Origin of the sequence: Clostridium sp. AF02-29 (genome assembly GCF_934835585.1) — a bacterium.
GTDB lineage: Bacteria > Bacillota > Clostridia > Lachnospirales > Lachnospiraceae > Otoolea > Otoolea fessa.
Genome location: NZ_CAKVZK010000018.1, coordinates 1 through 51045 on the forward strand (window position 1 = coordinate 1; position 51045 = coordinate 51045).

The window sequence follows — 51045 nt, forward strand, 5'->3', positions numbered from 1 at the left end:
TAGGTAACAAAAAATGCCGTATTTATGCGGCTTGTGGCGTTTCGCAAACGCCTAACAGAGTGAAATAAGAAAGGAGATTACCGATGCTTCATACAGATTTTCACACCCACACCACGTTCTGCGACGGAAAGAGTACACCGCGGGAGATGGTGGAGGCGGCATACCGGATGGGAATGACCGATTTTGGTGTTTCAGGACATGCCGATTTTTCGATGTTTGAGCCGGGATTCGGGATGGACGACGAGAAGCTTCGCCAGTATACCGAAGAACTTCAAGAACTCCGGGAGGAATACCGGGGAAAGATGAATCTCTATATCGGGATCGAGCTGGATGGACTGGGACCGGTGCAGAAAGCAGAGTACGCGATCGGCTCGACCCATGCGCTCATCAAGGATGGCGAATATGTTTGTGTGGATGATACGGAAGAGAAACTGGTAAAAGCAGTCGAGACGCTGTGGCATGGTGACTGGTACGCCTTTGCACGGGAGTATTTCGAGGCAGAGGCGCAGATTTATGACCGGACAAAATGCGATTTCATCGGACATTTTGACCTGTTGACAAAATTTAACGAGGGATATAAACATTTTGACGAGACGAAAGACGCCTATCTGGAACCGGCGATCACGGCGATGCACAAACTGGCGGCTCTGGGGATTCCGTTTGAGATCAACACAGGCGCCATGTCCCGCGGCTACCGGAGTGCGCCGTACCCGTCCGCAGCTCTGTTAAAAGAGCTGTGTGCCTGCGGCGGACGTATCCTCATCAACTCCGACAGCCACAGTACCGACACGATCGGATATGGGTTTAAGCAGGCGCAGGAGCTGGCGGTGGCGTGTGGATTTAAAAGTGTGTGTGCCCTGAAAACGGGTGGCGGATTTAGGGAGATACTTCTTGTATAAAAAAGACAGAAAGAAAAATATACAAATTCTAAATTTCAACCTTAAAAATGCTGAAAATAAAGCCGAAATATTTTTATTTTTAGTGAATCGTTTTCAGAGAACCCTGCTATAATATGAGCCGTAACAAGGAGATAGATACTTAACAAAACCCCATGGCTGAGGGCTGCTAAGCACAATGTGTTTTCCACACAGGGTGTGCGGAAGACGCAGATCAGATTTTTGGAGGAAAAGACAAATGACTACTTTAAAAGCTGAAAAAAGAAGCATGGATGTTAAGGCAAAGAGACTCAGAAGAGAAGGCTATGTAACAGGCAACGTATTTGGCAAGAAGATTCAGGGCTCCATTCCTGTTAAGATGGAAAAGAAAGACGTGGATCGTCTGCTGAAGACCGAGACCAAGGGCGGACAGATTATGCTGGATGTAGAAGGCGAAGTCTACGATGTCCTGATCAAGGAAGTTGACTATGATGCAATGGCAAATCAGGTTGTAGAGATAGATTTCCAGGCGCTGGTAAGCAATGAGAAGGTTCATTCCGTTGCTGAGATTATCTTCGAGAACCACGACAAGGTAGAAGCTGGCGTTCTGCAGGAGGTACTGAAAGAAGTATCGTACCGCGCATTACCGGCTGCACTGGTTGAGAAAGTCAAAGTTGATGTTGGTGAGATGGAGATTGGTGATACGATTCGTGTCAAAGACCTTTCGATCGCAAAAGATAAAGACATTGATATTCTGACCGATCTGGAGGCAGTAGTTGCTACCGTCACAGCGGTTCACAACAATGTACCGGAGACCGATGAAGAGGCTGACGCAGAAGAAGCTAAATAATTGAAGCGCAGTGCCAGGATGAAGCGAAACGGGATGCTGTCCGCAAGGAAGATAAAAAGTTTCGCGGAATGATTGAAACATGAGAAAAGGCGGATGTACTGACCAGATGGTCGGTATATCCGCTTTTGAATTTTGTATGAACTTTTTTACAGACGGTAAAAGAAGATGAGGTTATGGCTCCATATATGCGTCATAAATTTCCGGATCAATATTCTCGCGGATACTCTCATATACGCTTCCAGCCGCCTCCCGGATGGCATCGCGCGTTTCATCCGAGAGAGTTAAAATCGCGGTGCCGCTCGCTTCGATCGTAGCGATACGGTCAAAGATGCGCGCGTCGGACTGTTCTCTGGCATACTCGGTCGCGGTTTTGGCTGCCTGCGTCATGATTTTCTGTTCTTCTGGAGTCAGGTTCTGGAAGAAATCGTCATTGACAATCAGGGAGATCAGATGCGGCAGGTGGTTCGTCTCGACCACATAATCCTGCTGTTCGTAGAGACGGTTGGAGACGATGACCTCATACGGGTTCTCCTGCGCGTCGATCGTGTGCTGCTGGAGACCGATATACACCTCGCTGAAGGTCATCGGCGTCGGATTGGCGCCGATTGCTTTCCAGAATGCGAGATGATAGCTGTTTTCCATGGTACGGATTTTCTGCCCTTTGAAATCCGCCAGGGAGTAAACCGGTTTATTTGTGCTCATGATGCGGAAACCTTGATCTGCCATGCCGAGCAGGTGGTAACCGCCGTCGGTGTACACCTGGCTGATGAGATTGTAAAAATCCGGATCATCCAGCTTTTTGCGGCAGTCATCCAGCGAATCAAAGACGCATGGAAGGTCAAAAACGGCGAGATCCTTCATGAAAGAAACCTGAGGGGCGGTGTTCTGCACGACAAATGGGATATCGCCGTCCGCGCACGTTTCGAGCAGGTCGCGGTCACCGCCGAGTGTGGAGTTGGCGTAAACCTGAATCCGCATTGCGCCGTTGCTTAAGTCATGTACTTCCTCCGCAAATTTTTCGGCAAACAGCTGCGTTACCGTGTCCTCCGGGCTGGCGGTCGCCAGTGGCCAGGAATAGCGCTGTTCTTCCTGGCTGGAGTCGCAGCCGCTCAGCGCGAGCGAGGCGCCGAATAAAAGAACCGAGGAAGAAATGAGCGCCGCAGCGAATCGGGAAGAAGTCCGGCATCGGCGGGACACTAGGTTTGAAATATAAATCATAATGGGAGATCCTTTCAAATTTAAAAACATCCATTTCATATGTGAAATATTCCATTCACAGCCTGAAAGCGTGAAGCAAGTCGTTATATGAAATCTTTCGGAACTTCAACATTTCCAAGCGTCCATTCAGCATTATAACAATCCCAGCGACAAAGCCGGTATAAACGTAATCAGCAGCAGCGCCACCAGGAACAATCCAATCATCGGCATCGCTTTTTTGGCGATCGCCATGATCGGGACGTCGGTCAGGGAGCTGGCGACAAAGAGGTTGACGCCGATCGGCGGGGTTACGAAGCCGATTGCCAGATTGACAACCATGATCACACCGAACTGGACCGGATCCATGTTGATCGCTGTCACGATCGGGAGCAGGATCGGGGTCAGAATCAGGATCGCCGGGGTTGTATCCATGACCATTCCCACGATAAGCAGGAACAGGTTGATGACAAGCAGGATCATGACCGGGCTGTTGAAATGCTCCAGGATAAAGCTGCTGACCGCCTGCGGCACCTGCATCAGGGTCAGGACTCTGGAAAATGCCGTGGAAGCTGCCAGAATAAAGAGGATCGGTGTGAATGTGCGGATCGCTTCCACAAAAATCGGCGGGATATCCCGGAATTTCATGGTCCGGTAGAGGAACAGGCTGACAAACAGGGCATAGAAAACGGAGATAACCGCTGCTTCCGTGGGGGAGGCGATGCCGCTGTAGATACAGCCAAGGATGATGACCGGGCTTAAGAGAGCGAAAAAGCTTTCGCGCAGCACCCGGAACAGCCCTTTTTCGTGCAGCAGATGGATTTCAGCGTGGATTTTTTCTCTATCTTCGCCGTAACGCCGGCAGTGATAGATGGCATACAGCATCAGGAGCAGACCAATCATCAGACCCGGAATGACGCCGGCTAAGAACAGGCTGCTGACAGAGGCACCGGATGCCATGCCGTACATGATAAACGGGATACTCGGCGGAATGATAACGCCCAGACCGCCTGCGACTGCCACGATCGCGGTAGAGAAAGTCCGGTCATAGCCGAGGGCGCTTAAAATCGGGATCGTCATGCTTCCGACGGCTGCGACGGTTGCCGGGGCAGAGCCGGAGATAGCGCCGTAGAAGAGGCAGGTTACGATGACCGCGCATGGCATACCGGCGGTAAAATTGCCAAGAAAGAAGGCGAATATGTCAAACAGCTTCTTGGAAATACCGCCCTTTGCCATGATGATGCCGGATAAGACGAACATCGGCACGGCGAGCAGGGGAAAAGAATCCAGTCCGCCGAACATGGCGCGGATCAGATACTTAGCGCCGACCGTGAAGGACGGGTCAAAAACGGAAGGGAGAACCGAGGCGATACCGAGCGTGATCGATACCGGGATCGCGATGACAAGCAGCACGACAAAGATAACAAATAAGAGAGCAGCAGGCATCAGTGTTCCTCCTTTCCAGATGGTGTATTTGCCTCGATGAGAGATTCGATTTCATTGGATTCCTTGTCCGGCATATCTGCATTTGCATGGATAAAGGATTCCGGTGTATTGCGCTCCGGGTGGGCCGGATCGTAGACATCTTCGCCGCGGGCAACCTTAAATTCGATGATCCAGCGCTGCAGAATGCGGAATGTTACCAGAAGAAAGGAAACAAACGGCGCTGCCTGAATATAGTACATCGGAATCCCGCAGGCGGGGGATAACTGTCCGCTGTGAATGGCGGACATCATGTAAGAGTATGCAAATGGGATCATATAGAGGAAAAAAATCAGCTCAAAGGTGTGGTTGACAACCTTAAAAAGAGCTTTACCTCTGCGTGGAAAGGCAGCGACGAACTGTTCGATCTTGATAGACAGGCACTTTTTGCTGCAATAGCTGACGCTTAAAAAACCGCTCCAGATAAAGAGAAAACGGGTAACCTCCTCGGACAAGGACAGCGACTGCCCAAGCGCGTAGCGGGAAAATATCTGGATTCCCATAATGAGTGTCATCGCAGCCAGCATGACAACCAGCAGAAATTCTTCCAGGTTTTCATCCAGCCAGTGAAGTGTTTTTTTCATGAATAATCCCCTTGTAAATACGGATAATAGGTTGCTGTTTATGCAGGCACGTTTGAAAACGGATGTGCCGCTTGATAACAATAATAGACCTGCGATGGAGGTAGCAGGTCTTGAGTGTCTCGCGGAGAATCCCTCCGTACCCGCAGGTACAGGGATTTCCGGGAGTAAAAAAATAGGTGGCTAAAAGTATAATATAGGCACTTTTGGAACCGAAAGTGCCGTAAGATAGCGTGGTGGCAGCTGGAATTTGCCGTATTTAAATGCGAAGCCACGGCAAATTCAGTTACTGGGCACGTTAGCGTGAACAGTAACCGAATAACTGGATAAGCCAGATATTACATCGCACTGTGAAGCAGTCCCAGTATAGTCTCCAGCTCCTTTACGCCCATCTGACCCGGTGCGGATGCCTTCCTGGCAGCGCCGAAGGTCATGGAAGAACCAAATACCTCGCCGCAGAGACGGCTGATAACGCCGGTGCCAGCCATCGACATGGTAATGATTGGACGGTCCGCATAGAGGGAAGTCATTTCCTCAGTGGCAGAGAGAAGTGTTAAAACATCTTTCTTGTTCTGCGGCATAACTGCGATCTTCGGGATATCTGCATTCATATCCTGCATCTTACGCAGGCGGTAGATGATGTCGGATTTCTCCGGCGTTTTGTGGAAGTCATGGTTGGAAGCGATGACTTTCACGCCAGCCGCATGTGCGCCGTCGATGATCTTGGTTACAATCGCGTCGCCGGTAAAGATCTCTACGTCAATGAAATCGACATAGCCGGTCTGAGCTGCCTTGATGTTCAGCTTTGCGTAATCTTCCGGCTCGATGGATTTCTCGCCGCCCTCTTTGGAGGTACGGAAGGTCATCAGAATCGGAGTCTCGCCGAGAACGGCACGCAGTTCCTTTAAGACGTCTTCTACCTTCTCAAAATCAAAGACACCTTCGAACCAGTCTACACGCCATTCTACCACATCAACCGGAATAGAATCAAACGTTTTGGCCTCGTCGATGATTTCCTGTTTGGTAACGCCTACGATCGGAACGATGATCTTCGGTGTGCCGGAGCCGATTTCGATATTTCTAACTTTGATAGTATTCATAATCAGAGAATCCTTTCATTTTATCAATAAATATTTATTCGTCGCTTTCTGCCAGAGACACCATTTTCGCGTAGCGGGCATTGACAAAGAGTCCTAAGAGAACGCCGATGGCAGTCAGTACGATATTCATTATCATAACATGGGATGGTGCCATTTTGGAAGCGGCAGTCAAAATTGTGTAATTACATAAGGAAGAAGCAATCATAACCAGTGCGGTTACGGTTCCCTTGATTTTCGGGAACAGCATGTTGCAGACGGAGGTTACAATCTGTAACAGACCGCCCGCGCCTGCCCAGCCGATGATGAAAGCGCCTGCAATCATAAGGGTCTGGCTGTGACCGATGAGTACGGCAACCAAAGTAACGAGGCAGATAACCGGGTAAACGAGGATGAAACGTACATCCTTGATTTTACGGGTCAGCAGGGAGGTGACAACGAGCGCCATCAGGGTACCTGCGGAATAGTAGGTCTGCATGATGGACGGGTTCGCCCAGCCTGCATTTTCTTTTGCGAAGTTCTGCGCGCAGTTTAACCATAACTGGAAGGTACCGGTGCAGGTGAAACCAATCACGATCATGGCGATGGACTCAAACGAAAAATTTGTGTGTTTTAAGCTGGCGATGAGTCCCTCGGATTTGCCCTCTGCCTTCTGCTCAGAATCTGGCAGCGGGAACAGGAAAATAAGTACAAATAAAACAGCGTAAATAATACCGCATCCGATAAATAACGGATTGTAAGATACCATGCCGGTGGCGGTGGTTGTCACAGCAACACCGAGTACGAACGGCAGAAGCATCTGCGCGATCGCAATGAAAAATTTGATTCCCATGGTAGCGACACCCGGAGCACTGCTGATAATCTCGGCAACCGCCGGATAGATACCGGTATCAAGGAACGAGTTGGAGATACCTCCGATGATTGCACATACATAAGCGATTTGATAGCCGCCGTTTTGTCCGGCGCTGAATGCGAAAGCAAGTCCAATCAGGTAAACCGCGTAGGAGGCGCTGCCGATCGCGGTTGAGATGCGGCGTCCCAGTTTGTCGGAAAGTGGTCCGGCAAATGGAAGTGCAATCAGACGTCCGAGTCCTAAAGCAGCGGAAATCGCGGTGATCGCCATTGCCTCAACGCCCCAGGCTGCGGCAAGCGCTTCCTTGATGACTGCCTGTCCGAGAATCGAACAGCCGACGCCATGGATAAAGTAGTTTAAGTACATGATAAGTGCACTTGGCAGATATTTCTTGTTCATGATTTTCTCCTTAATTCAAGATCCGCCTGCCGGGCTGCCGTTTCGGAAACCGGGCGGATGATGGCTGATGTTCTGTCACAAACACAAAGGAGATGCCGATATAAAAAGTTCTGTTTTAGTGTTAAAAAAATAACACGTTTGATGCCTTTATTCTAACAATTATTATAGCCGAAGTCTAATACTTTTATAGCAAAAAAACAATGCATTTTAAGCATTAATGTGTTATAAATATGATTATGGAAGTTTGGTGTGATGCATTTACGGCTGATATTGCGAAGGGTTAATACGAAGATACATAAAGACGGGGGACGTTAGGAATGACATTGAATCAGATTTTATATTTTCAGAAGATAGCGAATCTGGAAAATTATCATCAGGCGGCGGAAGAATTATATATATCACAGCCATCCCTGAGCCGGTCGATGGCATCACTGGAAAATGAGCTGGGCGTGACGCTCTTTGAAAAAGAAGGACGCGGGGTGACCCTGACGAAGGCGGGGAGGATGTTTTTGGAGTACGCGGACCGGATTCTCACAGACTGCCACATCGCGGTCGGAAAAATGCGGGAGATTTCGATGGATGGGGGAAAGATCGACATCGGTTACGTGTTTCCGCTGGCCGGCCACTATATCCCGCACCGGGTCAAGCTCTTTTTAGAACAGCCGGAAAATCAAAAGGTTGTGTTTAATTTCTGGCAGAATCACACACCGGCGATTGCAAAAAAGGTAAAAACGGGTGAATTAGATGTAGGCTTTGGCGGCTGTCTGGAAAAGGATGACATGGAATTTTTCCCGGTGGCGAACCAGAAGCTTGTTATCATCACACCGAAGGATCATCCGCTGGCGCAGCGGGAGAGAATTCCATTTGCGGAGCTGAACCGGTATCCGGTAATTGGATACGATAAGGACTCCTGGATGGGGACGCGCACCCGCGCGCTCTATGCGAAATACAACATCCAGCCGGACATTGTCGTGGAGTGCCCGGACGAATATTCGATCGTCGCGCTGGTGCGGGAGAGTTTTGGCATCGCACTGATGCCGCGCACGGACATTCTGGAGCTTTCTCAGGGAGTCTGTATTCACCCGATTGAAAATTTGGACATTTATCACCAGATCTTTATGTTTTGGATGAAAGAACGCTACCGGCTTCCGGCGGTGGAACGCTTTATTGAATATATGAAACAGCAGGCGCGTCAGGACGGTCTGCAGGCGGAACGGGAAACCGATAGCAAAAACGTATTGAAAATTTACCTGAAAGATATTGTTAATTTTTAAGCAAAACGGTTATGATAAAAGTGTCACAAACACAGGGATGCCTCTCATGCAATGGAGAAGGAGAATTTCATCATGAAGAGCAAATACCCGAAAATTTTTGAACCGATTACCATTAAGCGCATGACAATCAAAAACCGTGTTGCCATGACGCCGATGGGTACTAACTATGGCGAGACGAGCGGTGAGATGAGCAACCGCCATATGAATTATTATTCCCTGCGTGCCAAGGGAGGAACTGGTCTGATTATTCTGGAGAATGCCAATATTGAATATCCGGTTGGTTCCAATGGCACAAGCCAGATCCGCATCGATCACGACAGCTTTATGCCGCGTTACTATCAGTTAGTCGAGAATCTTCACAAGAATGGCGCGATGGTAGCGATTCAGGTCAACCATGCGGGTGCTTCTGCATCCTCTGCCAGAACCGGTATGGAGACGGTGTCTTCCTCCAATATCCCGACCAAGGCAGGCGGCGAGATTCCACGTCCGATGACAAAGGAAGAGATCCTGACGACCGTAAAAAAATACGGTGAGGCGGCGAAACGTGTACAGGCGATCGGATTTGATGCGATTGAGATCCACTGCGGTCATTCTTATCTGATGAGTCAGTTTATTTCCCCGTATTACAACAAAAGAACCGATGAATTCGGCGGCTCTGTCGAGAATCGTCTCCGTTTCCCGAAGATGGTTCTGGAAGAGGTGCGGAAAAATGTAGGTCCGTGGTTCCCGATCATCGTCCGTATCTCTGCGGAAGAGCGCGTGCCGGGCGGCAACACGCTGGAAGACACACTGGAATACCTCGAATATCTGGATGAGTACGTAGATATGTACGATGTATCCTGCGGTCTGAACCCGTCCTTACAGTATCAGATTGACTCGAACTTCCTGCCGGATGGCTGGCGTTCCTACATGGCAAGAGCCGTGAAAGATAAATTTGGTAAACCGGTTATCAATGCGGGCAACTACCGCGATCCGGAGGTCGTTGAGAAAGTATTGGAGAGCGGCGATGTCGATATTGTCGGAATGGGACGCGGACTCATTGCAGAGCCGAACTGGGTCAGCAAGGTGCAGAACGGTGAGGAAGAGATTCTCCGTAAATGTATCTCCTGTAACGTCGGCTGTGCGGGCAACCGAATCGGCGTCAACCGCCCGATCCGCTGTACCGTCAACCCGGCTGTTCCGGAGGGCGATATCTACAAGAAGCTGAAAGTCAATAAAAACTGCAACGTAGTTGTAGTCGGCGGCGGTACAGCCGGTCTGGAAGCAGCCTGCACGGCAGCCGAGGTTGGATGCAACGTATTCTTATTAGAAAAGAGTGGTAAATTAGGCGGACTTTCCACCTTCATCTCCGACCTGCCAAGCAAGAACCGTATGAAAGACTTCCCGAAATATCTGGAAGCACGTGCGAAGAGACTGAAAAACCTGTATGTTTTCCTGAACTGCGAGGCAACCGTGGACAAGATCAAACAGTTCAAGCCGGATATCATTGTCAACGCAACCGGTTCTGTTCCAGTCGTTCCGCCAATCAAGGGACTCAAGGAAAACATCGCAGCCGGTCATGTCGATACCATTTTCGAGATGATTCAGAAAGTAAAAGCCGGAGAATACCCGGATGATTTCTGCAAGGGCAAAAAAGTGGTTGTAGTCGGCGGCGGCTCCGTTGGTCTGGATGTTGTGGAGTATTTCGCACCGCGCGGCGCGGAGTGTACCATCGTGGATATGCTCCCGCAGATTGGTATGCTGGCAGATCCGATCACGAAATGTTCCATGCGTGAGACCCACGACAAATATGGTGTGAAAGAGTACGTGAATACTGCGCTGCAGGAAGTCAAAGAAAACGCATTTACCGTGAAGCTGCCAGATGGCACGATCGAGGATCTGAACTTTGACCTCGGCTTCAACTGTCTGGGAATGCGCGCCAACAATCCAATTCTGGTACAGCTTGAAGAGGCATTTGACAACACAGATACCTTCATTTACCCGATCGGAGACTCTGTCCGCGCCCGCCGTATCATGGAGGGAACGATGGAAGGACGTGCGATTCTGAATGTGCTGGAAGCGAGAGGATTTTTAGAGCTGGCACCGTTGGAGTAAGAAATTGAATATCGTATTTGAAAGATTCTGACTGTTCGCTGAACGAATGATATCATTTTATTTGATTATAAAAAATAGAGAAGAAAAGAGGAAATTATCATGCCAAACATTACAGGACATACCGAATTAGTAGGATTAATGGCTTACCCGATCCGTCATACACAGTCTCCGACCACCCACAACCTTGCCTATGACAAGAATGGCGACGATGTTATCCAGCTTGCGTTCGAGGTAGACAACGATACCCTGGAAGCAGCGGTTGAGAGTATCCGTGCGCTGAAGATGCTGGGTTCCAACATCTCCATGCCGAACAAGACCGTCGTTCACAAATATCTGGATGAGGTAGATGAGGCTGCAAAGCTGTGCGGCGCGATCAACACTGTAGTCAACACCCGTGACAAAGACGGCAATGTAACCGGATACCTGAAGGGTTACAACACTGACGGTATGGGCTACTGGCAGGGAATTAAGGAAGAAGGCATTGATTTCAAGGGAATGAAGATGGTTCTCATCGGTACCGGCGGTGCAGCAACCGCTATCGCAGTACGCGGCGCATTGGACGGCATTGCAGAGCTGCATATCTTCAATATCAAAGATAAATTCTATGCACGCGGCGAGGAGATCGTTGATATCATCAACAAGAACTCTAACTGCAAGGCCGAGATGCATGACCTGGGCGATCTGGCACTCTTAAAAGAGAAAATGCACGAAGCAGACATTTTCTGTGATGCAACCGGCGTTGGTATGCACCCGCTGGAGGATCTGTCCAATATCCCGGATCCGTCCTATTTCCGCAAGGATCTGATCGTAACTGATACGGTATATGCACCGCGTGAGACCGTGATGATGAAGCAGGCCAAAGAAGCTGGCTGCACCCGCGTATACAACGGCATGAGCATGATGCTGTTCCAGGCGCTGATCGCGATTGAACTGTATACAGGAAAATCAACACCGGTGGATTACATGAAGGAGAAGCTAGGAATCTAATTAAACTATATCCCCTACAGTTATACCTGCTATTCCGCATTAGCACTTGCGTTCATATCCTGATTCGGGTATAATAATAAAACACACTTTCAATGTAAAGTGCAAAAGTGATTTGAATGAATACAAGTGAAGAAGGATGAGACAGATGGATGAATTAAAGAAGCTGCGAAATGATTTGGACATGTGCGACGAGATTCTGATCGATGCCCTGCGGATGCGCTGCCAGATTATCCAGGAGATTACAAATTATAAACAGAAAAACGGACTTCCGATTTACCAGGCAGAGGAGGAAGAGCGCAAGAAGAGCAAGATGCTTGCGAAGCTGGATGATTATGAATACAAAAAGTCAATCATGGCAGTTTACGACAGCATCCTCTACCGGAGCAAACGGATCCAGTCCCATGAGTTGTTTGGGTTCAATATTTTCCTGATCGGATTTATGGGAGTCGGAAAGAGCACCGTTTCGAATGCACTGCAGAATACCTTTGCGATGGATGTGGTGGAAATGGATGAAATGATCGCGAAAAAGAACAACATGAGCATTTCCGAGATCTTCGATCTGCACGGCGAGGCATATTTCCGCAACGAGGAGACAAACCTGCTGAAGGAAGTAGGGAAAGAGAAAAATAAGATTGTATCCTGCGGCGGCGGTGTGGCGATGCGGGAGGTCAATATCCAGGAGATGAAGAAGAGCGGCAAGGTTATACTTCTGACTGCAAAGCCGGAGACGATTCTGGAGCGTGTCAAAGAGAACCATGACCGTCCGCTTCTGGAAAATAATAAGACAGTGGAATATGTTTCCGAACTGATGGAGAAGCGCAGACCGGCGTATGAAGCGGCAGCGGATATTGTGATCGCGACCGATGGAAAATCAGCGAATGAGATCTGCGAGGAGATCATTGCACAGGTGAAGAAGTTTAAATAATGTGACTGCTCAGAAAGTTCTGACAGAGAAAACGAAAGGGGAAAAAAGATGTCGAATCATATCACAGGACACACAGTTTTACTTTGTTTACTGGGAAGCCCGGTCGCACACAGTGTTTCGCCGGAGATGCACAACGAGGCGTGCAGCCAGTTGGGTCTGGATTATACATATCTGGCGTTTGATGTGCCGGAAGAGAAGATGCCGCAGGCGGTTGAGGGACTGCGGACGATGGGCGCGCGCGGCTGGAATATCACGATGCCGGGCAAAAATATCATGTGCAAGCTGGCAGACAAGGTTTCACCGGCTTCCGAGATTTCCGGCGCCTGCAATACGATTGTCAACGACGACGGTGTTCTGACTGCTTATACGACCGATGGCGTCGGATTTATGCGTGCAGTTGCAGAAAATGGTGTAGACATCATTGGCAAGAAAATGACGCTTTTAGGCGCTGGCGGCGCCGCAACCGCGATTCTTGTACAGGCAGCTTTAGACGGCGTGGCAGAAATTAACGTATTTAACGTCAAGGACGCGTTCTATCCGAGAGCCGAGGAGATTGTAAAGAAACTGAACGAGCGCACAGGGTGCAAGGTAACCCTGCATGACTACTCCGATCCGGAGATCCTGCGCCAGTCCATCGCAGACAGCGCGATTCTGGTAAATGGTACTTCCGTCGGCATGGCTCCGAAGACAGACAACACGATCATTACTGATACAACGATGTTCCACAAAGACCTGTTCGTATTCGATGTCATCTACAATCCTCAGGAGACCCGTTTACTGCGCGAAGCAAGAGCGGCAGGCTGCAAGACCAGCAACGGTATGTACATGCTTCTCTATCAGGGAGCTGCATCCTTTGAACTCTGGACAGGACAGCAGATGCCGGTGGAGATCATTAAAGAGAAATATTTTACAAAATAGGATTTGAAGAACGGCACACCGCATTCTCGTTACTTAGTGATGAGAATGCGGTGTGCCGTTTTTCATCATTTATAAACCTTTATGCCCACAAATCTGCTCCTCCAGCACACTCATCAGCACCTTCATATCAATCGGCTTCGCCACATGATCATTCATTCCGGATTCCAGCGCCCGCTCTTTATCCTCTGTAAATGCATTCGCTGTCATCGCAACGATCGGAATGCCAGCCTTCTTCTTATCCGAAAACCGCCGGATCGCCCGCGTTGCCTTGTAGCCGTCCATGATCGGCATCTGGATATCCATCAGAATCAAATCATAATAATCTTCCGGCGCTTTTTGCAGCATTTCCAGGCAGGCAACCCCGTCATTTGCCCGTTCGACCAAAAGCCCCTCGCGGGTCAAAAGTTCGATGGAAATTTCGGCGTTCAGATCATTATCCTCCGCAAGAAGAATCCGGCAGCCGGATAGAGTCTGGGCAGCTGTTTCATCGAATGCGGTAGGCTCTGTTTCCTCCCGCGAGGAAATCCGGCATGGGATCCGGACAGTAAACGTTGAACCTTCTCCGAGCTTGCTCTTTACCTCGATCGTTCCATGCATCAGATCCACCAGATTTTTCACGATTCCCATGCCAAGCCCGGTGCCTTCAATGCCGCTGACGGTGGAAGAACGCTCCCGTGAAAATGATTCAAAAATATGCGACTGGAATTCCTCGGAAATGCCGATGCCGGTATCGGTGATTGCGATTTCTGTGATACACCAGCCGTCCGTTTCACCAGGCTCCTGGCGGAGGGCACAGGAGATCGTCCCGCCCTTGGCGGTATATTTGATCGCATTGCTCAAAATATTCAATATAATTTCGGACATATACGTCATGTCAATGTAGATATATGGGTACGAAATGTCCTTGTTCACATGAAAATGCTGCTGTTTTTCTTCCAGGGCAGTCTGAACCATGACGATACAGGAATCAAAACTTTTCTCAGTCTGGACGGAGGTTTCTTCAATGTGTATCTGGTTATTCTCAATCTGTGAAAACTGAAGAATATTGTTGATGATAGAGAGCATCTTTTCACCGGAAATATGGATCTTGTCCATATATTCACCGATTTTTTCCGGTTCCTGCAGATGGTTTCTGGCAAGTTCTGCGTAACCGAGGATCGCATTCATCGGTGTCCGGATATCATGTGACATATTGAACAGGAAGGTCGATTTCGCCTTGTTGGCTGCCTCTGCTGCTTTTGCGGTCTGTTCCAGAAGCAGCTGCTGGGTGAGTTCTCTGGACTTCTGCTTCTTTGTATAAAAATAGGAAATAACAATTAGCAGAAGTGCTATCATGCTCGCGGCAGCGGCGATTCCAAAGGAGGAACGGTTGATCGCCTCAATCGATCGGTAAGTGTCTTCCATATCAATCTCGATACAAAGGGCACCGAGAATGTCATTGGTTCCGTCGGAGGCAATGACCGGATAGCAGGCGGTAAAAATATGCCCCCATGTGGTATCAATGATCTTTTGTGAGTGGATCGTTTTGCCGGAGAGGGCAGCTTCCAGATACGGAACCATTTCCTCTTCCAGGTAGGTGCCCGGATAAGCAAAATCAGGTGCTTCCAGATCCAGGCCATCGATCAGGTAGATGGGTTTTCCGCCCGGTCCACGCTTGGCAGTGTATAAGTAGCGCGCGTCGAATTGAGGCTGCGAAGCTCATTTAAATAAGACTGCAGGCTTCGATACTGCGCGGAGTTCATATCGGATTTTGTATTGATCTGTTCAAAATCTGCCCGCGTCAGCCGGCTCGATATCGCCCGGTGAACCGCGTCCGAACAGGAAATATTCCGTTCTACGGCGGCGCTCAGGGTGATGCGGCTGTTGCTTTTCAGCAGTGCAACGGTGTATAAGGAAATGAAAAATACTGCCAGAAGAAGCAAAAAGGTAAAGTTAAAGGCATGATAAGAAAAGCTTCTTGATGGGATATTTTCGTTGGATGGATGATTCATAAGTTAGATTCAACTTTCATGTAAATGCAGGGTTTATAGTTAAAAAACAGATCGAGTTGTTGATAATAAATGTAACATAAAACAGGTAAATCGGCAAGAAAGATATGCTTACATGAAAATTTTAAAAAAAAAGTTTTCACAAATTCTTCATAAAAAATTAGCACTCTACTCTTGACAGTGCTAACAACAAGTGTTATATTACTGCTAGAACAAAAGAAGACCAAAAGGTTTTCACAGATTGTTCGAAAGGAGGCAGGTTTATGAATATCAGTAAATTTACCCAGAAGTCTCTGGAAGCCGTTCAAAATACGGAAAAGCTGGCGTATGAATATGGAAACCAGCAGATTGATCAGGAACATTTGCTGTACAGTCTTTTGACTGTGGAAGACAGCTTGATTTTTAAATTAATAACAAAGATGGGAATCTCGGGCGACCAGTTCCGTGATGAGGTGCAGCAGGCGATTGGAAAGCTGCCGAAGGTATCCGGCGGTCAGGTGTATTTCTCCAACGATGCCAACAAGGTGCTGGTGAACGCGGAGGACGAAGCCAAGGCGATGGGGGACGAGTATGTTTCCGTCGAGCACTTATTTCTGGCGATGTTAAAACAGCCGAATAAGGCGGTCAAGGAACTGTTCCGTCTCTACGGCATTACGAAAGAGAGCTTTTTGCAGGCGCTTTCGACCGTGCGCGGCAACCAGCGTGTCGTCAGCGATAATCCGGAGGCAACGTATGACACTTTAAATAAATACGGTTACGATCTGGTGGAACGTGCGAGAGATCAGAAGCTCGATCCGGTCATCGGCCGTGACAGTGAGATCCGTAACGTGGTTATGATTCTCTCCAGAAAGACGAAAAACAACCCGGTTCTGATTGGTGAACCTGGCGTCGGTAAGACAGCCGTTGTCGAAGGACTGGCACAGCGTATCGTGCGCGGCGATGTCCCGGAGGGCTTGAAGGACAAGAAATTGTTTGCCCTGGATATGGGAGCTCTGATGGCGGGCGCGAAGTACCGCGGCGAGTTCGAAGAGAGACTGAAAGCGGTGCTTGACGAGGTCAAGAAGAGCGAGGGACAGATTATTCTGTTTATCGATGAGCTGCATACGATCGTCGGCGCGGGCAAATCCGAGGGCGCGATGGATGCCGGGAATATGCTGAAGCCGATGCTGGCGAGAGGTGAACTGCACTGTATCGGTGCGACGACCCTGGATGAGTACCGTAAATATATCGAAAAAGACGCGGCTCTGGAACGTCGTTTCCAGCCGGTTCACGTTGATGAGCCGACCGTGGAAGATACGATTTCCATTCTGCGTGGTCTGAAAGAGAGATATGAGGTTTACCACGGAGTCAAGATTACCGACTCTGCGCTTGTATCGGCGGCAATCCTCTCGGATCGTTATATCACGGATCGTTTCCTTCCGGATAAGGCGATCGACCTGGTCGATGAAGCGTGCGCGATGATCAAGACCGAGATGGATTCAATGCCGGCGGAGCTGGATGAACTGTCGAGACGTATCATGCAGTTGCAGATTGAAGAGGCTGCGCTTAAGAAAGAGACTGACCACTTAAGTCAGGATCGTCTGGCAGAACTGCAGAAAGAACTGGCAGAACTCAAGAGCAGCTTTTCGACCCAGAAAGCCCAGTGGGAGAATGAAAAATCTTCCGTTGATAAGCTGTCCAAGCTGCGTGAAGAGATTGAACATGTAAATGGCGAGATTCAGGCAGCGCAGCAGGCGTATGACCTCAACAAAGCGGCTGAACTCCAGTACGGCAAGCTGCCGGAACTGCAGAAACAGTTGGAGGAAGAGGAAGAGAAAGTGAAAAATCAGGATCTCAGTCTGGTACATGAGAGTGTCACCGAGGATGAGATTGCCCGGATTATTTCGAAGTGGACCGGTATTCCGGTTGCCAAACTGACCGAGAGCGAGCGCAGCAAGACCCTGCATATGGACGAACTGCTGCATAAACGTGTCATCGGACAGGATGAGGGCGTTACCAAGGTAACGGAGGCGATTATCCGTTCCAAAGCGGGCATCAAGGATCCGACGAAACCAATCGGTTCGTTCCTGTTCCTAGGTCCGACCGGTGTCGGCAAGACAGAGCTTGCAAAAGCGCTGGCGGAGGCATTGTTTGACGATGAGAACAACATGGTTCGTATCGATATGAGTGAATACATGGAGAAACATTCCGTTTCCCGTCTGATCGGAGCGCCGCCAGGATATGTCGGATATGACGAGGGCGGTCAGCTGACCGAGGCAGTACGGCGCAAACCGTATTCCGTTGTCCTCTTCGATGAGGTTGAGAAAGCGCACCCGGATGTATTTAACGTCCTGCTGCAGGTTCTGGATGATGGACGTATCACGGATTCGACCGGCAAAACTGTCGATTTCAAGAATACGATCCTGATTATGACCTCCAACATCGGTTCCCAGTATCTGCTGGATGGCATCGATGAAAAGGGACAGATCAAGCCGGAGGCGGAAAGCTCCGTTATGCATGACTTGAGAGCGCACTTCCGTCCGGAGTTCCTGAACCGTCTGGATGAGATTATTCTCTTTAAGCCGCTGACGAAAGGCAACATCGGAGGCATCATTGAGCTTCTGATTGCAGATGTCAACAAACGTCTGGCGGATAAGGAGTTAAAGATTGCCCTGACGGACGAGGCAAAGGATTTCATCATTGAAAATGGCTACGATCCGGTTTACGGTGCAAGACCGCTGAAACGGTACCTGCAGAAGAACGTTGAGACACTGGCAGCGAAGCTGATTCTGGCGGACGGCGTCCGTGCGGGCGATACGATAGAGATCGGGCTTTCGGATGGCAAGCTGACGGCTTCGGCTGTTCATAGCGCGTAAGCGGAAAACGTCTTACGGCGGATTTATAACTATTATATAGAAGAAACAATAGGGCGCGGAGAAGTGCGAAAGAGCTTCCTCTGCGCTCTTTTTATGTATTTCTGAGATTTTCACAGTCTTGACATTGCCCGGCAACTTTACTAAAATGATTCCATAATGACCGGACTATATCATTTGTTCCGGAAGTCAGTCAGATGAGGAGAAGATGAGATGAAAATTGCGATTGGAAATGACCATTCGGCGGTAGAACTGAAGAACATTATTGTGGATTTCCTGAAAGAAAAAGGAATCGAAGTGTTAAATCTGGGTACAGACAGCAGCGAGAGCTGTGATTATCCAGTTTATGGAGAGAAGGTAGGTCGTGCAGTTGTTTCCGGCGAAGCCGATTTGGGTATCGCAATCTGCGGTACCGGTCTTGGTATTTCACTGGCAGCTAACAAGGTAAAAGGCGTGCGCGCCTGCGTATGCAGCGAGCCGTACACAGCGGTGATGTCCCGCCGCCACAACGATGCCAATGTACTTTGCTTCGGCGCCCGCGTGGTAGGAAGTGAGCTTGCGAAGATGATTGTTGACGAATGGATCAACGCAGAATTTGAGGGCGGACGCCATCAGAGACGCGTGGATATGATTATGGCGATTGAGGAGAAAGACTGATTCAGAGTCAGAGGTAACGGATGAAATCATAAGGCAGGCTGACAGCAGGATGCGGGATGCCTGTGAGAACAAAAAGAGGCAGCTGTAAAGAGATGGAGCAGCCGCGAAAAGAACAGGAGGAAGCAGGAAATGATCACAGAAGATATTCGCTACATCGGTGTAAACGACCATGACATTGACTTGTTTGAGGGGCAGTATCAGGTGCCAAATGGTATTTCATATAACTCATACGTGATTATGGATGAAAAGATCGCGATCATGGATACGGTAGACAAGCGCAAACAGACGGAATTTCTGGAAAATCTGGAAACTGCACTGGCTGGAAGAACCCCGGATTATCTGGTAATCAGCCACATGGAGCCGGATCATGCATCAAGTATCCAGGCAGTCGTAGAACGGTACCCGGAAATCACACTGGTAGGCAATGCGAAGACATTTCCGATGCTGAAACTGTACTTTGATCTTGATACCAGCCGTGCGCTGACGGTCAAGGAGGGCGATACCCTGAAACTGGGGCGCCATGAGCTGACGTTCGTCATGGCACCGATGGTACACTGGCCGGAGGTTATGGTAAGCTATGATTCCTGCGACAAGGTGCTGTTCAGCGCCGACGGTTTCGGCAAGTTCGGTGCGCTTGATGTGGATGAGGACTGGGACTGCGAGGCGAGACGCTATTATTTCAATATTGTAGGAAAATATGGAATGCAGGTGCAGACACTTCTTAAGAAAGTAGCCGGTCTTGAGATCCAGCTCATCTGCCCGCTGCATGGACCGGTTCTGAAAGAGACGATCGGTCATGTGCTTGAAAAATACCAGATTTGGAGCAGCTACGGCGTCGAGTCTGAGGGGGTATTTATCGCATATGCGTCCCTGCATGGCAATACCGAGGATGCGGCGAAGAAATGCAAGGAAATTCTTGAGAAAAAAGGATGCCCGAAGGTGGCAATCGCGGATCTGGCGCGCGGTGATATGGCGGAGGCGCTGGAAGATGCATTCCGGTATGGAAAAATTGTATTGGCAGCACCGTCCTATGACGCGGGTGTGATGCCGGTTATGGCAGATTTCCTGCACCACTTACAGAGCAAGAATTACCAGAAACGCACCGTTGCCCTGATTGAAAACGGTTCCTGGGCGCCGAGTGCAGCGCGCACGATGAAGGGAATGCTGGATGCGATGAAGGAGATCACGGTGGTTGAACCGGTCGTTACGGTTCGCGGGGCGCTCAAGGAGAGCGATATTCCGTCGCTGGAGCAGATGGCGGAAGCGCTGCTGGCATAAGAAGCGTCTGGTGACAGAATGAGCTTGTTTGCTTTTGTCAGATGGCGAAGTAAATGAGCAGAGAAATTCAAAAAATTGCGAAATAGTGAGCGTATTTAATGAGACTTGAAAAAGGCTTTTTTAAATAAAAAATCCGGAGAGACAAAAAATCCACTTGATGATTTTGTATGGATGACAGAAAAAGAATAGGAGAAACAGACATGGTAGATGAGGTAATGAAGTTCATTACAGAGGCAGACCCGGAAGTGGGAGAAGCCATTGAAGCAGAGGCAGCCCGTCAGAGAAGAAACCTGGAGCTGATCGCTTCGGAGAATATTGTATCGGAGCCGGTTATGATGGCGATGGGATCGGTATTAACCAACAAATATGCGGAGGGATATCCGGGAAAACGTTACTACGGCGGATGCCAGTGTGTCGATGTTGTAGAGTCCATCGCGATCGAGAGAGCGAAAAAACTGTTTGGCTGTGATTATGCAAACGTACAGCCGCATTCCGGCGCGCAGGCAAACATGGCGGTATTTATCGCAATGCTGAAACCGGGTGATACTGTTATGGGCATGAACCTGGATCACGGCGGACATCTGACACACGGAAGCCCTGTCAATTTCTCCGGTTTATATTTCAACATTGTGCCGTATGGTGTCGATGACAATGGCGTGATTGATTACGAAGAGGTAGAGCGCATTGCACTGGAAGCAAAACCGAAGCTGATCATTGCAGGTGCAAGTGCCTATGCAAGAGAGATTGATTTCAAACGTTTCCGTGAAATTGCAGACAAAGTAGGCGCATACCTGATGGTCGATATGGCTCATATCGCTGGTCTGGTAGCAGCCGGTCTTCACCAGAGCCCGATTCCGTATGCAGATGTTGTTACGACAACCACTCATAAGACACTGCGCGGACCGAGAGGCGGTCTGATTCTGGCAAATAAGGAAGCAGCTGAGAAGTTCAACTTCAACAAGGCGATTTTCCCGGGAACCCAGGGCGGTCCGTTAGAGCACATCATCGCTGGCAAGGCAGTCTGCTTCGGCGAGGCGCTGAAACCAGAATTTAAAGAGTATCAGCTTCAGGTAAAGAAGAATGCAGCAGCGCTGGCAGCCGCACTTCAGAAGCAGGGATTCAAGATTCTGACCGGCGGAACCGATAACCACCTGATGTTAGTCGATCTGCGCGGCATGGATATTTCCGGTAAAGAGCTGCAGAACCGCTGCGATGAAGTATACATTACCCTGAACAAAAACACCGTTCCGAACGACCCGAGAAGCCCGTTCGTTACCTCCGGTGTCCGCATTGGTACTCCGGCTGTTACCACCCGTGGACTCAAAGAAGAAGACATGGAAGTCATCGCAGAGTGCATCTGGCTGGCAGCTACCGACTTCGAGAACAAGGCAGATTACATCCGTGCGGAAGTGACGAAGCTGTGTGAGAAGTATCCGTTATATAAATAAGTAGAGAAGAATACGGAGCGAAAAATTTGCCAGTCTATAGATTCAGAAAAATGCTGGAAAATTAATGCACAAATAACAATAAGAAAAAGGCTGTATTACCTGCCGCATGGAAGCGCGCGGTGGGTGATACAGCCTTTTTTATTTCAACCATTTTTCCTAGAAATTAAGTTTTTGTCCAATTCCTTTTTCCAACGCTTTTTCATAGATAAGCTGTGCTGTCCGCACATCAAAAAGTCCCATGCCGACGGATTTAAAGCAGCGGGTTTCATTCTGCTCATGCGGATGTCCCTGCTTGGTATCTTCGATCAGATCCTCGATAAAGTGGACGCGCTCCTGTGTCAGAACGCCCTTTTCCAGCGGAATTTTCAGATCGCCGCTCTCCTCGCAGGCATACGGAAGCTCGGTGTACGCGTTCTTGACGAGTTTCCACACCGCATCCGGCAGTTCGCGCCGTTCCGGACGCCAGGAGCCGATGGCAACAAAGCATTTACCGCGAAGCAGCTCTTCATCATCCGGGTAGACCGGATCGATCGCCTGGGTGGCGGAGATCAGGACGCGGCTGTGCTCAGCCAGTTCACGGGTATCCGCGCAGGTATGAATCTGGATGGCGTTTTTTCCAAACGATGCCAGACGCGCCGATAAGCGCTCGATAAAGCCGGAAAGATCCTTAGCGTATGCGTCATACAGATAAATATCTGTGATCGGGCGCACCTCGCAGGCATAGAGAAGTTGGTGTAGTCCCTGCATACCGCAGCCAACCAGACCAACTGAGGCAGCATCCTCTGGAGCCAGATAGCGCAGTGCGACACCGCCGACCGCACCGGTCCGCATTGCGGTCAGGGCACTTCCGTTCATAATCGCCTTCGGCAGACCGGTCTTTGCGTTATTTAAAATCATAAGTCCGTTCAGATACGGAATTCCCAGAGAGGGATTGTCCGGAAATTCAGATAACATCTTTGTACCGATGACGGAATCCAGAAAACACGGCATATAGAGCATCATATTTTTATCACGCTGTGCGATAAAACGATCCGGCATCTTGTAATTACCACTTTTGTGAATCGCATACGCATCTTCAATCGCGTCCATGACATCCTCTAAGGTGACGGACTGCCACATTTCTTGTTCGCTGAGAAATAACATATCAAAACCTCCTGAATATTTATGAATGAAATAAAACATATATACTAAAAATAGATTTATCACAAATCAAATGCGGTTTGCATAGCCGGATTGTAGCAGTTTCACGTTTCATTGTCAAGATGAAAACAGAATAAAAATTGAGTTGCATATTTGAAATGGGGCGTGTATAGTAAAGAAAATTGTAGCGGTTCAGTAGGTTTACGCATTTACTGAGCTACAGGAAATGGATAAAATTAGTACAAGCGAGAAGGGAAGAATACCTGGAAAGGAAGGGGTAATGGGAGAAGTAATTAAAGTATTAGACTGGTTGTTAGAGAATTTGGTACAGATATGCACAGTCATGCTGGAATTGTTTGGAATCATTGTGCTGGTTTCGACAGCGGTATCCTGCTTTGTTCAGTGGATACGAAACAAGCGTCAGCTGATCCGCCTGAATCTGGCACAGGGAATTGCGCTGGCGTTGGAATTCAAGATGGGCGGCGAGGTGCTCAGGACAGTTGTGGTACGGGAGTGGTCGGAACTTGGAATTTTGGGAGCCATCATTGTCCTTCGGGCAATGCTTACATTTTTGATTCATTGGGAGATCAAGAACGAAAAAAGAGAAACCAAGGAAGAGCAGGGAGAAAAGCCAGAGTAAAAAGGGGCACGAAAAAGGGAGTCTGCAGGATGAGCGGACTCCCTTTTTTTCGTGGTTAAACAAGATTAATGCGAAAATTATTTGTCGTAGAAATGAATGCGTTCCAGAATTTGCTTCTGGCTCTTGATTTCCATTTTGGAATAAATGGAAGCCAGATGCTTTTTGACAGTAGGGATGCTGACGAAGAGGGTGGAAGATATCTGATCGTTGGAATATCCACGCAGTAAAAGGCTTAAAACATTTACTTCTCGGTTCGTCAGGGAAAAATCCCGGCTGATCTGGGAAAGAGTACGATCCATCACATAGGATAAATCGAAGAACAGACATACAAAGCAGTCGTTGTCTGGTCCCTCCTTAAGATGAGAGCGGCTTACCTCCAGAAACAAAGGGCTGTTTTCCATCTTGTATTCGATATTTTGTCCCGTAATGCTTCCGGAACGGAGCAGCTGACGGCAAAGAGAGCGAAAACAGTTGGAAATGGGGTTGTTGGATAAATCTGCAAATCCATGATTCTCCATGTATGTATGGTAGGTTGTGTTGCACCCGATAAAATTCAGTTTATCGTCAAAACAGCCGATTCCGATGCAGTTGTAATTTTCCAGTACATGAAATGCCCGTCCGATGTTGAGCTCCCGCCCGTAATTTTTAAATACGTTGCAGAAATGCGGCTGGAATAACCGGACAAGGCTTAATTCATCTGGCAGGAAATTTTTTTTATCGTTGGATCGGTGGATGGAAAACACTCCCCGCAGATCCCGGTTCCGAATCGAAAAATTCGTTTCAATGGAATCATGCAGCCCCATGGGAAGTAGAAATTCCTGAAAATAAAGAGAATTTTTTCGAACCTCCTGATTGAACAGCTGGTTGGTCAGGAAAGTTACATTGCTGTCGGAGTCCAGAATCGACAGAACATCGTCCATATGGCAGTATTCTTCCTGATATCGCCGTTTCTGTTCATCATTCCAGTTGATGGTGTAGATGGAATGGGTTTTGTAATTCTGTCCCTGCTTTTGGTAAAACAAAAAATTTGCTTTTTCAAAAAAAACAATATTGTTCAGGTTCAGGAAAAAACTCTCCATCCGTTTTTCAAGAAGAATTGAATCGTCGTAAAGTTCAGCAATGATCTGATTGACGTTTTCAATTCGTGATGTTGTAAAAAGATTTTCAGCACTCATGAAGATGCCTCCTTTCCCGTGAGTATTCAATTAGTGAAAACAAAATGGAATCAATACTAGACTATAGTCCAACTATTGTTTTAAACTATTTTTAATAGACTGATAATATATAAAGCATAATAAAATGTTGTTATGATTATTGCAAGTGGAAAAACTTTGAAAATAGAAAAAGTATCCAAAAGTATACTATGATAGAACCGAAAGTACCTACCGTTAACTGACGTCATGCATCATAATAACCAAAACACAAAAAACTTTGTATTAAAAATGATGTTTTTTGAAAGTTTTCATCATGATATGATTTTGACAACGAGATTTCAGAAAACTGAAAGAGAACGGACGAAATTTTTAATACGGAGGAGCCTATGGAAAAAAAGAATGAATTTTGTTTGCAGGAGATTAAGGGGAGAAAGGCAGTAACCTGTATCGAGACACATACAGAGGGAGAGCCAACCCGAACCATTTTATCGGGATTTCCGGAAATTCCGGGGAATACGATGGAAGAAAAGATGCTCTATATGATGCAGGAACAGGACTGGCTGAGAAAAGCAATTTGTTTTGAACCGCGTGGAAATGACGTAATGTCCGGAACGATTGTTACCAAGCCGTGCAATCCGGAGGCAGATTTCGGTGTTTTATATTACGAGGTTGGAAACTGGATGCCGATGTGCGGACATGATACGATCGGAGTTTCAACGGCACTGATTGAAAGCGGACTCTTAAAAGCGGAGGAACCGTATACATATGCGACCTTAGATACACCATCTGGACTGGTAAAAGTGAAAATTGAGGTGAAAGATGGCAAGGCGGTGCGGGTATCCTTTAAAAATGCCCCGGCATTTGTGATGAACCGGGATGTAAAGGTACAGGTTCCTGGATATGGTGAGATTCCATTAGACATTGCATACGGCGGAAACGTATTTGCGTTAGTACCGGCATCGGCAATGGGCTTAAAGCTGGATAAAGAAAATGCAAAAGAGATTGTCGAAAAAGGAAATTATCTTAAAAAGTTTATCAATGAGCAGGTAACAGTCAAGCATCCGTATCTGGAAATCATGAACCAGGTAACGCATGTGGAATTTTTCGAACCGGGTACAGAAGGGGTTTCGGATGTAAAAAATGCAGTTGTCATTCCCCCGGCAGCGATTGACCGAAGCCCTTGCGGAACCGGTACATCAGCGAAGATGGCACTTCTTCATGCGGAAGGAAAGCTGGCAGTCGGACAGTCGTTTGTGCATGAGAGCCTGATTGGAAGTTTATTCCACTGCCATATCGTTGAAGAGACAGAGGTGGCAGGAATTCCGGCAGTAGTACCGGAGATCAGCGGACGGGCGTTTGTGATGGGAGAGAGTACATGGTTATTCGATCCGGACGATCCATTCCCGGAAGGTTTCTTATTAGGCTAAATCGATAGACACAAAATAAAAGTTTAAAGGTACAGGGAGGTACTTCTGAGGGAAAGAAGTACCTCGGGAGTTCACATAAAAACAGTATAAAGGAGGATACTTTATGAAAAAGAGATGGCTTTGCGGTACGATGGCATTGGTAATCGGAGCGATGGCAATGGCGGGGTGTTCAGGCGGAAATTCTTCTTCATCCGCATCTGCAGCCGGAACCGAAGCAGCAGATAGTGGTTCCAGCGTAGATACTTCCGGAGCGGAGATGACGATCCGTGTAGCACATGTATGTGGAACCGGTTCTCCGTATGATTACGGTGCGAATGCTTTTAAAAAGCTGGTCGAGGAGGGCAGCGACGGACGGATTAAAGTAGAGGTTTATGCAGGCGATATGACAACTGATGAGGTTGAGTGTGTCGAGATGGTTCAGAATAATAACCTGGAAATCGGCTGGGTAGGAACCGGTGCACTGGGCGGATTTGTACCAGATTTAGGCATTTTTGAGCTTCCATTCCTGTTTGAGGATGAGGATAATGTCAATAAAGCGCTGGAGGGAGAATTTGGCAATTCCCTTCTGGAGCAGTTAAGCGCGGTTGATGGAATTACAGGACTTGGTTTCCATGAGGATGGCTGGAGAAATATCCTGACTAAAGATAAGACAATTAATACCGTAGATGATATGAAGGGCGTTCGTATGAGAACCATGCAGAATGAAGTTTGCGTGGCAACCTACGAAGCACTTGGTGCTACACCGGTTGCATTGGCATCTGGCGAGCAGTTCACAGGACTTCAGAATGGTGTTGTAGATGGAACAGACAATAGTGCATTATATGCAGTAGCAGATGGTTATATTGAGGTTGTTAATAATATCTGCGATATTCATCATTACTATTCCAGCGGTATCATTGTTGCTTCTTCAAAATGGTATGAGGGTTTAAGCGAAGAAGACCAGAAACTCGTGAAAGAGTCAGCTATAAAAGCAGGCGAAGAGCAGAGAGCTTGGTTCCTGGAAAATGACGAGGCAAAGATTGCTGAGTATGAAGAAAAAGGTTATACCGTAACACGTCCGACTGATATTGATGCATGGAAAGAAAAAGTTGCTCCGGTATATGATAAAATGTACGCGGCACATCCGACCTGGGAAGGTCTGGTTGAGATGGTTCGCGCAGCGAAATAAAGTACAATAATTTTTGAACTATCATGTACTCCCGGAGCCTGTTTTCGGGAGTACATTTACAAAGAGGGGAGAAAAATGGCAGGATTGATTGAAAAACTTCACAAGATTGGCGACGTGCTCAATACGGTTGCCAGAGTTGCATTAGGGGTTACGTCAATTGCTTTATGTATCGCGGTAATCGGTCAGTTTATTTTGCGATGGTTTGGAGCTACGATGCCATGGGCAACGGAGTTCTCCTGTTATATCTTCGTTTGGACCACGATGCTTGGCAGTGCCGTAGCAAGCCGTCATCTGCTTCATATCGGTGTTGACATGGTAATTAACTTGTGCCATGGAAAAACACGTCAGTTTATGCTGGTTCTGGCGGATGTGATTTTATTATTTGCACTTGTTTTATTTACAATTTCAGGTTGGAACTATACAGTTGCACAGATTCCACATCTGGGAACGACGATCAAGGTTTCGCTGGCGCTCTTTTATGCAGCCCTTCCAGTCAGCGGTCTCATTATGATTTATTATACATTTGTGCAGCTTCTTGAAAATATATGTTACGGGGAAGCGAAAAAGATTCCTCTTCCGGGGGATGAAGAGTAGGAGGTCAATATGTTCAGCAGTATAATTTTATTTGGAAGCTTTTTCTTGTTTCTTGCATTAGGCGTTCCGATTGCTTTTGTATTGATCGTAGCGACGGTCTCCTATGCGCTTTTAAGTACCGGTGATGCCAACCTGGCGTTGGTTCCGCAGCGAATTATCTATGGTATTAATAGTTTTACCATGCTTTGTCTTCCATTCTTCGCTCTGGCAGGAAATATTATGAATCACGGCGGTATTACCATGCGTCTGGTTCGTTTCGCACAGGCATTCGTTGGACATATCAAGGGTGGTCTGGCGATGGTAGACATCCTGGTATGTATGATGTTTGGTACAGTTTCAGGCTCGGCGGTAGCTGGTACGGCGGCAGTTGGATGCCTGATGATTCCGGCAATGAAGGATGAAAAGTATGATCCGGCGTTTACAGCAGGTCTGACCGCGTGTGCATCCTGCTGCTGCCCGATTATCCCACCGAGTCTGGCATTCGTTATTTACGGTGCGGCAGCGAAGGTATCCGTTGGCGATATGTTTATCGCCGGAGTAGTACCGGGTATCCTGATGGGTCTTATTATGATGCTGGTTGTCTATGTATTTGCAGTGAAACGTGATTTTTCAGCAGGTCCTAAGACAAGCTGGAAGGAAAAATGGGAAGCAACCAGACAGGCACTTCCATGTATCGGACTTCCGATCATCGTTGTTGGCGGTATCATGGGTGGTTTCTTTACTCCGACCGAGGCAGCGGCGGCAGCGGTTCTCTATTCCCTGATTCTGTCGGCATTTGTATACCGGACCGTTGGCTGGAAAGAGCTCTGGAAATCGATTATCGACAGCGCGATCGACAGTGGTACGGTTATGCTGATTGTCGGCGGCTGCTATCTGTTTGGATGGGTTATCTCCAATGAGAGATGGGCAGTTTCTGTAACGAATATGCTGGTTGGTCTTCATACTTCTTTAGCAGTGAAACTGTTACTGGTCAATCTGGTTCTTCTGGTTGTTGGTATGTTTATGGATAGTGCTCCGGCAATCATGCTGGTAGCGCCGATTCTGGCACCGGCGATGGCAAGCCTGGGCGTTGATCCGATTCAGACTGGTATGATTGTCTGCCTGAACCTGACCATCGGTCTGGCAACTCCGCCGGTAGGTGTCTGCTTATACACGGCGACCAATATTGCAAGATGTAAATTTGGAGATACGGTTCGAAATGCAGTACCATTCCTGGTAGCGATGCTGGCAGCATTAGCGATTATTACGAATGTTCCGGTAGTATCCAGAATTCCATTTATTTTAATGGGACGATAGAAACGAGAGGGGACGTTGAAGTTGGACGTTCCCTTTTCCTTTACAAAAACACGAATCAAAAATGATGAATAAAAAACATGGAATGATTGATATAAAAAGGAGGAGAAACCATGGAAAAACTGCCCTGCAGTATCTTCAATGATGTACTCGGTCCGGTGATGCGCGGACCTTCCAGTTCCCATGTGGCAGGGGCGGCGCGGATCGCCTCCATGATCCGGCAATCTCTGGATGCACCGGTGAAAAAAGCGATTGTTGATTTTGATGTCAATGGTGCGCTGGCGGCATCGCACACGGGACACGGAACGGATATGGGATTTGCCAGCGGGCTTTTGAATATGGAGCTGGATGCGCCGGATGTCGCACAGTATGAGGCGATTGCGAAAGAACGGGGATTGGAGATCGAATACCGGATCCTTGATTATGGGGCAGAGCATCCGGGCAATTACCGGGCAGAGGTCTGGGATCGGAATGGAAATGTCGTGCATTGGGAGGCGATCGCAGTCGGCGGCGGTATGGTCGAGATGCAGAAATATGAAGGATTTTCGGTGCAGATAGCCGGAGATTTCTATGAGCTTCTGGTAATTGCGGATGTGGCACCGGGAATTGAGGAAAAGATAGAAGCGCTTTTGCCGGATGTTGAATTTTTCCAGAGCGGTCAGAAGGATGATCAGATCTTATATAATTGGAAATTAGCTGTTCCGCTGACAAAAATGTGATCCAAGCCATCCGTGATGTGGCGGGTGTCAGACAGGCGTGCTATCTTGAACCGGTGCTTCCGACGCATTCCAGCAGAACCTGTCAGGTTCCATTTTCAACGGCAGCCGCCCTGGTTGATTATGCGAAAGAGCATCCAATGAAGTCCTGGGAGTATGCATTGGAATATGAAGCTTGTCGGGGCGGTCAGTCGAGAGAAGCCGTATACCGTCAGATGGAACAGATCTTGTCGGTCATGGAACAGGCGGTTGAGACGGGATTAGCCGGGACGAAATATCAGGACCGTATTCTGGGCGAGCAGGTCAGCAAGGTGGCAGCAGCCGAGCAGGCAGGACGCTTGATTCCGGATCTGATTGTCAATGAGATCATCCGCTGTATCACGGCGGTGATGGAAAGCAAGAGCTCCATGGGCGTGATCGTAGCGGCACCGACCTGTGGCTCCTGCGGATGCCTGCCGGGAACGGTCATCGGACTGGCGCGGGCGCTGTCACTTCCGAGAGAAAAGGTAGTACAGGGACTTCTGGTTGCGGGTCTGGTCGGTGTCTTTTTTGCAGAGGAAGCGACGTTTTCGGCGGAAGTAGCAGGATGCCAGGTAGAGTGCGGTGCCGGTTCCGGTATGGCAGCGGCGGCACTCACGGCGATGATGGGCGGAACCATCGAAAATTGTATGGATGCGGCGTCCGTAGGACTCCAGAACATCACAGGACTTGCCTGCGATCCGGTTGGAAACCGTGTTGAATGGCCGTGCCTCGGCAAAAATATCATGGGCGGAAGCAACGCGCTCGCCAGCGCCAATATGATACTGGCAGGTTATAACAAGGTGATCCCGCTGGATGAGACGATCGGTGCAATCTATGAGATCGGTCTGTCACTGCCGCTGGAATTGCGTTGTACCTTTGGCGGTCTGGGTAAGACAAAGACTGCCCGGGAGATTCTGAAGCGGTCCGACGCGCATTTTCCGGGGGAAGAGGCGCGGTAGGTGTAATTCGAAACATCGTGAAAGGACAGTTACAGTTTGTGTAAGGTGCGTACTGTAACGTGGCATATCTTTTTAAGATCTGAAATAAAAATTGATTAAATAACTCTATAGAGATATAATATTAATAAAAATATCTATATAGAGTTATTTTCATTAAAACGAATCTATTTTTTATATACCCCATGTTTCTACTTGCTTCCATAATAGATAAGGAGGTTGCCTCAGAATGAGAAAAATTTTATATCACGGTTCCTTGGAAATTATTTCTACTCCTATGTATGGTCAGGGAAAGGTCTATAATGACTACGGACAGGGCTTTTATTGTACGGAGAGTCTGGAGCTGGCGAAGGAGTGGTCGTGCGCCGAGCGGGAGGACGGCTATGTGAATCAGTATGAAATGGATGAAACCGGTCTTTTGATTTTAAATTTGATGGAGAAGCACTACAGCGTTCTTCATTGGCTGGCGATTTTGATGAAATACCGGAAAATCCGCCTTTCTTCGGCGGTCATGAAACGGGGAAGAGAGTGGTTGCTGGAACATTTCCTCCCGGATGTGGACGGATATGATGTGGTGATTGGGTACCGGGCGGATGATTCGTATTTTTCATTTGCAAGGGCGTTTGTAAATAATGAAATATCGTTAGAGCAGCTTTCGTATGCGATGCGGCTGGGAAAATTGGGAGAGCAGTATGTATTAAAGAGTCAGAAGGCATTTCAGGCGATACACTTTCTTTCTTATGAAGGAGTAGATTCAGTGGAATATTATGTAAAACGAAGAGCCAGGGATGAGCAAGCTAGAAATGCATACCGGAAAAAGGTGGAAGAGGATGATATCGACGGTATTTATATGCGGGATTTGATTCGAGGGGAGGTGTCGGCTGAGGATGAGCGCTTATGGGATTGAATATCTGGATGATGCGATGAGAAATCTGGGGGAAATGACAGATTATGCGGTCAATGCCTGTGGGATGGATCTGGAAGATTTTTGGAAATTGTTTCTTACAACCGGGTATGCAGAAAAATTTGGGGAAGGTGTACCAAGAGTAGTGAGCGGCTTTTCTGGAACGGAGCTTGCGGAGGAAGTGCTTCGAAAAGCGGGAAAAAAGGACGAACTGCCGGAACCGCAGGTAGAATTTACCTGTTCCAGAGAGTATTGGAGTGGCTGGATACTGGCGTATTATCAGTGGTACAGTGAGAAGAAATTTAAGGAAATTGAAGCAGGGCTTCCGGTCCGGGAGGTTGTGGAAATGTATCCGGCACTTCATGAAGCTCCGGAGGATAAATTTGTTGAGGCGGCAGACAGAATCATTCGAAGAAAAGAGCAGGGAAAAAACGCGTTGCGGCGGATCCGGAAGATGGCGGGATATACCCAAAAGGATCTTTCAGAGCAATCGGGGGTTACGCTGCGGAGTATTCAGCAGTATGAACAGGGAAAAAAGAAGATTCAAAAAGCATCCGCAGAAACCGTGCGTGCGCTTGCACGGTCACTGGGATGCCAGATGGAAGATTTGCTGTAATTGCGAAGGGATTGGACAGTTTCAATTTGCTATAGCGCCGTCGCCTTCGGCAGACTAAAAATAAATTCCGTCCCCACGCCCTCGGTACTGACAACGTCGATATTTTCCCCATGTGCCTGAATAATCTCTTTGACAATCGCAAGCCCCAGTCCGGTTCCCTTTTTATCTTTTCCGCGCGATAAGTCGGTCTTGTAGAAACGTTCAAAGATTTTCTTCTGGCTGTCCTTCGGGATGCCGATGCCGGTGTCTTTGACGGAAATGAAGATTTTTTCATACCGGATGGAGGTCTGGATGTAAATGATCGAATCCTCGTGGCTGAATTTGATCGCGTTGTCGATCAGGTTGTAGAGAACCTGCTGGATTTTTCCGAGATCGGCGTAGACCATCTGGATGCTATCCGCAAAGGTCAGGTCAAACGTGATGCCTTTTGCGCTGCACGTGCCCTCGAAGGTTGCGGCGGTATCCTTGATCGTCCGGTTGATATCGAAATTTGTCCGGGTTAAGTAGCCTTTGCTGTCCAGGGAGTTGAGTGTCAGCATGCCTTGGGTCAGCTTGTTGAGGCGTTCGGTTTCGGAAATGACGATGTGCAGGTATTTATGATAGAGTTCCTGCGGGATTGTGCCGTCGAGAATCGCCTCGAGATAGCCCTTGATGGAGGTCAGCGGCGAGCGGAAATCGTGCGATACGTTCGCGATGAAATTGTGCTGGTACTGTTCCATTTCATTTAACTCGCTGGACATATAGTTTAATGTGCTGGCGAGATAGCCGATCTCGTCGTGAGTGGTAATCTGGATATTGTGTGCCAGGTTTCCGGCTGCATATTCATTGGCTGCGACCGTAATCTTTTTGAGCGGGAAATAGACCACTTTTGTAAAAACAAGAAGCACCACCAGGGATAGGAAGAACAGGATGATCGATGTTATGTAAATAATATTCAGAAATCCGTTCTGTTCCGCCTCAATGTTCTGGATTGGCATATGAATCACGATGTAGCCGTAGGTCTTCATATTGCCTGTGATCGGGGCGGAAACGGAGAGTACCTTGCTGTCAAACAGGTTGTAATACTGTCCGATGGAATAGAGTCGGTTGCCCTGTGCGGTCGGGTCGAAATCGTCGATTGTGATGCCGGTACGGCTGTCGCTGCTGTCCGCAACGATGGTGCCCTCATGGTTCAGGATCCAGATATCCGACTGCAGATAGGCGGAAACCGCCTCGATCTGTGGGTATGCCGAGTCGAGATTGATGGTTTTGCCCTCGTAGGCTTTGCTGCACCGATCGGCAATCATTGTCGCCTCGTCATACAGAACCTCCGATTCGCGTTCCACCAGATGGTGGTAGGTCATCTCAGATGAGATGGTCGCGATCGTGATGAATCCAAGCAGACCGAAGATGAGATAGCCGATCAGCAGTTTATAATAAAGAGAATGTGTGTAGTGGTTTGATTTCATGGTAAACCTCCGGTTACCTCTTCACGTAACAGTTCAGTTCCTTTACTAACAGTTACCGTTTTACCTCAAATTTATATCCAATCCCCCAGACGGTCGTCAGCGCCCACTTGTCGTTGCCCTTGATTTTTTCACGGAGCCGCTTGATATGGACATCTACCGTCCGCGTGTCGCCGATGTATTCATATCCCCAGATATGGTCGAGAAGCTGCTCCCTTGTGAATACCTGGTTTGGTGAGGACGCGAGGAAATAGAGCAGTTCCAGTTCCTTCGGCGGCAGCTCGATCGAGTGTCCGTTGTAAATGACGGAGTAGTTCGTCAGGTTGACGATGAGATCCGGATATTCGACAAAATTACCATGCTGTTCGGTCACGGACGATGCAGGCGTCTGCACTGGCGGCTGGTAGCGCCGCAGAACGGCTTTGACTCTGGCAACCAGCTCTTTCGAATCGAACGGTTTGATCATGTAGTCGTCAGCGCCCAGCTCCAGTCCCAGCACTTTATCAAAGATTTCGCCCTTGGCGGAGAGCATGATGATTGGCACCTGGGAGGTGCTTCGCAGTTCCCGGCAGACCTGATAGCCGTCGATGCCCGGAAGCATCAGATCCAGGAGAATCAGGTTGGGCTGAAATTCGGGAAATACCCGGAGAGCTTCTTCCCCGTCTCCGACAATTTTCGTTTCAAAACATTCTTTCGTCAGGTAAAGTGAGATTAGTTCAGCAATGTTGTAGTCGTCATCTACGATGAGAATGCGCTGCTTTTCAGCCATGTTGATTCCTCCTGTTTTTTTGGATATTTGTAACTGTTCAGTACCTTCACAGTCACGCGCAAAAATCCATTAAAAATTGCCTACGGCAATGGGATTTTTGCCTGCTGACCCATGTTTTCGTACGGTCAGCGCAGTAAATGCGCAGACCTACTGAACAGTTATGGATATTTCTTATTTAAATGTTACGATTGTAACGCCTGTATCGCCTTCGCCAAACTCGCCAAGCCGGTATTCCTTGACATAGCTTAATTTCTTCAAGTGGCGGTGTACGCCCGCTTTCAAAGCGCCGGTTCCGCGACCATGTACGACGCGGACCTGCGGAAGATGCGCCAGGTAGGCATCATCCAGGTATTTGTCGAGTACCGGGATCGCCTCATCGACGGTCATGCCAATCAGGTTGACCTCCGGCGATACGCTGAAGGACTTGGACATCTTGATCTTGCTGCTTCCGCTTCCGGAGCCGCGGGAACCGCCCGTATGCGTGCCGGAAAGTCCCGGTCCGGTGATGGATGCTTCCTCGACCATTTCCAGATCGCGGATATTGACGAGGGAGCGCAGAATTCCCATCTGTACATACAGATCGCCCTTGGCGTTCGGCAGGGAGCTGACGGTTCCCTTTAAATTCATAGAGAGAACGCGCACGGTATCGCCGAGACGCAGCTTTTTCGCGGAAACGGCTTTTTTCGGTGCGGCGGTTTTCTTAACTGCCAGTTTCTTGTCTACATCCTGGATCTTGCCGCGCAGCTTGGTCCGCTCGGCTTCCAGTTCTTTATTGACGCCGGAAGACTTGGCAAGCTTGTTGATGTTGCGGATCGTCTGATCGGCGGTGTCCTTCGCATCCTGAAGGATCTTCTGAGCTTCCTCGCGGGCTTTGGAAAGCATTTTTTCCTTCTGCTCGGAGAAACGTTCTTCCTTTTGCTGGAGGCGGTTCTTCAGCGTTTCAATTTCCTGTTTATAGGAGGCGATCTCTTCGCGCTCTTTTTCAATGGTCACGCGGCTGTTTTCCAGATTGGCAAGCAGATCCTCGAAGGATTCGTCCTTCTGCTCCATCTGGTTTTTCGCCTCGTCGATGATATAATCCGGCAGCCCCAGCTTGCGGGAAATGGCAAATGCATTACTTTTTCCTGGAATACCGATGAGCAGGCGGTAGGTCGGGCGGAGAGTCTCGACGTTGAACTCGCAGCAGGCATTTTCAACACCTGGCGCGGTCAGCGCAAAGACTTTTAATTCGCTGTAATGCGTGGTTGCGATCGTCCGGCAGGTCATGTTGTGCAGGAAATTTAAAACCGCAATCGCCAGCGCCGCGCCCTCGGTCGGGTCGGTACCGGAACAGAGCTCATCGAAGAGACAGAGCGAATTGGCGTCCGCCTCATTTAAAATCGAAACGATATTCGTCATATGGGCGGAGAATGTACTCAGATTCTGCTCGATGCTCTGCTCATCGCCAATGTCGGCAAATACATTGTCAAAAACAGCCAGCTCGGATCCCTCAAATGCCGGGATATGGAGTCCTGACTGCCCCATCAGGGTAAAGAGTCCGACGGTTTTTAAAGAAACGGTTTTACCACCCGTGTTTGGACCCGTCACAATCAGAAGGTCAAACGAATCGCCAACCCAGATGTTGATCGGAACGACCTGTTTCGGATTTAAGAGCGGATGGCGTCCGTCCTTGATATTGATATACCGTTTGTTGTTAAATTTCGGTTCCACGCAGTTATAGTGGCGGGAAAGAGCTGCCTTTGCGAAAATAAAATCGAGCTCTGCCAGAATCGAAAGATCCGAGAGGATCGCGTCGGTGTAAGGCATAAGCTGGCTGGAAAGAGCTGCCAGAACGAACTCAATTTCCCGTTTTTCCTGGATTTCCAGCTCGCGCAGTTCGTTGTTCAGCTTAACGATCGCGAGCGGCTCGATAAATACAGTCGAACCGGTCGAGGACTGGTCGTGCACCATGCCTGGGACCTGGGATTTATACTCAGCCTTGACCGGCAGGCAGTAGCGCCCGTCGCGCATTGTGATGACGGCATCCTGTAAATAGGTCCGGCTGGAATTTAAAATAGAATTTAACTGGGTATGGACGCGTCCGCCCACGATCTTCATGGAGCGGCGCACTTTGGCAAGTCCCGGACTTGCGTCATCGCTGACCTCATCCTCGGATGGCAGGCAGCGCTTGATCTCATTGTTGACCGGCGTCAGCGGATCCAGGGCGCGGAAGCGCTCATCAAGGGAATCATCTGGAAATTCTTCGGATTTCTCATGGCGTCCGTAGCTCTGCGCGCGGGCAGCGACTGTCAGCAGGGAGCTGACAGCGAGAAGCTCCGGGATCCCCAGGGAACTTCCGATTTCCAGACGTTTCATGGAACCACGCACATCCTTCACGCCGCCGAAGGAGAGACTTCCCTTCATGCGGACGCGCGTCAGGGCATCGGTCGTCTCCGTCTGGCTCTGCCGGATCGTCCCCAGATCACAGGACGGCTGCAGTTCCCGGCACATCTGTTTTCCCATCTCCGTGGAGGCGTACTCCGTGAGCTGGTCGATGATCTTTGTATATTCGAGAGTTTTTAATGCTTTTTCATTCATGTTGTGGTAATCCTCTTAATTTAAATGGTGTTCACATGATACCGTGACCACTAAATTCGTGAAAGACCTCATTAAGTGGTCAGGTATAAGTTCTCACTAGACTCGAAAAGACCTCGTCAAGTGTTCACATTATATCACATTCCCCGCCGTCTAGCCAAGCATTCGCACTTTTTTCTTGCATAACCTTAAGAAGGAAAGTATAATTAGGATATGTTATGCAAAGGGGAAAGTGAAATGCCGGATTCAGAAGAACTTGAAAAAAAGGAAAAACGGGAATTCATGAGAGAAACGATAGTGAAGCCGCCGCTGACCAGAAAACAGATTGCGAAGCGGGTGGCTCTCTTTGTATGCGCGTCAGCCGTATTTGGAGGAGTCGCGGCGGTTTCGTTTGCGGCGGTAAAGCCGTTTGCGGATCGGTGTTTTCAGGAAAATGGGATGCAGGAGACATCCTCAGTCGAGTTTTCCAAGGACGATCCGGACTCTGTTTCGCCGTCGGACGGTGCAGATGCGGATATGACAGCGCAGCCGGAACAAATGGAGCAGGAGATTGATGAGGCGGTCAGCGAGGCGCTTTCCAGCTATCAGTTTTCCGCAGACAATTTCAATTCGATGACGTCGGTGCTGCGTGGAATCGGGGAACAGGGTGATAAGTCGATCGTGACGGTCAGCTCCGGCAAACAGGATACGGATATATTTGGAAACCCGGTGGAAAATACGGGTGATTATGCAGGTGCAGTCATCGCGGAGAGTGATGGAGAATTTCTGATCTTTACTTACGCCGATGCGGTGCGGGCGGCGGATTCGATCAATGTGAGATTTTCAGATGGAACGAAGATCGCTGGTACAGTGCGCCAGATTGACGAAGTGCTCGGAATGGCAGTTGTGGCGGTGCCGTCCGGCAATCTGCCGGAAGAAGAGCGGAAAAAGGTGCAGGTGCTTTCACTTGCCAATTCATATACGGTCAAGGCAGGCGATGTCCTCGTAGGTATCGGCGGTCCGTCCGGACAGGTGCATTCGCTTTCGTTCGGAACGGTATCCTACGTGGCGCGCAATGTGCAGATTACAGATGGACTGACGCGGATCCTGTATGCGGATATCAGCAGCAATTCGCAGACGGGTACCTTTTTAATCAATACAGCCGGGGAGATGGTCGGCTGGACATCGGAGTCCTGCCGTAGCGAGAGCTGTACGGATCGGACGGCGGCGTACACCATTTCCAGCTACAAGCCGATTCTGGAGCGGCTGACGAATGGCGTTTCGGCGGCATATCTGGGCATCCTGGGACAGGATGTGAGCCGTGCGATGCAGGGGAGCGGCATTCCGGCGGGCGTTTACGTGACGGAGGCAGTCTCCGGCAGCCCGGCATATGACGCTGGCATCCAGCCCGGCGATATTATTGTGAAATTTGGCACAAAGGAGATCGGAAGTTTCAAAGATCTCCAGGCGCAGATTGAAAATTCCGCGAGCGGCGTGTCTGTATCGGTAAATGTGATGCGGAAAGGGCGCGACGGATACACGGAAATTCCATTTTTGGTATCTCTGCGCGCCAGATAGAAATTCAGGAGGATATAGGCAGAATGAGATATATTGAACAGTTCCGGGAAGGAATGAGAGTCTCGGACGTATATTTATGTAAGACGAAACAGCACGCGGTGACGAAAAACGGAAAAGAGTACGCTTCCGTGCTGCTTCAGGATAAAACAGGCACGGTAGACTGCAAAATCTGGGATTTAAGTTCCCCGGGCATCAATGATTTTGAGCCGCTGCAGTACGTCTATGTGGACGGCGATGTGACGGTTTTCCAGGGTTCCAACCAGTTAAATATCAAGCGCATACGCAAGGCGGACGAGGGCGAGTATCAGGAAAGTGATTACCTTCCGGTCAGCTCAAAGGATATCAAGATAATGTATCAGGAGCTGACGGCTCTGGTGCAGTCTTTCCAGAATCCGTACCTGAAAAAGCTGGCATCCAGCTATTTCCTGGAAGATAAGGCATTTGTGAAGAAATTCTGCTTCCATTCGGCGGCGAAGAGTGTGCATCATGGTTTTGTGGGCGGACTTTTGGAACATACGTTAAGTGTTATGAAACTCTGTGATTTCTACACGAAGTCATATCCGGCGCTGAACCGCGATCTGCTTCTGACGGCGGCGCTGTTCCACGATATCGGAAAAGTGCAGGAATTATCCGCATTTCCGGAAAATGATTATACGGACGACGGTCAGCTCTTAGGTCATATCGTGATCGGCACGATGATGGTTGCAGACCGTATTAAGGAGATTCCGGGATTCCCGGCAAAGACAGCGGCGGAGTTAAAGCACTGCATCCTTGCACACCACGGCGAATTAGAGTACGGTTCCCCGAAGAAACCGGCGCTTCTGGAGGCGCTGGCATTGAATTTCGCGGACAATACCGATGCGAAGATGGAGACGATGCTGGAAGTCTTAAAGAGCGGCGGGGAGAATCCGGGCTGGCTTGGATATAACCGTTTCCTGGAGACGAATGTGAGAAAGACGACGCCGACGGAATAATAATAAGATAACAGACATCTAAAATGAGTCTAAATGTATATAAGAAAAAAAAACAGCGCTGCACAAGCAGATGCTGCCTTGCAGAAGCGGGGGAACGAAAAAATAGGAATCAGGACTCACCACCTAAAGAGGTGGGAGCCTTCTCGTTTCATAGGAAATTGCGTCCTATGAAGCAAAAAATGCTCCGCGGGATGCGCACTCGCGCGAAGAAGAAACATGTCGCAAGCGACCGCGCTCGGCACGAGAATGTGCCAAGGCACATTCTTTTTTAACTGAGATAAATAAGAAAAATGGAGAAGGATACCAGGAAGGTACAGCGGTTCAGCAGGGATCGCACTTTTCTGATATCCTTTTCTTTCATAAAGAAAAATATAGGGGTACAACAGAAAATATGAAAAAACGAGAAAATACAGGCAAAATCATTGGAAAGGTGTTCGGAGAAGCCAGGGCACTTGGCGTCACTGCCTTAGCGGCGGCTGTCATGCTTTCCGGATGCGGAAACGCTGGAAATCAGGCGCAGAAAGGCGGTTCCGGCGCAGAACAGACGGAAAATACCCACACAAGCGTTATTATCGCGATGCCGCCGACTTCAGAGCCGGAGGCGGGCTTTGATCCGGCATATGGCTGGGGCGCGGGCGAGCATATGCATGAACCGCTGATCCAGAGCACCCTGACGGTGACAGAAGCAGATTTGAGTATCGGGTATGATCTGGCAACAGATGTGGAGACCTCCGAGGATGGAATGACATGGACGGTGACGATCCGCGACGATGCGAAATTCACGGATGGCGAGGCGCTGACCGCGGAGGATGTGGCATTCACTTATAACACATTGAAAGAGACGAGTTCCGTCAACGATTTTTCAATGCTGAAACAGGCGGAGGCGATCGATGATGTGACGGTTGTGTTTGAGATGGAACGCCCGTTTGCTATCTGGTCATACACGATGGCGGTGACAGGAATTGTGCCGGAGCATGCATATGGAACGGATTACGGCACACATCCGATCGGTTCCGGGCGATATATCCTGAAACAGTGGGACAAGGGGCAGCAGGTGATTCTGGAAGCCAACCCGGATTATTATGGGGATGCGCCGAAGATGCGGCAGGTCACGATTCTCTTTATGGAAGAGGATGCGGCATTTGCGGCGGTGCGCGCCGGGCAGGTGGATGTGGCGTACACGGCGGCGTCCTATGCAGACCAGTCGGTTCCAGAATTCAGTCTTTTGGACTGTGAGACGGTGGACAACCGTGGATTTAACCTCCCGGCAGTGCCGGAGACGGTACGGGAGGATGGCGTAAAAATCGGCAATGATTTTACCGCGGATGTGCAGGTGCGCCGGGCGATCAACCTGGCGATTGACCGGCAGGAAATGATCGATCATGTGTTAAATGGTTACGGCAGCCCGGCATATAGTGTCTGTGACAAGATGCCGTGGTACAACGATGAAATGGAGAACATTTCCTATGATGTGGAGAAGGCGGAAGAGATGCTGGATGCGGCGGGATGGAAGAAAAATGCTGACGGCATCCGCGAAAAGGATGGAGTGAAAGCCATTCTGGAATTTCTCTATCCGACCGGGGATTCGGTGCGTCAGGCGCTGGCAGCCGATACGGCGCAGCAGTTAAAAGAGATTGGAATTGACGCATCGATCCGCGGCACCGGCTGGGATACTGCGTATGACGAGGCACAGTCGCAGCCGCTTCTCTGGGGCTGGGGCGCGCACACGCCGATGGAATTTTATAATATTTACCATACAAAGGCAGATACGGGGCTGGCAGAATATTCGCCGTATGCGAATGAGACCGTGGACGCTTATATGGATGAGGCACTGGCAGCACCGGATCTGGAAAGTTCGTATGAATTGTGGAAAAAGGCGCAGTGGGACGGCGAGACGGGCGTTTCAGCCGAGGGTGATCTTCCGTGGATCTGGCTGGTGAATGTCGATCATCTGTACTGGGTGAGAGACGGGCTTCATGTCGCAGAGCAGAAGGTGCATCCGCACGGTCACGGCTGGTCCATCGTCAACAATGTCGATCGGTGGTACTATGAGTAGGATGAAATGGTTTGGGCGCAGTCTGCTGCACCTGATTCTGCTGCTTTTGGCAGTCAGTCTGGCATCGTTTCTGCTGATGTCGATGTCTCCGGTCGATCCGCTGCAGACGAATGTCGGGCAGACGGCGCTCGGCTCGATGGCGCCGGAGCAGATCGAGAAGCTGCAGGCGTACTGGGGCGTTGGTGTGCCGGTCTGGAAGCGCTTCTTTAGCTGGATTTCGGGCATCTGTCATGGTGATTTTGGCATTTCCCTTCTGTACCGCAGACCGGTGCTGGAGGTGATCGCGGAAAAGGCGTCTGCGTCAGTGTGGCTCCTTCTGTCTGCGTGGCTGTTTTCGGGAATCGTGGGGATATTTTTAGGAATTGCAGCGGCGGCAAAACGGGGCAAGTGGGTGGATCGCCTGATTACGGGCTATTGCATCGTGATCGCGGGAACGCCGTCCTTCTGGCTGGCGCTGGTGCTGCTGCTTCTCTTTACAGTGCAGCTTCCCATCTTCCCAATCGGGTTCAGTGTCCCGGTGGGAATGGCGGCGGACGAGGTCAGCCTGGCGGATCGCCTGTATCACGCATTTCTGCCGGCGTGTACGCTGGGACTGACAGGGATTTCTTCGATTGCGATGCACACGCGCGAAAAAGTGATTGAGATTCTGGAAAGTGATTACGTACTCTATGCGCGGGCGCGGGGCGAGAGCGGCTGGCGGCTGATTTTCCGGCATGGACTCCGCAACCTGCTTCTCCCGGTAATTACGCTGCAATTTGGCTCGATCAGCGAGATTTTCGGCGGTTCGGTGCTGGTGGAACAGGTCTTTTCCTATCCGGGACTCGGACAGGCGGCGGTCACGGCGGGGCTGGGAAGCGATATCCCGCTTCTGCTGGGAATTACACTCATCAGTGCCGTGCTTGTATTTGCAGGAAATGCAGCGGCGGATGGGCTGTACCGGCTGGTCGATCCGAGACTTAGGAAAGGAGGCAGGGCATGAGAAAGAAAACACTCTGGCTGCTGGGAATTTCCCTCCTTTTCCTGATTTTGGTGACAGTGCTTGGAATCGTCTGGGTGGATGCCGCACAGCAGGTCGATTTTGCGAGAAAAAACCTGCCTCCGGGAACCGGCGGGCTGTTTGGAACCGACTGGATGGGGCGGGATATGCTGAAACGGACGGTTGCGGGGCTTTCTTTAAGCATCCGGCTGGGGCTTCTGACCGCGGCGATCAGCGCCGCGGTGGCATTGACGCTTGCATTGCTGGCGTCGCTTGGCGGGGGACTGATGGATTCATTGGTATGCGGGCTGATTAATCTGGTAATGGGAATCCCGCACATGCTTCTCCTGATCCTGATTTCCTACAGTCTGGGAAAGGGATTCCGGGGTGTGGCAGCCGGGATTGCCCTGACGCACTGGGCGTCGCTGGCGAGGCTTTTGCGGGCGGAAATCTTACAGATCCGGGAAAGTCCGTATGTGCGGATCTCCGAAAAACTGGGGAAAAAGCCCTGGTGGATTGCCTGGAACCACATCGTCCCGCAGGTATCGCGGCAATTTGTAACCGGGTTAATTCTTCTCTTTCCCCATGCGATTCTTCATGAGGCGGGCGTGACCTTTCTGGGCTTCGGTCTTTCCTCCGAGCAACCGGCGATCGGTGTTATTTTATCCGAGAGTATGTCGTACCTGATTACCGGAAAATGGTGGCTGGCGCTCTTTCCGGGCGCGGCACTGGTGCTGGTAACGCTGGGATTTCAGGCGATCGGGCAGAGCCTGGGGCGGCTGATGGATCCGGGGAGCGCGCATGAGTAGAGGATGCTGGGAATGAGGCAGAAAAACATATATTTTGATAAAATGATGCGATTAAGACAAAAACAATCAAAAACGATGCGGCTATCAGATTTGGAACAGACAGACGTTCTCAAAGAACGGAGATTGCGTGAAAATCGTGATTCCATGGAAAAGCCGATATTGAAAATTCAAAATCTAAACTTATATTTTACGCAGTATGCGCGTGGGCTTAGACGGCGCGAACTCCATCCGCTCCGCGATCTTTCCTGCAAACTTTTCAGTGGGGAGCTGACGGCGGTGGTCGGGGCGAGTGGTTCGGGAAAAAGCCTGCTGGCGCACGCGATTCTGGGAATCTTGCCGTACAACTGCCGGATGGAAGGAAAAATTTTCTATCAGGGAGAGGTTCTGGATGAGACGCGGCTTGCCGGGCTGCGGGGCAATGGGATTTCCCTGATTCCGCAGGGGGTTTCCTACCTCGATCCGTTGATGCGGGTCGGGGATCAGATCTGTGGCGGCAGAAAAGATGAAGCGACGCGGGCAAAATGCCGCCAGCTTTTGAAGCGGTACGGGCTGGATGAATCAGTGGAAAAATGTTATCCATTTGAGCTGTCGGGCGGCATGGCGCGGCGTGTCCTGATGGCAGCGGCACTGATGCAGGAGCCGAGGCTGATTGTGGCGGATGAACCGACACCGGGGCTGGAGGCGATGACCGCGCGCCATGTGATCCGTCATTTAAAAGAGATGGCACAGGACGGGGCAGCGGTGCTTCTGATTACTCATGATCTGGAACTGGCGATTGAGATGGCGGACCGGATTCTGGTGTTTTATGACGGGACGATTATGGAGGAAGTAAAGCCGGAGAACTTCCGGGAGGGACGGAATCTGAAAGAGCCATACACGCAGGCGCTCTACCGGGCACTGCCGGAACATGAATTTTTTGGAGGAGAATGAGATGTCACTAAAGGCAGAAAACCTATCTTTTTCATATGAAAATGGCGGGCGCCACGTGCTGACGCGTATTTCCCTGAAAATTGAGCCAGGAGAGCGCGTAGGTCTGGTGGCGCCGAGCGGATATGGAAAAACGACGCTGTGCCGCCTGCTGGCGGGATATGAGAGACCGGAGGCGGGAACGGTAGAGATTGACAGCATACCAATTGAGAATATCCGGGGCTGTATGCCGGTGCAGTTAATCTGGCAGCACCCGGAGCAGGCGCTCAACCCACGCTGGCGGATGCGCCAGGTTCTCAGTGAGGGCGGTCAGGTGGATGAGGAGAGCCGGGGACGGCTTGGCATCCGGGAGGAATGGCTGGATCGGTTTCCATCGGAGCTTTCCGGCGGCGAACTGCAGCGGTTCTGTATTGCCAGAGCGCTGGCGGCAAATCCGCGGTATCTGCTGGCGGATGAGATCACCGCGATGTTTGACGCAGTGACCCAGAGCCAGATCTGGCAGGCGCTTTTGCATGAGGCAAAGGAGCGGGAGCTGGGAATGGTGATTGTGAGCCATTCGGAATCTCTTTTGAAGCGGATTTGCACGCGGCAGATTGATTTAAAGGCATTGCAGGAAAAGATGGCAGCAGTTTAGCCGGTTTACATATTGACAGAGAAAATTGGGATTTGACAAGGAGAAATGAGGAAGAAATGGATGTTCGGAAGCTGTTGGAAGAGGTAAAACGGGGGGATACAAGTATTGAGGAAGCGGAGAATGCGTTCAAGAATCTTCCTTACGAAGATTTAGGGTATGCGAAGCTGGATCTGCACCGGAAATTGCGTTCGGGATTCCCGGAGACGGTGTTCTGCCAAGGAAAGCCGGATGCCTATCTGGCGGATATTTTCGAGACGCTGTACCGGGAAAATGGGGAAGTACTCGGAACGCGGGCGACGCCGGAGCAGTGGAATCTAGTGCGGGCGCGCATCCCGGAGATAGAATACGATCCGGTTTCAAAAATTTTGCAGGCGAGAAAATCATCGGAGACACCGTGGAAGCTGGAAGGGCTGGTGGCAGTCTGCACAGGCGGAACCGCGGATATCCCGGTTGCGGAGGAAGCTGCCAAAACGGCAGAATTTTTCGGCTGCCGCGTGGAGCGCTACTATGATATAGGGGTGGCGGGCATCCATCGCCTTTTATCCAAACGCGAGGCGATTGCGCGGGCAAACTGCGTGATTGCGGTGGCCGGAATGGAAGGCGCGCTTGGCACAGTTGTCGCCGGGCTGGTGGAAAATCCGGTCATTGCGGTTCCGACCTCGGTCGGCTATGGTGCAAGTTTTCATGGACTGTCGGCATTGATCACGATGATTAATTCCTGTGCGAACGGCATTTCGGTTGTAAATATAGATAACGGCTACGGCGCAGCATACCTGGCGGCGCAGATCAACCGCCTGGCGGTTCGGGAGCCGAAGAAGACGGCAGAGTGATAGTGGTTTGTGATAATTGCATAAAAGCGAAAAACGGAAATGTATCAATAAAATGAGAAAAGTAGAGGGAGAAGTAAAAATGGATGAGAAAATCTTATATCTGGATTGTGCGTCTGGAATCAGTGGAGATATGACGGTTGGCGCACTGTTGGATCTTGGAGCAAGCCGGGAAAAACTGGTACGGGCACTGGACAGTCTGGGCGTATCCGGGTATCATCTGCATTTTGGGCGGACGAAGAAATGTGGAATCGATGCGTATGATTTCGATGTACATTTAGAGGAAGAAGAGCATCATCATGAGCATGAACATGGTCATGAGCACGAACATAGCCATGATGAGCACGACCATGAGCATCATCACGATCATGAACACACTCACGACCATGAGCACAGCCATGATCACGCTCACACCCACGACCATGAGCACAGCCATGATCACGCTCACACCCACGATCATATGCATCCTCATGTCCACCGCAACATCCATGACATTTTCGAGATCATCGATCGTCTGGATGCATCTGACCGTGTTAAAAACCTGGCGCGCCGGATGTTTGAGATTGTGGCGGGGGCAGAGTCGAAAGCACACGGAATCCCGGTCAGCGAGGTTCATTTCCATGAAGTCGGTGCAATTGACTCGATTGTGGATGTTATCAGTGCGGCATTCTGCCTGGAGGATCTGGGAATCCACCGCGTGGTGGTATCGCCGCTTTCCGAAGGTCATGGATTTGCGCGCTGCCAGCACGGTTTAATGCCGGTTCCGGTTCCGGCGACGGCAAATATCGCAGCGGCACAGGGCTTGGAACTGACGCTTCGGGATGTCGAAGGAGAGATGGTAACGCCGACCGGCGCAGCGATCGCGGCGGCATTCCGGACAGAAGCGGCGCTTCCGAAGAAGTACCAGATCGAAAAGATCGGTATCGGCGCCGGAAATAAGGATTTCGCGCACGCGAATATCCTGCGGGCGATGCTTCTGACGGATAAAACGGTGGAAGTAGAAACCGGAAAAGACGGTCACGACGAAAGCTCCATGTGGGTCATGGAGGCAAACCTGGACGACTGCACCGGCGAGGCGCTGGGATATGCGATGGAGGTGCTTCTGGAAGCGGGCGCCAGAGATGTGTGGTACACACCGGCATATATGAAGAAAAACCGTCCGGCGTATGTGCTTCATGTACTGACAACGGCAGAAAAACGGGAAGAATTAGAACAGCTTGTCTTCTCCTGTACGACCACGATCGGTGTGCGCCGTTATCCAGTAGAGAGGACGATACTGCCACGGGAAGTAAAGGAGATCCAGACCCGTTACGGGGCAGCAAAGGTAAAAATCTGCAAGCGCGGCGGCGTGGATACGTGCTATCCGGAGTATGAGAGCGTGCGCGCGATCTGCCGGGAGACAGGGAAGCGCTTCATGGAAGTATTCCACGGAGTAATGGAAGACGGAAGTATTAGTTTACAGTAGGCACTTTTGAGATTGAAAAACGGCACAGTGCATTCTCGTTAGATAATTAAGAGGAGAATCAAGAACCATGGAAAATAAACCAATGATATCAGAGACAGAAAAAAGAGAAGCTTTAAAACATTTCATGGCAGAAAAAGCGAAAGCACCGGTCTGTGTCGCCTTTTCGGGCGGTGTGGACAGCAGCCTGATTCTCAAGCTGGCGTGTGATACGGCGAAGAAGACGGGAATGCCGGTTTATGCCGTGACATTTCACACCATGCTGCACCCAGCCTGTGATCTGGAGATCGCGGAGCGGGTGGCAAAGGAGCTGGGCGCGATCCATAAAATTATCCAGGTCAATGAGATGGAGCTGGAAGCCATCCGGACGAATCCGGTCAACCGCTGTTATATCTGCAAACACCACCTGTTCGCGACACTTCTGGATTTTGCAAAAGAAGAGGGGATTCCGTGCGTGATGGACGGAACCAATGAGAGCGATCTGCATGTGTACCGCCCGGGTATCCAGGCACTCCGTGAGCTGGGTGTCGTCAGTCCACTTGCACAGTGCGGACTGGAGAAAAAGGATGTCAAGGCATTTGCGGCTGACTTAGGAATTTCCGTTGCATCCCGTCCGTCCATGCCATGTATGGCGACCCGCCTTCCATATGGAACTTCCTTTGACATGGAAGTTTTGAAGCGGATTGAGAAAGGCGAAGATTATCTTCGAAGCGTGTTTGGCGGAAATGTGCGCCTGCGCCTGCATGGCGATATTGTCCGGATCGAGGTGGATGCGGATAAATTTGAAAAAGCGATTGCCGAGCGGGAGACGATCTGCAGGACATTAAAAGAAATGGGATTTCTGTACATTACACTCGATCTGGAAGGTTTCCGGTCGGGAAGTATGGATATAGTGGAGAAACTCAACGCGCTGGTCGGAAAATGAATGTAAAGGAGATGGAAATCCTATGCAAGAAGAATGTATTGTCTGTAAAGCACCTCTTATTTATCTGGAACAGGATGAATGGATGGAGTGCGAATTATGTCATAAAAAAGAATTGAGCAAGACCAGATGCCAGAACGGGCATTATGTTTGTAATGATTGTCATACGAAGGGACTGGACACCATTCTTTCCCTGTGTATAGACGAAACATCCAGAAATCCGATCGAGATTGTCCGGAAGATGATGGATGCACCGTTTTGCCATATGCATGGACCGGAGCATCATGTCATGGTGGGAGCGGCGCTGCTTACTGCATATAAAAATGCGGGAGGTGCTATTAATCTGCGGGAATCTGTGATGGAAATGCTGAACCGTGGGAAAGCCGTTCCAGGAGGAACCTGCGGATTCTGGGGTGCCTGCGGAGCGGGAATCAGCGCAGGTATGTTTGTATCTATCTTGTCTGGGGCGACGCCACTGACGGAGGAATCCTGGGGACTTTCGAATCAGATGACATCAAAAGCACTGGAAGCGATTTCGCGCACCGACGGTCCGAGGTGTTGTAAAAGAGATTCTTATCTGGCGATTCTGGCGGCGGTTGATTTTGTAAAAACGCATTTTGGAATCGAAATGGAATGCACAGAAGTCCAGTGTACGCATTATGCTCAGAACAATCAGTGTATTGGCAAGCGCTGTCCATTTTGGCGATTTGATGATAGTATTTGACTATAAATGGATAAACGGAGATAATAAAGCTGCGATATAATTAGATTGTGCGAGATGGGATTGCAGTTTGCATAATGTGTGAACTGTGATGAGAGAGCAATTTCTCGTGTAATAGGAAATTCCCTGGAATGCCCTATTACACAAAAAGGCACATCCTTTTTTACGTGGAAAAATCGGAATTGACCGAGCTCTTTGAGCGAGGGATACTTCTTGTCCGAAGGGCAAGAAGGTGGGCGTAAAAAAGATTAGAACAATCGGGATTTATCAGAAAATGAGGAATAGTTGAAATGGAGGCGCTATAATAACATGAAGATTGAAGGGAACCAGAAAGAACTGGATGCAATGGTAGAATTTCATAAGGGAAACCGTGTCGAGGGACTGAGACTGCAAGAAGAATTTGCAGCGGAATTTCGTAAGGAGTATAAAGACAAAGATCACTGTCCTTGCCTGAAAGCCTGTCGTTATCACGGAAACTGTAAGGAATGTGTAGCAATCCACAGAGCGCATCAGGAACATGTTCCTAATTGTATGCGACCATTGATTAATAAAAAATTGAAATTGATGTCAGAATTAACAGAGCATACCTTGGCAAATGAAATAGAAGCTCCACATGAGATTTTAAGAAAATAGGCAAGTCAACTTCCAGTTTTTGAAACTGAGAAATCGCAATTTAAGGAGGCAAAGTACAATGAAAAAAGCTATTATTATGATGATTGTGGTATTTGCTTTAGTTGTTTGGCCGTTCAGCGGTGTGTGGCAGCTCTTGTCTGGCATCATTGGCGGTGGAGTCCGAGAATCCTTTATTTATCCGATTTATGGTGGAATTATTCTTCTTTCAGGTATTATAGTCGTTTGTACTGAACTCATTCTGGAAGAAATCAAATCGTTAAAAGACGATATAAAAGATAAAAAAGAAGGATGCTGATAACTTCAAGTTTGAAAAATTGAGAAATCGTAAAATTGAAGAAAAAGAATGCACAGTTCTTAGCATATCGGGAACTGTGCATTTCTGTAAATAAATACTTTTAATTAGCCGATTACGGCATCCTCTGCTGTAAAATGTTCCAGAGAATTTTCTTTTACCTGAATGCAGATATAAGTAATTCCGGAAATATCGGATGCAAAAAACTGACGCTTTGCAGCAGGTGCGATTTTTAGCCAGTCTCCAGTTGAAAGGCTGATTTCTTCTCCATCAATTATGGCTTTGCCGTTACCTGAAAGAATTCCATAGATTTCTTCATTTTCTTTATGAGAATGAACAAATGGGACATTTGCTCCTGCAGGTAGTTCGTTTAAACTGATTTCTGCACCTGTTAAAGACAACTTTTCATGCAGCTCAATTCGGTTTTCCTTTCCAATAGTTGTTTTTGTGTAATTTGCCATAATAATACCTCCATAGTTAATTTGTAGTTTCTGGTTGCTTGGTATTAGTATAGTGTGAGACACATACAAAAACAAGTACGCACCTTTTTGTAACTGTACACTCAAAAATGAATGTGTTACAATAGACTCGGAGGTGAGAATTATGCGAGCAAAAGAAGAATTACCGGAATGCCCAGTTGCAACAGCAGTATCTCTTATCGGAGGAAAATGGAAACTGCTGATTTTGCGTAACTTGAAAGAGCGTCCATGGAGATTCAATGAGCTACAACGAAGTATAGATGGTATTTCACAAAAGGTTTTGACAGATAGTTTAAGACAAATGATGAGTGATGGGCTGGCATATCGCCACGATTACCATGAGCAGCCACCGAGAGTTGAATACGGTTTAACGGAACTCGGAACAAAAATGCTTCCAATTGTTAATTCACTTGCTGATTTTGGTAATTACTATAAATCAATTATTGAACAGAATCAAGTGCGTTAGTATTTGAAAAGCCCGAACAATTCCAGTTTGAAGAATTGAAAAAACGGAATTTACCTATTAAGACATATAAACTCTTGACAATAAAACTCCTATATAGTATGTTTTTAATAAACTACTATATAGGAGCTTTTGTATGGAAAT

The 51045-nt window shown here is 49.1% G+C and carries 47 protein-coding genes; 34 read left to right on the forward strand and 13 right to left on the reverse strand.

Features of this window, described 5'->3' with window-relative positions:
- The first annotated feature begins 83 nt into the window (after positions 1-83).
- Both PUQ60_RS06110 and PUQ60_RS06115 read left to right on the forward strand, forming a co-directional pair.
- On the forward strand, positions 84-899 hold the full coding sequence (locus PUQ60_RS06110; protein WP_273381122.1) for a histidinol-phosphatase: 816 nt from the start codon (positions 84-86) through the stop codon (positions 897-899).
- Between the two features lie 235 nt (positions 900-1134).
- Complete coding sequence (locus tag PUQ60_RS06115; protein ID WP_022358832.1) at positions 1135-1725, forward strand: 50S ribosomal protein L25; 591 nt, start codon at positions 1135-1137, stop codon at positions 1723-1725.
- Positions 1726-1896: 171 nt separating this feature from the next.
- Here PUQ60_RS06115 and PUQ60_RS06120 read toward each other — a convergent pair whose 3' ends face one another.
- From PUQ60_RS06120 to PUQ60_RS06140, 5 genes are all read right to left on the reverse strand, one after another.
- Positions 1897-2943, reverse strand: coding sequence for a TRAP transporter substrate-binding protein (locus tag PUQ60_RS06120; protein ID WP_022358831.1), 1047 nt, complete (start codon positions 2941-2943; stop codon positions 1897-1899).
- 132 nt (positions 2944-3075) lie between these two features.
- Entirely contained in the window at positions 3076-4365 is a 1290-nt protein-coding gene (locus PUQ60_RS06125; RefSeq protein WP_273381124.1) for a TRAP transporter large permease, read from the reverse strand.
- Entirely contained in the window at positions 4365-4985 is a 621-nt protein-coding gene (locus tag PUQ60_RS06130; RefSeq protein WP_273381126.1) for a TRAP transporter small permease, read from the reverse strand. Before PUQ60_RS06130 ends, PUQ60_RS06125 begins: the two co-directional genes overlap by 1 nt.
- 335 nt (positions 4986-5320) lie before the next feature.
- Positions 5321-6085 carry a type I 3-dehydroquinate dehydratase gene (gene aroD, locus PUQ60_RS06135; protein WP_337955598.1) on the reverse strand — a complete coding sequence of 255 codons (765 nt, stop codon included), beginning with the start codon at positions 6083-6085 and terminating at the stop codon, positions 5321-5323.
- 31 nt (positions 6086-6116) lie between these two features.
- A complete protein-coding gene (locus PUQ60_RS06140; RefSeq protein ID WP_107001849.1) occupies positions 6117-7331 on the reverse strand; it encodes an MFS transporter in 1215 nt (404 codons plus the stop codon).
- 317 nt (positions 7332-7648) lie between these two features.
- Between PUQ60_RS06140 and PUQ60_RS06145 the strand changes: the two genes are divergently transcribed.
- The 5 genes from PUQ60_RS06145 (at position 7649) to aroE (ending at position 13529) form a co-directional block, all read left to right on the forward strand.
- Positions 7649-8605, forward strand: a complete 957-nt coding sequence (locus PUQ60_RS06145) for a LysR family transcriptional regulator (RefSeq protein ID WP_273381130.1) — start codon at positions 7649-7651, stop codon at positions 8603-8605.
- Between the two features lie 72 nt (positions 8606-8677).
- Positions 8678-10699 carry an FAD-dependent oxidoreductase gene (locus tag PUQ60_RS06150; RefSeq protein ID WP_273400957.1) on the forward strand — a complete coding sequence of 674 codons (2022 nt, stop codon included), beginning with the start codon at positions 8678-8680 and terminating at the stop codon, positions 10697-10699.
- Between the two features lie 99 nt (positions 10700-10798).
- Complete coding sequence (locus PUQ60_RS06155; protein ID WP_022358823.1) at positions 10799-11686, forward strand: shikimate dehydrogenase; 888 nt, start codon at positions 10799-10801, stop codon at positions 11684-11686.
- A 145-nt stretch (positions 11687-11831) separates the two neighbouring features.
- Positions 11832-12611: a shikimate kinase gene (locus PUQ60_RS06160; RefSeq protein ID WP_273379715.1), complete on the forward strand. Its 780-nt coding sequence runs from the start codon at positions 11832-11834 to the stop codon at positions 12609-12611.
- A 48-nt stretch (positions 12612-12659) separates the two neighbouring features.
- Complete coding sequence (aroE, locus tag PUQ60_RS06165) at positions 12660-13529, forward strand: shikimate dehydrogenase (RefSeq protein ID WP_273379714.1); 870 nt, start codon at positions 12660-12662, stop codon at positions 13527-13529.
- A 69-nt stretch (positions 13530-13598) separates the two neighbouring features.
- On the opposite strand, the gene PUQ60_RS06170 is transcribed toward aroE, so the two are convergent.
- Positions 13599-15089, reverse strand: coding sequence for an ATP-binding protein (locus tag PUQ60_RS06170; RefSeq protein WP_273379712.1), 1491 nt, complete (start codon positions 15087-15089; stop codon positions 13599-13601).
- Positions 15090-15151: 62 nt separating this feature from the next.
- Positions 15152-15520: a hypothetical protein gene (locus tag PUQ60_RS06175; protein WP_273379710.1), complete on the reverse strand. Its 369-nt coding sequence runs from the start codon at positions 15518-15520 to the stop codon at positions 15152-15154.
- A gap of 260 nt (positions 15521-15780) precedes the next feature.
- Between PUQ60_RS06175 and clpB the strand changes: the two genes are divergently transcribed.
- The 4 genes from clpB (at position 15781) to glyA (ending at position 21752) form a co-directional block, all read left to right on the forward strand.
- Positions 15781-18372 (forward strand): ATP-dependent chaperone ClpB, encoded by a 2592-nt coding sequence (gene clpB / locus PUQ60_RS06180; RefSeq protein ID WP_273400955.1) that lies wholly within the window; start codon positions 15781-15783, stop codon positions 18370-18372.
- Positions 18373-18582: 210 nt separating this feature from the next.
- Entirely contained in the window at positions 18583-19026 is a 444-nt protein-coding gene (rpiB, locus tag PUQ60_RS06185) for a ribose 5-phosphate isomerase B (protein WP_022358818.1), read from the forward strand.
- 129 nt (positions 19027-19155) lie between these two features.
- Positions 19156-20304 carry an FprA family A-type flavoprotein gene (locus PUQ60_RS06190; protein ID WP_022358817.1) on the forward strand — a complete coding sequence of 383 codons (1149 nt, stop codon included), beginning with the start codon at positions 19156-19158 and terminating at the stop codon, positions 20302-20304.
- A gap of 200 nt (positions 20305-20504) precedes the next feature.
- Positions 20505-21752: a serine hydroxymethyltransferase gene (gene glyA, locus PUQ60_RS06195; RefSeq protein ID WP_022358816.1), complete on the forward strand. Its 1248-nt coding sequence runs from the start codon at positions 20505-20507 to the stop codon at positions 21750-21752.
- A 156-nt stretch (positions 21753-21908) separates the two neighbouring features.
- On the opposite strand, the gene PUQ60_RS06200 is transcribed toward glyA, so the two are convergent.
- Positions 21909-22895: an ornithine cyclodeaminase family protein gene (locus PUQ60_RS06200; protein WP_273379704.1), complete on the reverse strand. Its 987-nt coding sequence runs from the start codon at positions 22893-22895 to the stop codon at positions 21909-21911.
- Positions 22896-23172: 277 nt separating this feature from the next.
- On the opposite strand from PUQ60_RS06200, the gene PUQ60_RS06205 reads away from it, so the two are divergent.
- The gene (locus PUQ60_RS06205; protein ID WP_022358814.1) at positions 23173-23532 is read left to right on the forward strand and encodes a DUF1622 domain-containing protein; all 360 of its coding nucleotides are present in this window, start codon (positions 23173-23175) and stop codon (positions 23530-23532) included.
- Between the two features lie 77 nt (positions 23533-23609).
- On the opposite strand, the gene PUQ60_RS06210 is transcribed toward PUQ60_RS06205, so the two are convergent.
- Positions 23610-24707, reverse strand: a complete 1098-nt coding sequence (locus PUQ60_RS06210; protein WP_022358813.1) for a helix-turn-helix transcriptional regulator — start codon at positions 24705-24707, stop codon at positions 23610-23612.
- A gap of 365 nt (positions 24708-25072) precedes the next feature.
- On the opposite strand from PUQ60_RS06210, the gene PUQ60_RS06215 reads away from it, so the two are divergent.
- The 8 genes from PUQ60_RS06215 to PUQ60_RS06250 all read left to right on the forward strand — a co-directional run bounded on the left by PUQ60_RS06215 (position 25073) and on the right by PUQ60_RS06250 (position 32381).
- On the forward strand, positions 25073-26113 hold the full coding sequence (locus PUQ60_RS06215) for a proline racemase family protein (protein ID WP_273379701.1): 1041 nt from the start codon (positions 25073-25075) through the stop codon (positions 26111-26113).
- Positions 26114-26216: 103 nt separating this feature from the next.
- Positions 26217-27281, forward strand: coding sequence for a TRAP transporter substrate-binding protein (locus tag PUQ60_RS06220; protein ID WP_118653036.1), 1065 nt, complete (start codon positions 26217-26219; stop codon positions 27279-27281).
- 75 nt (positions 27282-27356) lie between these two features.
- Positions 27357-27875 carry a TRAP transporter small permease gene (locus PUQ60_RS06225; protein WP_273379699.1) on the forward strand — a complete coding sequence of 173 codons (519 nt, stop codon included), beginning with the start codon at positions 27357-27359 and terminating at the stop codon, positions 27873-27875.
- A 9-nt stretch (positions 27876-27884) separates the two neighbouring features.
- Positions 27885-29171, forward strand: coding sequence for a TRAP transporter large permease (locus PUQ60_RS06230; RefSeq protein WP_273379697.1), 1287 nt, complete (start codon positions 27885-27887; stop codon positions 29169-29171).
- A gap of 110 nt (positions 29172-29281) precedes the next feature.
- On the forward strand, positions 29282-29887 hold the full coding sequence (locus tag PUQ60_RS06235; protein WP_273379695.1) for a serine dehydratase beta chain: 606 nt from the start codon (positions 29282-29284) through the stop codon (positions 29885-29887).
- A complete protein-coding gene (locus PUQ60_RS06240) occupies positions 29884-30864 on the forward strand; it encodes an L-serine ammonia-lyase, iron-sulfur-dependent, subunit alpha (protein ID WP_273379693.1) in 981 nt (326 codons plus the stop codon). Before PUQ60_RS06235 ends, PUQ60_RS06240 begins: the two co-directional genes overlap by 4 nt.
- Before the next feature lie 226 nt (positions 30865-31090).
- Complete coding sequence (locus PUQ60_RS06245) at positions 31091-31768, forward strand: DUF3990 domain-containing protein (RefSeq protein WP_107001858.1); 678 nt, start codon at positions 31091-31093, stop codon at positions 31766-31768.
- Positions 31749-32381, forward strand: a complete 633-nt coding sequence (locus tag PUQ60_RS06250; RefSeq protein ID WP_022358806.1) for a helix-turn-helix domain-containing protein — start codon at positions 31749-31751, stop codon at positions 32379-32381. Before PUQ60_RS06245 ends, PUQ60_RS06250 begins: the two co-directional genes overlap by 20 nt.
- Before the next feature lie 29 nt (positions 32382-32410).
- On the opposite strand, the gene PUQ60_RS06255 is transcribed toward PUQ60_RS06250, so the two are convergent.
- From PUQ60_RS06255 to PUQ60_RS06265, 3 genes are all read right to left on the reverse strand, one after another.
- On the reverse strand, positions 32411-33829 hold the full coding sequence (locus tag PUQ60_RS06255; protein WP_273379689.1) for a HAMP domain-containing sensor histidine kinase: 1419 nt from the start codon (positions 33827-33829) through the stop codon (positions 32411-32413).
- A gap of 52 nt (positions 33830-33881) precedes the next feature.
- Positions 33882-34595, reverse strand: coding sequence for a response regulator transcription factor (locus tag PUQ60_RS06260; protein ID WP_022358804.1), 714 nt, complete (start codon positions 34593-34595; stop codon positions 33882-33884).
- Positions 34596-34766: 171 nt separating this feature from the next.
- Positions 34767-37172: an endonuclease MutS2 gene (locus PUQ60_RS06265; RefSeq protein WP_117796702.1), complete on the reverse strand. Its 2406-nt coding sequence runs from the start codon at positions 37170-37172 to the stop codon at positions 34767-34769.
- 279 nt (positions 37173-37451) lie between these two features.
- On the opposite strand from PUQ60_RS06265, the gene PUQ60_RS06270 reads away from it, so the two are divergent.
- The 13 genes from PUQ60_RS06270 to PUQ60_RS06330 all read left to right on the forward strand — a co-directional run bounded on the left by PUQ60_RS06270 (position 37452) and on the right by PUQ60_RS06330 (position 49962).
- A complete protein-coding gene (locus tag PUQ60_RS06270; RefSeq protein ID WP_273379686.1) occupies positions 37452-38726 on the forward strand; it encodes a S1C family serine protease in 1275 nt (424 codons plus the stop codon).
- Positions 38727-38749: 23 nt separating this feature from the next.
- A complete protein-coding gene (locus PUQ60_RS06275) occupies positions 38750-39700 on the forward strand; it encodes an HD domain-containing protein (protein ID WP_022358800.1) in 951 nt (316 codons plus the stop codon).
- A 391-nt stretch (positions 39701-40091) separates the two neighbouring features.
- Positions 40092-41756, forward strand: coding sequence for an ABC transporter substrate-binding protein (locus PUQ60_RS06280; protein ID WP_337955616.1), 1665 nt, complete (start codon positions 40092-40094; stop codon positions 41754-41756).
- Entirely contained in the window at positions 41749-42735 is a 987-nt protein-coding gene (locus PUQ60_RS06285; protein ID WP_337376602.1) for an ABC transporter permease, read from the forward strand. Before PUQ60_RS06280 ends, PUQ60_RS06285 begins: the two co-directional genes overlap by 8 nt.
- A complete protein-coding gene (locus PUQ60_RS06290; RefSeq protein ID WP_273379683.1) occupies positions 42732-43541 on the forward strand; it encodes an ABC transporter permease in 810 nt (269 codons plus the stop codon). Before PUQ60_RS06285 ends, PUQ60_RS06290 begins: the two co-directional genes overlap by 4 nt.
- A gap of 159 nt (positions 43542-43700) precedes the next feature.
- Complete coding sequence (locus PUQ60_RS06295; protein WP_273379681.1) at positions 43701-44471, forward strand: ABC transporter ATP-binding protein; 771 nt, start codon at positions 43701-43703, stop codon at positions 44469-44471.
- Between the two features lies 1 nt (position 44472).
- Positions 44473-45102, forward strand: coding sequence for an ATP-binding cassette domain-containing protein (locus PUQ60_RS06300; protein WP_022358795.1), 630 nt, complete (start codon positions 44473-44475; stop codon positions 45100-45102).
- 56 nt (positions 45103-45158) lie between these two features.
- Positions 45159-45932 (forward strand): nickel pincer cofactor biosynthesis protein LarB, encoded by a 774-nt coding sequence (larB, locus tag PUQ60_RS06305; RefSeq protein ID WP_117796697.1) that lies wholly within the window; start codon positions 45159-45161, stop codon positions 45930-45932.
- Between the two features lie 79 nt (positions 45933-46011).
- Positions 46012-47394, forward strand: a complete 1383-nt coding sequence (larC, locus tag PUQ60_RS06310; RefSeq protein ID WP_273379678.1) for a nickel pincer cofactor biosynthesis protein LarC — start codon at positions 46012-46014, stop codon at positions 47392-47394.
- A 67-nt stretch (positions 47395-47461) separates the two neighbouring features.
- Positions 47462-48316 carry an ATP-dependent sacrificial sulfur transferase LarE gene (larE, locus tag PUQ60_RS06315; protein ID WP_207664890.1) on the forward strand — a complete coding sequence of 285 codons (855 nt, stop codon included), beginning with the start codon at positions 47462-47464 and terminating at the stop codon, positions 48314-48316.
- A 22-nt stretch (positions 48317-48338) separates the two neighbouring features.
- On the forward strand, positions 48339-49037 hold the full coding sequence (locus PUQ60_RS06320; protein WP_273379677.1) for a DUF5714 domain-containing protein: 699 nt from the start codon (positions 48339-48341) through the stop codon (positions 49035-49037).
- Positions 49038-49343: 306 nt separating this feature from the next.
- A complete protein-coding gene (locus PUQ60_RS06325; RefSeq protein WP_004613237.1) occupies positions 49344-49667 on the forward strand; it encodes a hypothetical protein in 324 nt (107 codons plus the stop codon).
- A 58-nt stretch (positions 49668-49725) separates the two neighbouring features.
- Positions 49726-49962: a hypothetical protein gene (locus tag PUQ60_RS06330; protein ID WP_055060928.1), complete on the forward strand. Its 237-nt coding sequence runs from the start codon at positions 49726-49728 to the stop codon at positions 49960-49962.
- A 104-nt stretch (positions 49963-50066) separates the two neighbouring features.
- Here PUQ60_RS06330 and PUQ60_RS06335 read toward each other — a convergent pair whose 3' ends face one another.
- Positions 50067-50420, reverse strand: a complete 354-nt coding sequence (locus PUQ60_RS06335; protein ID WP_004614173.1) for a cupin domain-containing protein — start codon at positions 50418-50420, stop codon at positions 50067-50069.
- A 142-nt stretch (positions 50421-50562) separates the two neighbouring features.
- On the opposite strand from PUQ60_RS06335, the gene PUQ60_RS06340 reads away from it, so the two are divergent.
- Entirely contained in the window at positions 50563-50904 is a 342-nt protein-coding gene (locus PUQ60_RS06340; RefSeq protein ID WP_273482878.1) for a helix-turn-helix domain-containing protein, read from the forward strand.
- Positions 50905-51045: the final 141 nt, after the last annotated feature.

Excerpts from the sequence above, each read along its gene's own strand:
- PUQ60_RS06225 (WP_273379699.1), top strand. The coding sequence starts at position 27,357 with ATGGCAGGATTGATTGAAAAACTTCACAAGATTGGCGACGTGCTCAAT.
- PUQ60_RS06175 (WP_273379710.1), bottom strand. The coding sequence starts at position 15,520 with ATGAATCATCCATCCAACGAAAATATCCCATCAAGAAGCTTTTCTTAT.
- larE (WP_207664890.1), top strand. The coding sequence starts at position 47,462 with ATGGAAAATAAACCAATGATATCAGAGACAGAAAAAAGAGAAGCTTTA.
- PUQ60_RS06280 (WP_337955616.1), top strand. The coding sequence starts at position 40,092 with ATGAAAAAACGAGAAAATACAGGCAAAATCATTGGAAAGGTGTTCGGA.
- PUQ60_RS06200 (WP_273379704.1), bottom strand. The coding sequence starts at position 22,895 with ATGTTATTTCTCAGCGAACAAGAAATGTGGCAGTCCGTCACCTTAGAG.
- PUQ60_RS06285 (WP_337376602.1), top strand. The coding sequence starts at position 41,749 with ATGAGTAGGATGAAATGGTTTGGGCGCAGTCTGCTGCACCTGATTCTG.
- aroE (WP_273379714.1), top strand. The coding sequence starts at position 12,660 with ATGTCGAATCATATCACAGGACACACAGTTTTACTTTGTTTACTGGGA.
- PUQ60_RS06215 (WP_273379701.1), top strand. The coding sequence starts at position 25,073 with ATGGAAAAAAAGAATGAATTTTGTTTGCAGGAGATTAAGGGGAGAAAG.
- PUQ60_RS06145 (WP_273381130.1), top strand. The coding sequence starts at position 7,649 with ATGACATTGAATCAGATTTTATATTTTCAGAAGATAGCGAATCTGGAA.
- PUQ60_RS06230 (WP_273379697.1), top strand. The coding sequence starts at position 27,885 with ATGTTCAGCAGTATAATTTTATTTGGAAGCTTTTTCTTGTTTCTTGCA.
- PUQ60_RS06140 (WP_107001849.1), bottom strand. The coding sequence starts at position 7,331 with ATGAACAAGAAATATCTGCCAAGTGCACTTATCATGTACTTAAACTAC.
- PUQ60_RS06235 (WP_273379695.1), top strand. The coding sequence starts at position 29,282 with ATGGAAAAACTGCCCTGCAGTATCTTCAATGATGTACTCGGTCCGGTG.
- PUQ60_RS06210 (WP_022358813.1), bottom strand. The coding sequence starts at position 24,707 with ATGAGTGCTGAAAATCTTTTTACAACATCACGAATTGAAAACGTCAAT.
- PUQ60_RS06300 (WP_022358795.1), top strand. The coding sequence starts at position 44,473 with ATGTCACTAAAGGCAGAAAACCTATCTTTTTCATATGAAAATGGCGGG.
- rpiB (WP_022358818.1), top strand. The coding sequence starts at position 18,583 with ATGAAAATTGCGATTGGAAATGACCATTCGGCGGTAGAACTGAAGAAC.
- PUQ60_RS06265 (WP_117796702.1), bottom strand. The coding sequence starts at position 37,172 with ATGAATGAAAAAGCATTAAAAACTCTCGAATATACAAAGATCATCGAC.
- PUQ60_RS06155 (WP_022358823.1), top strand. The coding sequence starts at position 10,799 with ATGCCAAACATTACAGGACATACCGAATTAGTAGGATTAATGGCTTAC.
- PUQ60_RS06160 (WP_273379715.1), top strand. The coding sequence starts at position 11,832 with ATGGATGAATTAAAGAAGCTGCGAAATGATTTGGACATGTGCGACGAG.
- larB (WP_117796697.1), top strand. The coding sequence starts at position 45,159 with ATGGATGTTCGGAAGCTGTTGGAAGAGGTAAAACGGGGGGATACAAGT.
- PUQ60_RS06340 (WP_273482878.1), top strand. The coding sequence starts at position 50,563 with ATGCGAGCAAAAGAAGAATTACCGGAATGCCCAGTTGCAACAGCAGTA.
- PUQ60_RS06130 (WP_273381126.1), bottom strand. The coding sequence starts at position 4,985 with ATGAAAAAAACACTTCACTGGCTGGATGAAAACCTGGAAGAATTTCTG.
- PUQ60_RS06245 (WP_107001858.1), top strand. The coding sequence starts at position 31,091 with ATGAGAAAAATTTTATATCACGGTTCCTTGGAAATTATTTCTACTCCT.
- PUQ60_RS06320 (WP_273379677.1), top strand. The coding sequence starts at position 48,339 with ATGCAAGAAGAATGTATTGTCTGTAAAGCACCTCTTATTTATCTGGAA.
- PUQ60_RS06190 (WP_022358817.1), top strand. The coding sequence starts at position 19,156 with ATGATCACAGAAGATATTCGCTACATCGGTGTAAACGACCATGACATT.
- PUQ60_RS06325 (WP_004613237.1), top strand. The coding sequence starts at position 49,344 with ATGAAGATTGAAGGGAACCAGAAAGAACTGGATGCAATGGTAGAATTT.
- PUQ60_RS06330 (WP_055060928.1), top strand. The coding sequence starts at position 49,726 with ATGAAAAAAGCTATTATTATGATGATTGTGGTATTTGCTTTAGTTGTT.
- PUQ60_RS06275 (WP_022358800.1), top strand. The coding sequence starts at position 38,750 with ATGAGATATATTGAACAGTTCCGGGAAGGAATGAGAGTCTCGGACGTA.
- PUQ60_RS06205 (WP_022358814.1), top strand. The coding sequence starts at position 23,173 with ATGGGAGAAGTAATTAAAGTATTAGACTGGTTGTTAGAGAATTTGGTA.
- clpB (WP_273400955.1), top strand. The coding sequence starts at position 15,781 with ATGAATATCAGTAAATTTACCCAGAAGTCTCTGGAAGCCGTTCAAAAT.
- PUQ60_RS06270 (WP_273379686.1), top strand. The coding sequence starts at position 37,452 with ATGAGAGAAACGATAGTGAAGCCGCCGCTGACCAGAAAACAGATTGCG.
- PUQ60_RS06110 (WP_273381122.1), top strand. The coding sequence starts at position 84 with ATGCTTCATACAGATTTTCACACCCACACCACGTTCTGCGACGGAAAG.
- PUQ60_RS06170 (WP_273379712.1), bottom strand. The coding sequence starts at position 15,089 with ATGGTTCCGTATCTGGAAGCTGCCCTCTCCGGCAAAACGATCCACTCA.
- PUQ60_RS06125 (WP_273381124.1), bottom strand. The coding sequence starts at position 4,365 with ATGCCTGCTGCTCTCTTATTTGTTATCTTTGTCGTGCTGCTTGTCATC.
- PUQ60_RS06335 (WP_004614173.1), bottom strand. The coding sequence starts at position 50,420 with ATGGCAAATTACACAAAAACAACTATTGGAAAGGAAAACCGAATTGAG.
- PUQ60_RS06250 (WP_022358806.1), top strand. The coding sequence starts at position 31,749 with ATGAGCGCTTATGGGATTGAATATCTGGATGATGCGATGAGAAATCTG.
- larC (WP_273379678.1), top strand. The coding sequence starts at position 46,012 with ATGGATGAGAAAATCTTATATCTGGATTGTGCGTCTGGAATCAGTGGA.
- PUQ60_RS06290 (WP_273379683.1), top strand. The coding sequence starts at position 42,732 with ATGAGAAAGAAAACACTCTGGCTGCTGGGAATTTCCCTCCTTTTCCTG.
- PUQ60_RS06115 (WP_022358832.1), top strand. The coding sequence starts at position 1,135 with ATGACTACTTTAAAAGCTGAAAAAAGAAGCATGGATGTTAAGGCAAAG.
- PUQ60_RS06260 (WP_022358804.1), bottom strand. The coding sequence starts at position 34,595 with ATGGCTGAAAAGCAGCGCATTCTCATCGTAGATGACGACTACAACATT.
- PUQ60_RS06150 (WP_273400957.1), top strand. The coding sequence starts at position 8,678 with ATGAAGAGCAAATACCCGAAAATTTTTGAACCGATTACCATTAAGCGC.
- PUQ60_RS06220 (WP_118653036.1), top strand. The coding sequence starts at position 26,217 with ATGAAAAAGAGATGGCTTTGCGGTACGATGGCATTGGTAATCGGAGCG.
- glyA (WP_022358816.1), top strand. The coding sequence starts at position 20,505 with ATGGTAGATGAGGTAATGAAGTTCATTACAGAGGCAGACCCGGAAGTG.
- PUQ60_RS06255 (WP_273379689.1), bottom strand. The coding sequence starts at position 33,829 with ATGAAATCAAACCACTACACACATTCTCTTTATTATAAACTGCTGATC.
- PUQ60_RS06120 (WP_022358831.1), bottom strand. The coding sequence starts at position 2,943 with ATGATTTATATTTCAAACCTAGTGTCCCGCCGATGCCGGACTTCTTCC.